The sequence below is a fragment of the Collinsella sp. AM16-21 genome (genome assembly GCF_003471905.1).
Classification (GTDB): domain Bacteria; phylum Actinomycetota; class Coriobacteriia; order Coriobacteriales; family Coriobacteriaceae; genus Collinsella.
Genome location: NZ_QRKJ01000008.1, coordinates 57672 through 112158, shown reverse-complemented (window position 1 = coordinate 112158; position 54487 = coordinate 57672). Strand labels below are relative to the sequence as shown.

The 54487-nt window shown below is 59.4% G+C and carries 51 protein-coding genes, 2 tRNA genes, 1 other RNA gene, 2 pseudogenes and 1 riboswitch (1 of these 57 running past the window's edge); of the genes and pseudogenes, 38 read left to right on the top strand and 18 right to left on the bottom strand.

The window, feature by feature from the left end; genetic code table 11:
* The coding region (locus DW180_RS10495; protein WP_233545204.1) for a helix-turn-helix domain-containing protein at window positions 1–100 on the bottom strand (100 nt) is incomplete at its 3' end.
* A 330-nt stretch (window positions 101–430) separates the two neighbouring features.
* Between DW180_RS10495 and DW180_RS06055 the strand changes: the two genes are divergently transcribed.
* From DW180_RS06055 to DW180_RS10660, 3 genes and pseudogenes are all read left to right on the top strand, one after another.
* A complete protein-coding gene (locus DW180_RS06055; RefSeq protein ID WP_050233080.1) occupies window positions 431–514 on the top strand; it encodes a 23S rRNA methyltransferase attenuation leader peptide in 84 nt (27 codons plus the stop codon).
* Between the two features lie 124 nt (window positions 515–638).
* Window positions 639–1376, top strand: coding sequence for a 23S rRNA (adenine(2058)-N(6))-methyltransferase Erm(B) (erm(B), locus tag DW180_RS06050; RefSeq protein WP_118237950.1), 738 nt, complete (start codon window positions 639–641; stop codon window positions 1374–1376).
* A 145-nt stretch (window positions 1377–1521) separates the two neighbouring features.
* Window positions 1522–1626 (top strand): annotated as a pseudogene (locus DW180_RS10660) (topoisomerase DNA-binding C4 zinc finger domain-containing protein); the annotation flags it as partial.
* Here DW180_RS10660 and DW180_RS10655 read toward each other — a convergent pair.
* From DW180_RS10655 to DW180_RS06020, 4 genes are all read right to left on the bottom strand, one after another.
* Complete coding sequence (locus DW180_RS10655) at window positions 1614–1916, bottom strand: transposase (RefSeq protein ID WP_369831524.1); 303 nt, start codon at window positions 1914–1916, stop codon at window positions 1614–1616. The pseudogene DW180_RS10660 and the gene DW180_RS10655 sit on opposite strands and share 13 nt — an antisense overlap.
* Before the next feature lie 135 nt (window positions 1917–2051).
* Window positions 2052–2582 (bottom strand): nitroreductase family protein, encoded by a 531-nt coding sequence (locus tag DW180_RS06030; protein ID WP_118237946.1) that lies wholly within the window; start codon window positions 2580–2582, stop codon window positions 2052–2054.
* Between the two features lie 281 nt (window positions 2583–2863).
* Window positions 2864–3487: a DUF47 domain-containing protein gene (locus DW180_RS06025; protein ID WP_118237944.1), complete on the bottom strand. Its 624-nt coding sequence runs from the start codon at window positions 3485–3487 to the stop codon at window positions 2864–2866.
* A 67-nt stretch (window positions 3488–3554) separates the two neighbouring features.
* The gene (locus tag DW180_RS06020) at window positions 3555–4604 is read right to left on the bottom strand and encodes an inorganic phosphate transporter (protein WP_118237942.1); all 1050 of its coding nucleotides are present in this window, start codon (window positions 4602–4604) and stop codon (window positions 3555–3557) included.
* 250 nt (window positions 4605–4854) lie between these two features.
* On the opposite strand from DW180_RS06020, the gene DW180_RS06015 reads away from it, so the two are divergent.
* The 4 genes from DW180_RS06015 to DW180_RS06000 all read left to right on the top strand — a co-directional run bounded on the left by DW180_RS06015 (window position 4855) and on the right by DW180_RS06000 (window position 7984).
* Complete coding sequence (locus DW180_RS06015; RefSeq protein WP_118258950.1) at window positions 4855–5193, top strand: hypothetical protein; 339 nt, start codon at window positions 4855–4857, stop codon at window positions 5191–5193.
* Between the two features lie 85 nt (window positions 5194–5278).
* Window positions 5279–5974 carry a Bax inhibitor-1 family protein gene (locus DW180_RS06010; RefSeq protein ID WP_158559666.1) on the top strand — a complete coding sequence of 232 codons (696 nt, stop codon included), beginning with the start codon at window positions 5279–5281 and terminating at the stop codon, window positions 5972–5974.
* A 141-nt stretch (window positions 5975–6115) separates the two neighbouring features.
* A complete protein-coding gene (locus tag DW180_RS06005) occupies window positions 6116–7249 on the top strand; it encodes a TIGR02452 family protein (protein ID WP_118237938.1) in 1134 nt (377 codons plus the stop codon).
* Between the two features lie 75 nt (window positions 7250–7324).
* Window positions 7325–7984, top strand: a complete 660-nt coding sequence (locus DW180_RS06000) for an SGNH/GDSL hydrolase family protein (protein ID WP_118237936.1) — start codon at window positions 7325–7327, stop codon at window positions 7982–7984.
* A 58-nt stretch (window positions 7985–8042) separates the two neighbouring features.
* On the opposite strand, the gene thiD is transcribed toward DW180_RS06000, so the two are convergent.
* Both thiD and thiC read right to left on the bottom strand, forming a co-directional pair.
* Window positions 8043–8873, bottom strand: a complete 831-nt coding sequence (thiD, locus tag DW180_RS05995; protein ID WP_118237934.1) for a bifunctional hydroxymethylpyrimidine kinase/phosphomethylpyrimidine kinase — start codon at window positions 8871–8873, stop codon at window positions 8043–8045.
* A gap of 182 nt (window positions 8874–9055) precedes the next feature.
* On the bottom strand, window positions 9056–10390 hold the full coding sequence (thiC, locus tag DW180_RS05990) for a phosphomethylpyrimidine synthase ThiC (protein WP_118237932.1): 1335 nt from the start codon (window positions 10388–10390) through the stop codon (window positions 9056–9058).
* Window positions 10383–10498, bottom strand: a riboswitch (TPP riboswitch). Its footprint overlaps the gene before it by 8 nt.
* Window positions 10499–10561: 63 nt before the next feature.
* On the opposite strand from thiC, the gene DW180_RS05985 reads away from it, so the two are divergent.
* Complete coding sequence (locus DW180_RS05985) at window positions 10562–11083, top strand: hypothetical protein (RefSeq protein ID WP_118237930.1); 522 nt, start codon at window positions 10562–10564, stop codon at window positions 11081–11083.
* A 40-nt stretch (window positions 11084–11123) separates the two neighbouring features.
* Here DW180_RS05985 and DW180_RS05980 read toward each other — a convergent pair whose 3' ends face one another.
* Window positions 11124–11933, bottom strand: coding sequence for a YaaA family protein (locus DW180_RS05980; protein ID WP_118237928.1), 810 nt, complete (start codon window positions 11931–11933; stop codon window positions 11124–11126).
* A gap of 100 nt (window positions 11934–12033) precedes the next feature.
* Entirely contained in the window at window positions 12034–13431 is a 1398-nt protein-coding gene (locus tag DW180_RS05975) for an aminopeptidase (RefSeq protein WP_118237927.1), read from the bottom strand.
* 166 nt (window positions 13432–13597) lie between these two features.
* On the opposite strand from DW180_RS05975, the gene polA reads away from it, so the two are divergent.
* Window positions 13598–16348: a DNA polymerase I gene (gene polA, locus DW180_RS05970; protein WP_118237925.1), complete on the top strand. Its 2751-nt coding sequence runs from the start codon at window positions 13598–13600 to the stop codon at window positions 16346–16348.
* 343 nt (window positions 16349–16691) lie between these two features.
* Here polA and DW180_RS05965 read toward each other — a convergent pair whose 3' ends face one another.
* Entirely contained in the window at window positions 16692–17519 is an 828-nt protein-coding gene (locus DW180_RS05965; protein WP_118237923.1) for a Cof-type HAD-IIB family hydrolase, read from the bottom strand.
* 553 nt (window positions 17520–18072) lie between these two features.
* On the opposite strand from DW180_RS05965, the gene DW180_RS05960 reads away from it, so the two are divergent.
* The 4 genes from DW180_RS05960 (at window position 18073) to ndk (ending at window position 22034) form a co-directional block, all read left to right on the top strand.
* A complete protein-coding gene (locus tag DW180_RS05960; protein WP_118237921.1) occupies window positions 18073–19299 on the top strand; it encodes an argininosuccinate synthase in 1227 nt (408 codons plus the stop codon).
* A gap of 232 nt (window positions 19300–19531) precedes the next feature.
* Window positions 19532–19702: a hypothetical protein gene (locus tag DW180_RS10245; RefSeq protein ID WP_158570947.1), complete on the top strand. Its 171-nt coding sequence runs from the start codon at window positions 19532–19534 to the stop codon at window positions 19700–19702.
* A 118-nt stretch (window positions 19703–19820) separates the two neighbouring features.
* Entirely contained in the window at window positions 19821–21251 is a 1431-nt protein-coding gene (argH, locus tag DW180_RS05955; RefSeq protein ID WP_118237919.1) for an argininosuccinate lyase, read from the top strand.
* 378 nt (window positions 21252–21629) lie between these two features.
* Window positions 21630–22034, top strand: coding sequence for a nucleoside-diphosphate kinase (gene ndk, locus DW180_RS05950; protein WP_118237917.1), 405 nt, complete (start codon window positions 21630–21632; stop codon window positions 22032–22034).
* A 152-nt stretch (window positions 22035–22186) separates the two neighbouring features.
* Here ndk and rpiB read toward each other — a convergent pair whose 3' ends face one another.
* The gene (rpiB, locus tag DW180_RS05945) at window positions 22187–22654 is read right to left on the bottom strand and encodes a ribose 5-phosphate isomerase B (protein WP_118237915.1); all 468 of its coding nucleotides are present in this window, start codon (window positions 22652–22654) and stop codon (window positions 22187–22189) included.
* Between the two features lie 271 nt (window positions 22655–22925).
* Between rpiB and DW180_RS05940 the strand changes: the two genes are divergently transcribed.
* On the top strand, window positions 22926–24245 hold the full coding sequence (locus DW180_RS05940) for a serine dehydratase subunit alpha family protein (RefSeq protein ID WP_118237913.1): 1320 nt from the start codon (window positions 22926–22928) through the stop codon (window positions 24243–24245).
* 92 nt (window positions 24246–24337) lie between these two features.
* Here the strand turns inward: DW180_RS05940 and DW180_RS05935 are convergent, their stop codons facing one another.
* Window positions 24338–25096, bottom strand: a complete 759-nt coding sequence (locus DW180_RS05935; RefSeq protein WP_118237911.1) for an HAD family hydrolase — start codon at window positions 25094–25096, stop codon at window positions 24338–24340.
* Between the two features lie 316 nt (window positions 25097–25412).
* Between DW180_RS05935 and rpsA the strand changes: the two genes are divergently transcribed.
* The 3 genes from rpsA to DW180_RS05920 all read left to right on the top strand — a co-directional run bounded on the left by rpsA (window position 25413) and on the right by DW180_RS05920 (window position 28256).
* The gene (rpsA, locus tag DW180_RS05930) at window positions 25413–26579 is read left to right on the top strand and encodes a 30S ribosomal protein S1 (RefSeq protein ID WP_022095232.1); all 1167 of its coding nucleotides are present in this window, start codon (window positions 25413–25415) and stop codon (window positions 26577–26579) included.
* 343 nt (window positions 26580–26922) lie between these two features.
* Window positions 26923–27284: RNase P RNA component class A (rnpB, locus tag DW180_RS05925), an RNA gene on the top strand.
* 333 nt (window positions 27285–27617) lie between these two features.
* Window positions 27618–28256 carry a YigZ family protein gene (locus tag DW180_RS05920; RefSeq protein ID WP_199569901.1) on the top strand — a complete coding sequence of 213 codons (639 nt, stop codon included), beginning with the start codon at window positions 27618–27620 and terminating at the stop codon, window positions 28254–28256.
* 67 nt (window positions 28257–28323) lie between these two features.
* On the opposite strand, the gene DW180_RS05915 is transcribed toward DW180_RS05920, so the two are convergent.
* Window positions 28324–28842 (bottom strand): C-GCAxxG-C-C family protein, encoded by a 519-nt coding sequence (locus DW180_RS05915; protein ID WP_118237907.1) that lies wholly within the window; start codon window positions 28840–28842, stop codon window positions 28324–28326.
* Window positions 28843–29000: 158 nt separating this feature from the next.
* Here DW180_RS05915 and DW180_RS05910 point away from each other — a divergent pair, with 158 nt between their 5' ends.
* The 4 genes and pseudogenes from DW180_RS05910 to DW180_RS05895 all read left to right on the top strand — a co-directional run.
* Window positions 29001–30284, top strand: a complete 1284-nt coding sequence (locus DW180_RS05910) for an O-acetylhomoserine aminocarboxypropyltransferase/cysteine synthase family protein (protein WP_118237905.1) — start codon at window positions 29001–29003, stop codon at window positions 30282–30284.
* A 141-nt stretch (window positions 30285–30425) separates the two neighbouring features.
* Window positions 30426–31730, top strand: a complete 1305-nt coding sequence (locus DW180_RS05905) for an MFS transporter (RefSeq protein ID WP_118237903.1) — start codon at window positions 30426–30428, stop codon at window positions 31728–31730.
* Between the two features lie 156 nt (window positions 31731–31886).
* Window positions 31887–32465: a xanthine phosphoribosyltransferase gene (locus tag DW180_RS05900; protein WP_118237901.1), complete on the top strand. Its 579-nt coding sequence runs from the start codon at window positions 31887–31889 to the stop codon at window positions 32463–32465.
* A gap of 155 nt (window positions 32466–32620) precedes the next feature.
* Window positions 32621–32929 (top strand): annotated as a pseudogene (locus DW180_RS05895) (peptide chain release factor-like protein); the annotation flags it as partial.
* Between the two features lie 87 nt (window positions 32930–33016).
* Here DW180_RS05895 and DW180_RS05890 read toward each other — a convergent pair.
* Both DW180_RS05890 and DW180_RS05885 read right to left on the bottom strand, forming a co-directional pair.
* Complete coding sequence (locus tag DW180_RS05890) at window positions 33017–33979, bottom strand: diacylglycerol kinase family protein (protein ID WP_118237899.1); 963 nt, start codon at window positions 33977–33979, stop codon at window positions 33017–33019.
* Between the two features lie 86 nt (window positions 33980–34065).
* A complete protein-coding gene (locus tag DW180_RS05885; RefSeq protein WP_199569899.1) occupies window positions 34066–35487 on the bottom strand; it encodes a chloride channel protein in 1422 nt (473 codons plus the stop codon).
* A 211-nt stretch (window positions 35488–35698) separates the two neighbouring features.
* Between DW180_RS05885 and glp the strand changes: the two genes are divergently transcribed.
* The 15 genes from glp (at window position 35699) to DW180_RS05810 (ending at window position 49947) form a co-directional block, all read left to right on the top strand.
* Window positions 35699–36961 carry a gephyrin-like molybdotransferase Glp gene (gene glp / locus DW180_RS05880; RefSeq protein ID WP_118237956.1) on the top strand — a complete coding sequence of 421 codons (1263 nt, stop codon included), beginning with the start codon at window positions 35699–35701 and terminating at the stop codon, window positions 36959–36961.
* Window positions 36962–36971: 10 nt separating this feature from the next.
* Window positions 36972–37451 (top strand): molybdenum cofactor biosynthesis protein B, encoded by a 480-nt coding sequence (locus DW180_RS05875; protein WP_118237897.1) that lies wholly within the window; start codon window positions 36972–36974, stop codon window positions 37449–37451.
* A gap of 203 nt (window positions 37452–37654) precedes the next feature.
* Window positions 37655–38530, top strand: a complete 876-nt coding sequence (modA, locus tag DW180_RS05870; RefSeq protein WP_118237895.1) for a molybdate ABC transporter substrate-binding protein — start codon at window positions 37655–37657, stop codon at window positions 38528–38530.
* Window positions 38531–38751: 221 nt separating this feature from the next.
* Window positions 38752–40041, top strand: coding sequence for a molybdate ABC transporter permease subunit (modB, locus tag DW180_RS05865; protein ID WP_233545198.1), 1290 nt, complete (start codon window positions 38752–38754; stop codon window positions 40039–40041).
* Window positions 40042–40044: 3 nt separating this feature from the next.
* Window positions 40045–41115 carry a sulfate/molybdate ABC transporter ATP-binding protein gene (locus DW180_RS05860; RefSeq protein ID WP_118237891.1) on the top strand — a complete coding sequence of 357 codons (1071 nt, stop codon included), beginning with the start codon at window positions 40045–40047 and terminating at the stop codon, window positions 41113–41115.
* A 429-nt stretch (window positions 41116–41544) separates the two neighbouring features.
* A complete protein-coding gene (locus DW180_RS05855) occupies window positions 41545–42828 on the top strand; it encodes a double-cubane-cluster-containing anaerobic reductase (RefSeq protein ID WP_117584066.1) in 1284 nt (427 codons plus the stop codon).
* 150 nt (window positions 42829–42978) lie between these two features.
* A complete protein-coding gene (locus DW180_RS05850; protein WP_118237889.1) occupies window positions 42979–44142 on the top strand; it encodes a double-cubane-cluster-containing anaerobic reductase in 1164 nt (387 codons plus the stop codon).
* Between the two features lie 154 nt (window positions 44143–44296).
* The gene (locus DW180_RS05845; protein WP_118237887.1) at window positions 44297–45061 is read left to right on the top strand and encodes an acyl-CoA dehydratase activase; all 765 of its coding nucleotides are present in this window, start codon (window positions 44297–44299) and stop codon (window positions 45059–45061) included.
* A gap of 70 nt (window positions 45062–45131) precedes the next feature.
* Window positions 45132–46181, top strand: a complete 1050-nt coding sequence (gene selD, locus DW180_RS05840) for a selenide, water dikinase SelD (RefSeq protein WP_369831523.1) — start codon at window positions 45132–45134, stop codon at window positions 46179–46181.
* Between the two features lie 58 nt (window positions 46182–46239).
* Window positions 46240–46866, top strand: coding sequence for a sulfurtransferase-like selenium metabolism protein YedF (gene yedF, locus DW180_RS05835; protein WP_118237883.1), 627 nt, complete (start codon window positions 46240–46242; stop codon window positions 46864–46866).
* Between the two features lie 19 nt (window positions 46867–46885).
* A complete protein-coding gene (locus DW180_RS05830; RefSeq protein ID WP_117765837.1) occupies window positions 46886–47137 on the top strand; it encodes a DUF3343 domain-containing protein in 252 nt (83 codons plus the stop codon).
* Window positions 47134–48273, top strand: a complete 1140-nt coding sequence (locus DW180_RS05825) for an aminotransferase class V-fold PLP-dependent enzyme (protein WP_118237881.1) — start codon at window positions 47134–47136, stop codon at window positions 48271–48273. The genes DW180_RS05830 and DW180_RS05825 overlap by 4 nt, the downstream gene beginning before the upstream one ends.
* Before the next feature lie 67 nt (window positions 48274–48340).
* Complete coding sequence (gene brnQ, locus DW180_RS05820; RefSeq protein WP_118237879.1) at window positions 48341–49699, top strand: branched-chain amino acid transport system II carrier protein; 1359 nt, start codon at window positions 48341–48343, stop codon at window positions 49697–49699.
* A 91-nt stretch (window positions 49700–49790) separates the two neighbouring features.
* Window positions 49791–49867, top strand: a tRNA-Pro gene (locus tag DW180_RS05815).
* 6 nt (window positions 49868–49873) lie between these two features.
* A tRNA-Gly gene (locus DW180_RS05810) sits at window positions 49874–49947 on the top strand.
* Between the two features lie 214 nt (window positions 49948–50161).
* On the opposite strand, the gene DW180_RS05805 is transcribed toward DW180_RS05810, so the two are convergent.
* The 3 genes from DW180_RS05805 to DW180_RS05795 form a co-directional block, all read right to left on the bottom strand.
* Window positions 50162–51157, bottom strand: a complete 996-nt coding sequence (locus DW180_RS05805) for a hypothetical protein (protein WP_118237877.1) — start codon at window positions 51155–51157, stop codon at window positions 50162–50164.
* A gap of 267 nt (window positions 51158–51424) precedes the next feature.
* The gene (locus tag DW180_RS05800) at window positions 51425–51880 is read right to left on the bottom strand and encodes a PIN domain-containing protein (protein ID WP_199569897.1); all 456 of its coding nucleotides are present in this window, start codon (window positions 51878–51880) and stop codon (window positions 51425–51427) included.
* Window positions 51873–52196, bottom strand: a complete 324-nt coding sequence (locus DW180_RS05795; RefSeq protein WP_117765829.1) for a type II toxin-antitoxin system RelB/DinJ family antitoxin — start codon at window positions 52194–52196, stop codon at window positions 51873–51875. Before DW180_RS05795 ends, DW180_RS05800 begins: the two co-directional genes overlap by 8 nt.
* 426 nt (window positions 52197–52622) lie before the next feature.
* Between DW180_RS05795 and DW180_RS05790 the strand changes: the two genes are divergently transcribed.
* Window positions 52623–53141, top strand: a complete 519-nt coding sequence (locus tag DW180_RS05790) for a 4Fe-4S dicluster domain-containing protein (protein WP_022095206.1) — start codon at window positions 52623–52625, stop codon at window positions 53139–53141.
* 75 nt (window positions 53142–53216) lie between these two features.
* On the top strand, window positions 53217–54487 hold the 5' portion of the coding sequence (gene fdhF, locus DW180_RS05785) for a formate dehydrogenase subunit alpha (RefSeq protein ID WP_118237875.1). The gene runs 952 nt beyond the window's last position; only the first 1271 of its 2223 coding nucleotides appear in the window; it begins with the start codon at window positions 53217–53219; the stop codon falls past the right edge of the window.

Here is a 54487-nt window from a genome sequence, read left to right as displayed (position 1 = left end):
CGGTCACGAACCTGTGCGACGCCACCTCGGCGCTCACCGTCGAGGGCGACCTGCCCAGCTCCCTCGCGATCTCCCTGCACGACGCCCTGCGCTCCAGCATCCTCTGGACCGTGTCCCGCTCGTGCCTCGTGAGCCTTCCGTAGGCCCTCGGGACCGCCCTTGCGGAGCCCCTTTTCATCTTTCCGGACATGCCGTCCTCCGATCTCCCGGGGCCGGCCGGTCCGGCCCTCAGGGTATCGGATTCCCATATTCATCCGTACATGTACGGATGAATATGGGAGGTGTTCGGATGAAGTTGCCAATCAAGGAAACTATTTCAGCAAGCGATATTTTAACAACAGCTATTGATTTATCTTAAAATTTTGTGTATAATAGGAATTTAAGTTAAATTAGATGCTAAAAATTTGTAATTAAGAAGGAGGGATTCGTCATGTTGGTATTCCAAATGCGTAATGTAGATAAAACATCTACTGTTTTGAAACAGACTAAAAACAGTGATTACTCAGATAAATAAATACGTTAGATTAATTCCTACCAGTGACTAATCTTATGACTTTTTAAACAGATAACTAAAATTACAAACAAATCGTTTAACTTCCGTATTTATTTACTGATGTAATCACTTCAGGAGTGATTACATGAACAAAAATATAAAATATTCTCAAAACTTTTTAACGAGTGAAAAAGTACTCAACCAAATAATAAAACAATTGAATTTAAAAGAAACCGATACCGTTTACGAAATTGGAACAGGTAAAGGGCATTTAACGACGAAACTGGCTAAAATAAGTAAACAGGTAACGTCTATTGAATTAGACAGTCATCTATTCAACTTATCGTCAGAAAAATTAAAACTGAACACTCGTGTCACTTTAATTCACCAAGATATTCTACAGTTTCAATTCCCTAACAAACAGAGGTATAAAATTGTTGGGAGTATTCCTTACCATTTAAGCACACAAATTATTAAAAAAGTGGTTTTTGAAAGCCATGCGTCTGACATGTATCTGATTGTTGAAGAAGGATTCTACAAGCGTACCTTGGATATTCACCGAACACTAGGGTTGCTCTTGCACACTCAAGTCTCGATTCAGCAATTGCTTAAGCTGCCAGCGGAATGCTTTCATCCTAAACCAAAAGTAAACAGTGTCTTAATAAAACTTACCCGCCATACCACAGATGTTCCAGATAAATATTGGAAGCTATATACGTACTTTGTTTCAAAATGGGTCAATCGAGAATATCGTCAACTGTTTACTAAAAATCAGTTTCATCAAGCAATGAAACACGCCAAAGTAAACAATTTAAGTACCGTTACTTATGAGCAAGTATTGTCTATTTTTAATAGTTATCTATTATTTAACGGGAGGAAATAATTCTATGAGTCGCTTTTTTAAATTTGGAAAGTTACACGTTACTAAAGGGAATGGAGATAAATTATTAGATATACTACTGACAGCTTCCAAGAAGCTAAAGAGGTCCCTAGCGCCTACGGGGAATTTGTATCGATAAGGGGTACAAATTCCCACTAAGCGCTCGGGACCCCTTGTAGGAAAATGTCCTAAGTGTGGCAACAATATTGTATTAAAAAAATCGTTTTATGGTTGTTCAAATTATCCTGAATGTAAGTTTACTTTAGCTGAACATTTTAGAAAGAAAAACACTGCATATCCGGTGCCGAGTCTCTGGAATGCCTCGCTCACGTTGGCATCTGGGTCATCGAGTAACAGGTGCGTATGGTTGTCCATGAGACACCATGCCAAGAGGCGCATGTGGTGGCGTTGAAACGACCTGTTGAGTAGATTGAGATAGTAAAGCCTATCTTCGGCGTCCTCGAAGATCTGCTGTCCGCCGGCGCCCTTTTGAACCACGTGATAGCATCCTTTTTCCGTTAGGGTTCGTGGGCCTCGTGACATAGATCCTCCAAAGCATCGGTCTGTCGACTGGACTTTAAGGATAAGCATGGGAAGGCCGAGCTCTGCTGATGTGATTGCAGAACTCGGCGAACGGGTGAGCGGTCAGAGGTAGATTTTGAGGCATGTCCCAAAAATCTACTTGAGGAGGAAGTCGGAGAGGGGAATGGTGCGGGCCTCGCGATGCTCGGGATCGGCGATATGATCGGCAGGATAGCCACAGACGAGCATATGATACGGATAGACGCCCTCGGGCAGGTTGAACTGCTCACAGGCCATCTTGGGCTTAAAATGGCACACCCAACACGTACCCAGGCCCTGCTCCTTCGCCTCCATCATCATCTGATCGCACACGATCGAGGTGTCGATCTCGCTGGAGTTCATCTGGTCATAAGGGCGCACCCAGGCGTCATCGGTAACGCTGCAGATAAGAAAGATAAGCGGCGCCCCAAAGATAGACCCATCACGAGCAAAGCGTGGCTGACAAGCAGCAGCCCTTTCCAACAACTCCGGAGTATCAAGCACCATCACACGGCTTGGATGATTATTGCAAGCAGAAGGAGCAATACGCCCCGCCTCAACAACGGCATCCACCACCGACTGCTCAACAGGACGGTCCTCAAACGAACGACAAGAATACCGAGACCGAGCCAGATCCAAATACGACATAACCAAACCCTCCAAAGTCAGCAAATCAATCCAAAGTAAACCAAAGGGTACCCAAACCCCCATCCACCCAAACGCCCATCACAGCCCCAAAGTACCCAATCGGGCATAAAAGGTCGCATCGGTCAAGTCCTCATCGCATTCTAACTATCAGCCAAGGTTCCCAATGGTGGTACCTAAGGCGAAGGCCCGACACCTATTTACTTTCGAACGACTCTGCCATGCAGCCGGAGTGAGAAAGCAAATAGGTGCCGGGCCTTCGCCGGTGGGACGGGTGCCCCCAATTAACTGTTCTTCATGACAATCGAATCCACAACATCGGCCACATTCTCACAGCAGTCAGCGCAGTACTCCAGGAAGGCATAGACGTCACGCCAGGCGATGACCTCGAGCGGATCCTTGCCGTTGACATGCAGGTTGCGCATAGCGTTGATGTAGAGCTCGTCGGCCTCGGACTCGATGGTGTTGATCTGGATGACGAGTTCGCGCAGGGTCTTGGACTTGCGGTAGTTGGGCAGCTCGACCATCAGGTCCTTCATGGCGCGGCAGGCGTCGGTCACCTTGTGGGCGATCACGATGGCATCGGGATGGATGCTCTGGATGTTGGTGAAGTAGACGCGCTGCACGACGCCCTCGATACGGTCGAGCACGGTGTCGAGCGAGCAGCTCATCAGGTTCAGGTCCTCGCGCTCAAGCGGGGTGATAAAGGCCGTGAGCAGGGCGTCCTCAAGCTCATGGTGCTTCTTGTCGGCCGCATGCTCAATCGCGTGCATCTTGTCGAGCATATCGTGAATCTTCGCGGGATCGAAGTTCTCGAAAATCTGGGTGAGCAGCTCGGCAGCCTGGACGGCAAGGTCGGCGCAGGCGACGTAGTTGTCAAAGTAGAACGAATCGGGTTTCTTTGCCATGAGTGGGTCCTTTCGAGGCGAAGACGGGTGGGCGAAGTATTACGGTCCGGATGGGCGCTCGGTGTGACTAGATGAACATCATGAACAGCTTGGCCATGACAAAGCTGATGAGTCCACAGGCGGGGAAGGTGAAGAACCAGGTGAACATCATGTCCTTGACCACGCCAAAGTTGATGGCCGAAAGGCGCTTGACGGCGCCGACGCCCATGATGGCGCAGGTCTTGATGTGGGTGGAGGACACGGGGATGCCGGTAAGGGTGGCAAGCAGCAGATTCGCGGCGCCTGCGAGGTCGGCGGAGAAACCCTGATACTTCTCGAGCTTGACCATGCTCTGGCCGACGGACTTGATGATGCGCTCGCCGCCTACGCTGGTGCCGATGCCCATGGTGGCCGAGCACAGCAGCATGATCCAGATGGGGATGCCGGCGTCGCCGACGCCGGTCTGGCCGTTGGCGAAGGCGACGCCTAAAAAGAGCACGCCGATGAACTTCTGTCCATCCTGCGCGCCGTGCATAAAGCTCATGGACGCAGCGCTCGCGATCTGAGCGTATTTAAAGAAGACGTTGGCGCGTCGCCTATTGGCGGCGGCAAACAGAATCGAGACGAGTTTGCACAGGACCCAGCCCATGACAAAGCCCAGACCGATGGAGAGCGCCAAGCCGTAGATGACCTTCATCCACTCGTGGATGTTGACGCTGCCGGCACCGCCGAGGGCGATGGCGGCGCCGGTGAGGCCGGCGATGAGGCTGTGGCTCTGAGAGGTGGGAATGCCAAAGCGCGATGCCGTGGCGCCGTAGACGACGATAGAGAAGAGCGCCGCACACAGGCAGGCGAGCGCCATGGTGCTGTTTCCGCCAAAGTCGACGATATGTGAGATGGTGTTGGCGACGCTCGCGTTAAAGTGCGTCATGATGAGCACGCCCAAGAAGTTGAATGCGGCGCTCATGAGAATGGCGGCGCGGGCGGGCATGCAACGCGTGGTGACGCAGGTCGCGATGGCGTTGGGCGCGTCGGTCCATCCGTTGACGAAGATGGCGCCGAGTGCGAGGATCACGGTGACGGCAAGGACTGGGTTCGACACAAGTTGGCCGAGGAAGGTTGAGAACGTTACGTCCATATATGGGCTTTCTCGAAGTTTGCAGGCACGTTACAAAAACATGATAAATCGTATCACCTCCTGCTGGTTTCTTTACCGAGTTCTGATGGGAGAAGTGAATTTTTTGGCACTAACATTGAATATTAGCCCTGTTGACCGCGGGTGTTCTTTTTGCTAACGCGTCGTGCGGACGTGCGCCTGCGGTCCGACACGCCAAAACCACAGCCTGTTCGCTTTACAACATACAAACATGCGTTCGATAATAGGGGGCATGGAATATCGACAGACAGATGGCAAAACTCGACGCGTGCACAAGCAGTATGTGGACGTCGTGGCCCGCATCCTTGCGGGCGGGCAAGTCGTGCCGGTCACCGTCTGCTGGGTCGACGGCCGTTGTTTTACGATCGACGAAATTATCTCGACCACCGGGTTTGGCCTGACGGTTCACGGCGTTCGTACGGCAACCTATAAGGTACGTTTTGGCGGACATGCGACCGAGTTGTATCTGGAGGACCAGGCGCGCGAGCGGGCGGATGGCTCGCAGGCGCACGTGATGCGTTGGTGGGTATGGGCGTTTGACCGTACGCTTGAGGGCGAGCGCCGCAGGTAAGAGCGCACGGCATTCGGGTACAATGGCAGGGATATTGTCGCCTACGGCGCCGTTATTTGTGGCGCTTTTTGAAAGGACGAAGTATATGAACGATATCCAGGGCTATCAGAACGGCCCCGTCGAGACCGGCGCAAGCCGCGCCAAGGAGATGTCGCCGCGCGCGTACAATCTCGCCATGTCTGCCCTGATCTTCTTGGGCTTTTGCGCCATGGGCGCCGGCGCCTACTTTACGAGCACCATGTCGTTTGCGCGCATGATGATGAGCGGCGCCGCCCTACCGCTGGTCTTTGGCTCGTTTATTTTGACCATCGTCGGCATGGTCATGATGTCGGCTGCTGCGGGCAAGCAGTCCGTGGGCCTGTCCCTTGTGGGCTACGTAATCTTTGCGAGTACCTTTGGCCTGACCGCGTCGTTTGGTCTCGCCAACTACGACCTGCCTACCATTAACACCGCCTTTATCGCCACGGCCGCCATCACCTTTGTCTTTGGTGCGTTGGGCGTGACCTTCCCCAAGTTTTTCCAGCGTGTGTATGGCATTGGTTTTGGCATCCTGCTTGCCACGATTCTGGTCGAGATCGCGCTGATGTTCATGGGCGTTTCGCAGTCCATCACCGACCTGATCGTGATCGTGGTGTTCGCCGGCTTTATTGGCTACGACACCTATGTTGCCACGACGGTGCCGCCCACGCTTCCCAATGCGGTGCTCATGGCATCCAACCTGTTCGTGGACATCATCAACGTGTTCCTGCGCATTCTGAACATCCTCGGCCGCCGCGATTAAAGCGCGGCATTGCGATGCTTCCTGCCGGACGCGGTAAAACGATGTGAAAGGCGGTCCTGCGGGGCCGTCTTTTTTGTGCACGGCGGGGTATCATGGATGGGAAAAAGCCGACACCGGCAGCGACAGGAAAGGTGACCACTTATGGCAGACGTCGACAACAGGAACCGTAACCGCAGGCCCAACCGCGCGGGACAGCCCAACCCCAAGCGTGAGGCGCGTGCCAAGGCCGCCGAGCGCCATGTGGCGGCTGTGTCCGAGGCCTGCGCCAAGGATATCGAGCGCTCGCTTGTCGGCGTTCGCGAATTCGACGGTATGCCTGCCGGCTTTGTCGCGGCGATGAAGGCCAAGGCCCAGGCGGCTGCGGCTGCCGAGGAGCCGGTTGCCGAGGTTGTGGAGGCCGACGCTGCCGTGGTTGAGGCTGCCGAGGTGGAGACTACGGTCGAGTCCGAGGTGGCACCCGAGTCCTTCGAGTCGGCTGACGAAGCCGAGTCCGCGCCCGCGGAGGAGGCTGCTCCGGTCCTGCCTGAGGTCACTGTGCTTGATGCCTCCGCCACGCAGGCAATCCTCGATAACGGCCGAGGCTACGCGCAGTTCTGCGACATGGCCGTGCTCGCCTTTGCCTCGTTCACCAATCCGGGTGGCGGCTATATCCAGGGCTACCTGGGCCAGGAGGCGACGCTCTGCGCCGATTCGTACCTATACAACGTGCTCGACAAGCAGCGCAAGTGGTACGGCGAGAACCGTCGCCGCAACATCAACTGCGAGCTTTACCGCAACCGTGCGCTGGTGGTGCCTGCGGTGCGCTTCGACCGCAACCACGTGCACGCATACGCCGACGTGATCGTTGCCGCCGCGCCCAACGCCAAGCGCGCTCGCCAGGAGTATCGCGTGGGTGACGATGCCCTGCTGGACGCCCTGCGCGATCGCATCCGCTTCGTGCTTGCCATCTGCGATGAGCTGGGTCGCGAGAAGCTCGTGCTGGGTGCTTGGGGCTGCGACAACAACGGCTTTGATGCCGAGGCCGTGGCCGAGCTCTTCCGTAAGGAGCTCGCGTCGGGCGACTTTAAGGTCAAGCAGGTGTTTTTTGCCGTGCCCTCTACGCGCTGGGATGAGGACTTCGCCAAGTTTGAGCACGTGTTGGCAAGCTTCCCCGAGTGTAACGAGGAGTCCTATGCTCAGGTGGCCGCCCGCGCCGCGGCCGCCCGTGCCGCCGAGCAGGCTCAGGCCGCTGCTGAGGACGATGAGGATGACGACGACTGGCGCAAATACCTGTAAACGGTGCGCGTGATGCGACATGCCGAGCCGGCGGGGGCTGCTCCCGTCGGCTTCTTATTGAGTGGGGAGCTTACGATGAAAAACGTTCTGTGCTTTGGTGACAGCAACACCTATGGCTATGATCCGGCTGGTATGCGCGATGGCACCGCGGTGCGCTATGCGCACGATGTGCGCTGGTGCGGCGTGGCGCAGCGTGACCTGGGCGATGGCTGGCATGTGATTGAGGAGGGGCTCAACGGTCGCACAACGGTGCGCGACGACATGTGCCATCTGGACACCAATCTCAACGGCATCCGCACGTTGCCGATGCTGCTCGAGTCCCATAAGCCGCTGGACGCGATCGTGATTATGCTGGGCACCAACGACTGCAAGACGGTCTTTAGCGTGGGGGCTGCCGATATCGCTGACGGTGCCATGGCGCTGATTCGCACCGTCCGCGCGTTTCCCTGGACCGAAGCCGCGCCCTGCCCGCGTATTCTGCTGATGGCGCCTATCAAGATTAAACCGCAGATCGCCGATGTGTACATGACCGACTTTGACGAACACTCCGTCGAGGCTTCGGAGCATTTTGCCGAATACTATGCGCACGTGGCCGAGCAGTTTGGCTGCGACTTTTTGAATGCCGCCGAGTTTGCCGAGCCGGGCGATATCGACTATCTGCATATGATGCCCGAAAGCCACGAGAGCTTGGGACATGCCGTGGCAGCCAAGCTCCAAGAGATGCTCGGTGAGTAGTGCGATCCCAAACCACCACAAAGGTGCCTGTCCCCTTTGTGGTGGTTTTGCTGCAGGGCTAGTACTGCCACATGTGGTTGACGGGGCCGGAGCCTTTGCCCATGTCAAAGCCGGCGGCGAGAGCGCCCGTTAGGTAGGCCTTGCCGGCGTTGACGGCGTCGGCAAGATCCATGCCCTGTGCCAGCGCGCAGGCGATGGCGGACGAGAGCGTGCAGCCGGTGCCATGCGTGTTGCCGGTCTCGATGCGCTTGTGGCGGAACCATGTGGTGAGCGGATCGCCCAGGTGGTTGCCCTCGTCATCGAGCGGTGCGGGCTCGGCCAGTACGTCGTTGGCCTCGTTGACAAAATGCCCGCCCTTAACGAGAGACGCGCAGCCAAAGCGGCGGGTGAGGAGCATGGCAGCGTTTTGTTGGGTGCGCTCGGAATCGACCTCGTAGTCGAGCAGCGCCATGGCCTCGGGAATGTTGGGCGTGATGACGGTCGCCAACGGGAACAGGCGACGCGTGAGCGCCTCGGCCGCATCCTCGGCAATGAGGCGAGCGCCCGAAGTGGCGACCATGACGGGGTCCACGACCACGTTTGTCGCGTTCCAGGCGCTCAGGCGGTCGGCGATAACTTCGATAATCTCGACAGAAGAAACCATGCCGATCTTGACGGCGCTCGGGCGGATATCGTCAAAGACGGCGTCAATTTGCGCGGCTACGATATCTGGCGAGATATCCTGCACGGCGGTTACGCCCAGGGTGTTCTGTGCGGTGATGGCGGTGATGGCTGTCTCGGCATACAAGCGGTGCGCCGTGATGGTCTTGATGTCGGCCTGAATGCCGGCGCCGCCGCTGGAATCGGATCCTGCGATGGATAGAACGGCAGGTACCTTACTGCGATCCATGTTCGCTCCCTTGTTCGGTCGGATTCAAATGGGTCTTTTACCCCGCATTATAAAGATGCCCAGGCCGGCGATATGCCGAACCCGGGCACGAGATGCAATCTTTACGCAAACGCAAGCAAATGTTCACAAGTTAACAATTGACAGGTGCTGTGGCGAGCCTATAGGCGATCGCGACGATAAGGCTAGTCCTCCATGCCCAGGTCGATCGTCGTGCCCTCGAACACCTTGTTGACAGTGCGGACGGCGCACATCTTGCCGCACATGGTGCAGGTGCCCTCGGTGGCGGCAGGGGACTCCTCGTAGCGTTTCTTACCGGTGACCGGGTCGAGAGCACACTTCCACATGGCATCCCAGTCGAGTTTGCGGCGCGCCTGGCCCATCTTGTCGTCCATGTCGCGGGCGTGGGGCACCTTTTTGGCGATGTCGGCGGCGTGTGCGGCGATCTTGGTGGCCATGAGGCCATCGAGCACGTCCTGGGCGTTGGGCAGGCACAGGTGCTCGGCCGGCGTCACGTAGCACAGGAAGTCGGCGCCGGAGCTGGCGGAGATGGCGCCACCGATGGCGGCGGTGATGTGGTCGTAACCCACGCCGATATCGGTCACCAGCGGCCCGAGCACATAGAACGGGGCGTTGTGGCACAGGCGCTTCTGCAGTTTCATGTTGGCGGCGATCTCGTCGAGCGCCATGTGACCCGGGCCCTCGACCATGACCTGGACGCCGGCGGCCCAGGCGCGCTTGCACAGCTTGCCCAGCTCGATCATCTCGGCGGTCTCGGTTGCGTCGTTGGAGTCGTAGAGGCAGCCCGGGCGGCAGGAGTCGCCGAGCGAGATCGTCACGTCGTATTCGTGGCAGATCTCGAGCACCTCGTCGTAGAACTCGTAGAAGGGGTTCTCGTTACCGGTGACTTCCATCCAGCCAAACAGCAGCGAGCCGCCGCGGCTGACGATGTTCATGAGGCGGCCGGTCTCCTTAAAGGTCTTGATGACCGACTTGTTGATGCCGCAGTGGATGGTCATAAAGTCCACGCCGTCCTCGGCATGCGCGCGCACGACCTCGAGCAGATCGTCCTTGGTGAGCTTGACCAGCGGCTTTCCCATGTAGCCGATGGCGTCATACATTGGGACGGTGCCCACCATGAGCGGGGTCTCGTCGATGAGCTGCTGGCGGAACTGGCGCGTTTTGCCCGAGTTGGAGAGGTCCATGATGGCGTCGGCGCCAAAGTCCTCGGCAATCTTGACCTTCTTCCATTCCTCGGCGGCATCGGCTTTGTCGCCCGAGATGCCCAGGTTGACGTTGACCTTGGTGGACAGGCCCTCGCCGACACCAAAGGCGCGCATGCCCTTTTTGATATGCACGATGTTGGCGGGAATGGCGATGCGGCCGTCGGCCACGCGCTCGCGGATGTACTCGGGGTCGCGATGCTCGCGCTCGGCGACCTCTTTCATCTGAGGTGTGATCTGCCCAGCGCGGGCGAAGTCGATTTGCGTGACGAGCTTGGGCTCGGTCTGTGTGCTCATTGGCACGGCTCCCTTCGTTGGCATTACCCATATCAGGTTTGCGGGTCAGGGCGGGCGCGCCCAGTCTCAGCCTGCCGTCTTGTCCTGCAAGCTCCCCGTTTATGTGGTGGGCTCAAGTATAGCTCGAATGGGTACGATTGACGCGATGAGCATGCCCGTGGGGAGGCGAACATGGAAGACAAGCATCTATATCGAGAGACACAGTGGGACGTGTCGGCCGAGGAGGGCCGTGCCCATCATGGGCTGGTCGCAATCGGTTTTGCGATCCTTGTCGTGATGGTGATTGCCTGTTGTATCTGGACGTTTGGTGGTCGTGGCGGCGCTGTATGGGAGTTCGACGCTGATGATGGCCTACCGATTATGACGGTGAGGAGTACCGGCGGTAATGCCAATACGCTCGCCATTCCGGGCGATTATTGGTACCCGCGCGATGAGTTTGTGCAGTTGCAGCTGAGTGGTGGGTCCATTCCAGGTGAAGAAATCGAACGCGTGACGTTTGACGCGGCGCTCAAAACGCTGACGGTGAAGCTCAAAGATCAAGGAGATGTGCCCACGACCATGGATATCGCCCTGACGGAATGGCGTCTGGAGCCTCCGACGGGTGTTGCGGTTTCCGAGGTTGAGCACGTCAAGATTGTCTATCAGGACGGTTCGACAAATAAAATTGCCAAAGCCGACGGCTTGGCGGAATAGACGCCGTGTCTAGGCAGCACATTCAAAAGCAGCGGTGGTTCTACAAGGTCTGTTCGTTCAGGAAGACCAAAGTGTTTTTATTTGAAAGCTCGGGAAGGTGACGATAACCAACGTCGAACGCGGTGAGCCCGCTTACATCCTCGAGCTTGTTTTCTGCCATCCAGCGCACCATGGAGCCGCGTGCCTTTTTGCTGGCGGTCGATCGCTGGATGGGCTTGCCGTTGCGGACACCTTCGCCAAAGAGACAAGTGACGGTTGTGGCGTCGCCTGCGAGATGGGGTAGAACGGTCTTGGCGTACTCCACGCTGGCAAGGTTGACGACCGTGGTGTTGGAGCCGGTCGGCGCAATGGCGCATGCAAGTTTGTCGCCCCAAAACGCATAGAGGTCACGGGCGTTGTCGACGGCGAGCTTGGCTCCCATTTCGAGCCGATAGGGCTCAACGCCATGGAAAGGCCGCACGCATCCGTACAATCCGGAGAGGATCCAGAGATGGTTTTGCAGCCAGTCGAGTTGTGCGGCATCCATCACCTCGGGCGCCATGCTCTGGTATTGAATGCCGTGATAGGACATGACGGCAGGGGAGAGGTGACGGGCGAGTGCGGGATTGTCGAGATCGCCGTTTTTCAGGATGGACCCGAACTCATGCAGGGTGTTGAGGCAAGGCCCCAACAGTTTGTCACTCACGTTCCATAGCGCTTGCAGGCCGCCGCTGCCTTCATTTCGTTCGATATCTAGCAGTGCGCGGTGGAGGCGAGCCGTCTCGTGCGCAAAAGGTGGAATGCCCAGGACTTCAAAAGCATCTTGGGCCGCGCGCATCTGCTTGGCGGGCGAAATGATGACCTGCAGCATGGACGCTCCTCTGCCAAAAAAGTTGCGGTGGAATACGGTCTGTTTTGGCCGTTTATGGGCCAGTTTAGTCCGTATTTCACCGCAAGTTATAAGGGACTGGTTAGGCGCGCTCGAGGAAGGCCTTGTAGCCGCGATAGGCCTCGTAGATATCGGCCTTGTTAGCGACCTCCCACAGGGCGTGCATGGACAGGACGGCAACGCCGGAGTCGATGACGTTCATGCCGTACTTGGCCATGATGTAGGCGATGGTGCCGCCGCCGCCCGCGTTGACACGGCCGAGCTCGCAGGTCTGGAAGTCCACGCCGGCCTCGTCCATGATGTCGCGGACGAGGGCCACGTACTCGGCGTCGGCGTCGTTGGAGCCGCCCTTGCCGCGGCTGCCCGTGTACTTGTTAAAGCACAGGCCACGACCCATAAAGGCTGCGTTCTTGGTCTCGAACTTGCCGGCGTAGCCCGGGTCGAAGCCGGCGGACACGTCAGAGGAGAGCATGCGGCTGTGGGCGAGTGCACGGCGCAGGGCCAGCGGGCTATCCTCGCCGGCGAGCGTCATGATCTCGGCGACGGTGTTCTCGAAGAAGCGGCTCGTCATGCCGGTGGCACCCACGGAACCGATCTCCTCCTTGTCGACGATGAGCGTGATGCTCGTGCGCTCCACGTTGGCGACGTTGATCTGGGCGAGCATGGAGGGGTAGGCGCAGACGCGGTCGTCGTGGCCATAGCCCAGAATCATGGAGCGGTCGAGGCCCATGTCGCGGGCGGGGCCGGCGGGCACGACCTCGATCTCGGCGGAGAGGAAGTCCTCCTCCTCGACGTCGTACTGCTCCTTGAGGATGTCCAGGAACATCTGCTTGACGGGCTCCTTGGGGGCGTCCTTGTCGTCCTCGTCAAACTTGACGGGACGGCCGCCCACGATCACGTCAAGGATCTCGGCGTCGACGGCGTCCTTGGCGGGCTTGGACATCTGCTCGCTCGAGAGGTGGATCAGCAGGTCGGAGATGGTAAAGACCGGGTCGTCCGCCTTGTCGCCGATGTTGATGTCGACGGTGGTGCCGTCCTTTTTGCAGATGACGCCCACAAGCGCGAGCGGGGAGGCTACCCAGTGGTAGCTCTTGACGCCGCCGTAGTAGTGCGTGTCGAGGTAGGCCATGTCGCCGGCCTCGAAGGCGGGGTTCTGCTTGAGGTCCAGGCGCGGCGAGTCCACGTGGGCGCCCAGGATGTTAAAGCCCTGCTCGAGCGGGGCGGTGCCCAGGTTGACGAGCATGAGGTCCTTGCCGTGATTGGCGGCGTACACCTTGTCGCCGGCCTTGAGCGCGCGGCCCTCGGCGATCACGGTCTCCAGATTGACGTAGCCCGCCTCCTCGGCCATCTTGATACCGGTCTTGACGCACAGGCGCTCGGTCTTGTTCTCGCTCAAAAACTGCTTATAGCCACGGCAAAGCTCCTCGAGCTCCTCGACTTGCTGAGGCGTGTACTTTTTCCATGCGCAGGGACGCTCCATGACGCAGGCTCCTTTCGGATCGATCGTGCTGGTTGATGTACCGTGAGCCATCGTATCACGCGCGGGCTCGCGGCGGCAGGGGAGCTTGATGTGCGGTGGTCGCGGGGCGGGGAGCGTGTAAACTGGTGTGAGCAAACCGTGCCCAGCCCAAAGCGAGGTATTCAATATGTCTGACAAGCGCCGCACCTTTGCCGTTATTGACGGCAACTCGCTCATGCACCGCGCCTTCCACGCCGTGCCGCCGACCATGAACGCGCCGGACGGTCGCCCCACCAACGCGATCTTTGGCTTTCTGAACATGTTTCTCAAGATGATCGATGCCTTTAACCCCGACGGTGTGGTCGTGGCGTTTGATAAGGGCAAGCCGCGCGTGCGCATGGAGATGCTGCCGCAGTATAAGGCGCAGCGCCCGCCCATGGACCCCGATCTGCACGTGCAGTTTCCGATGATTAAAGAGCTGCTCACCGCGCTCAACGTGCCGATTCTGCAGTCCGAGGGCTGGGAAGGCGACGATATCCTGGGAACCATGGCGCGCCTGGGTGAGGAGGCAGGCTGCGACATGCTGCTGGTGACCGGCGACCGCGACATGTATCAGCTTGTGACCGAGCACGTCAACGTGGTCTCGACCCGCAAGGGCCTGTCCGACGTAGCGATTATGACGCCCGAGAGCGTGGATGACCTGTATCACGGCATTACGCCGGCGCTCGTGCCCGATTTTTACGGCCTGAAGGGCGACACGTCGGACAACATTCCCGGCGTACCGGGCATCGGTCCCAAAAAGGCGAGCGCGCTCATCGCACAGTACGGCAGCTTGGACGAGGTCATCGCGCATGCCGACGAGGTCAAGGGCAAGATGGGCGAGAACCTGCGTGCGCACATCGACGATGCCCTGCTGAGCCGCAAGGTCGCAACCATTCGCACCGATGCGCCTGTCGAGCTCGACTTTGACGAAACGTCCTTCCCGGCGTTTTCTGCCGACGAAGTGTCCGCGGCGCTGGGCACGCTCGGCATTACAGCCATGCAGAACCGTTTCTTGTCACTAATCGGTGGCGAGGGTGGGGCTACGGCCGCTGCAAGCACGTTTGAGATACCCGCGGTTTCGCGTGCCGCCGCTGGCGATGCTGGGGCGCTTGCTGCCGTTGCGTCCGAGGTTTCGCGTGCGATCAAGGCAGGCGAGTGGATTGCCGCCGTGGTGGACGATGACAAGGAGGAGGGCGCGCTTTTTGGCCTGACGCGCACGCTGTGGCTGGCGACGTCCAGGGGGCTGCTTGCGCTTGAGGAGGACGACGGCGGTACCACTGCCGTGGTTGATGGCTTCAATTTCGCCCACGGCGTGATTGTCGGTGTGCTTGCGCGCCTGTTTATGGAGGGCCGCGTGGCGAGCCCGGATACGAAGGCTCTACTGCATGAGCTTTCGCCCGTCGATTCTTCCGAGCGCGAGCTTATGGATCCGCTGGCAGTCGATTCCACGCGCATCTTCGACACCGTGGTCGCCGCCTACCTGTTGGATTCCGACCGCTCCGAGTTCGATGAGGCGTATCTGGCCGATACCTATCTGCAGATGGCGCTGCCTGCGGCGCGCGGTGCGGAGGGTGCCGGCGAGGACGCTCCTGCGCCCGCCGCTCGCACGGCGGCTTTGACGCTGGCGCTGGTTGCACCGCTGCGCGACCGCATGGTCCGCGAGAACGCCGCCAACGTGTTCGATGGCATCGAGATGCCGCTCGTGCCGGTGCTTGCCAAGATGGAGCGCGCGGGCATGCTCGTGGACCCCGACCGTCTGCATAGTCTGTCCGAGGGGCTTGCTACCCAGATTGCCGAGGTCGAGCGCAGCATTCGCGACCTGGCCGGCGACGAGACCTTTAACATCGGCAGCCCCATGCAGCTCTCGCATGTGCTGTTTGACGTTATGGGGCTTCCGACCAAAGGCCTCAAAAAGACCAAGCGCGGCTACTATTCGACCAATGCCAAGGTGCTGAGCGACCTTGCCCGTGACCACGAAATCGTGCGTCTGATCTTGGACTGGCGTGAGAAGTCCAAGATCAAGTCTACCTATCTGGACACGCTGGGTCCGCTGCGCCGCGGTGACGGTCGCGTGCACACCACGTACAACCAGACCATCACGGCAACGGGGCGTCTGTCCTCGAGCGACCCGAACCTGCAGAACATCCCGACGCGCTCTGAGCTGGGCCGTACCGTCAAGACGGCGTTTTCGGCAGGCGAGGGAAGCGTCTTTTTGGCGGTGGACTACTCGCAGATCGAGCTGCGTCTACTGGCACATCTCTCAGGTGACGAGCACCTGGTGCGCGCCTTTAACGAGGGCGAGGACTTCCATGCCGAGACGGCGGCACGCGTGTTTGGCGTGCCGGTGTCCGAGGTAACGCCCGACTTGCGCAGTCGCGCCAAGGCCGTGAACTTTGGCATTGTGTATGGCCAGCAGGCCTACGGTCTGTCGCAGTCGCTGCATATCTCGATGGCCGAGGCGCGCGACATGATCGACCGCTACTATGAGGCCTATCCGGGCGTGCGCACGTTCCTCGACAACGTGGTGGTGCGTGCCAAGCAGACAGGTTACGCCGAGACCATGTACGGCCGCCGTCGCCACATTCCGGAGCTCAAGGCCAAAAATCCGCAACTCCGCGGCTTTGGCGAGCGCACGGCCATGAACCACCCCATGCAGGGCACCGCCGCCGACATCATCAAGATCGCCATGGCCCGCGTAAGCCGCCGCCTGGAAGAAGAGGGCTTTGCCGCCCACATGATCCTGCAGGTACACGACGAACTGGACTTTGAGTGCCCCGTCAACGAAGTCGAGCGCCTAACCACCATGGTCCGCGACGCCATGGAACACGTAGTAGACCTCCGCGTACCGTTGATCGCCGAAGCCAGTACCGGCATAACCTGGGCCGACGCGAAATAGGGAAGCACTCCATAAGGCAAGCTCGCCCAAGACGCAAGCCCCCACATACTTAAGATTTGGGACAAACACTACTGATTAATTTGTCCCACAGTAACCAAAACAGAGGGGAGCCCCTCCCAACAAGGAGCTCCCCTCTGCTCAAATCATTTCAGCTAAGTATCTAGACACTCAAGACGCCATCTTGGCGGCAGGAAAGTAAACCTAGGGCCTGGCCGGGCGGCACGGGTTAACTTTTCGTAGATTCCGCACGCAAAGAAAGCCACTTAATGTGGCTTTCGTCTTGCGCAGGACCTGACCGAGCGAAAAGTTATCCCGTGCCGCCCGGTCAGGCCCGATGGGACGGCTACCGAGCCGCCAAGATGGCGTCGATGAGCGTCAGTACGCCCCCGTCGTTGTTGCTCGGAATGCGCCACTTAGCATGCGCGTTCATATGCTCCTCGGCGTTGTCCACGATAAAGCTATGTCCGACGCGCTCCAGCATGGGGATATCGTTGTACGTATCGCCCACGGCGGCGGCGTCGGCGATATCGATGTCCAGGTGCTCGCATAGGTGCGCGACGCCGGCGCCCTTGTCGACGCCCAAGTTCATGAAGTCGATCCACTCGCGCCCGGCATTGGTGACGTAGAGCTTGTCCGAGAACTCGGGGCTATAGGTCTCGCGGAATGCGGGCTCGGCATCGTAGGCGGGGAAGAAGATCGAGATCTTGTTGGACTCGATATCAATGCCCTCAAAGCTGTCGACGTAGTTGATTGTGTTGTAGTAGACGCTGATCTCGTCGTGGTATTGATGGTCGCGGGCAAGCACGTAGAACTCGTCGAAGCAGCACAGGACGGGGACAGCGCGAGGATCCTCCGAGGCGCGGCTCAAGACCTGCTGGTACAGCTCCACGTCGATAATGCTCTTATAGATATAGCTGCCACGATAGATCAAGCATGCGCCGTTGTCGGGACAAAAGGCGAGGCGGTTCTTGATGCCCTCGAACATCTCTTCGAGCTTGGGGGCGGGACGTCCGCTGGCGGGGCAGAATACGATGCCGGCTTCGGCGAGCTTGTCCAGGCGTTCGTCAAGGCCTTGCGGCAGCACGCGCTCGTCGGTCAGCAGTGTCTTGTCCATGTCGACGGCGATGAGCTTAATGTTTCCGATATTGGCGTCCGATTCGTAAGTTTGCATAAAAGCGAGCCTTTCGTTTCGAAATTGTTTCAGACGTTATAACCATCAACCAGTAACCGAGCGTATTGTCGCAGGAACGGAGCGTGTTTGCACCACGCTTCACAAAGTAATGAAAAAAATTTTCAGAAATTTGAATTTGTCGCTTGCGCTGTAGGCACTTTAGCGTAATATAGCGACCATCGAAAACGGAGACGGAAAAACAACCGCTTACCGAGGAAAAGGTACCGTTTACGATATTAGAATTGCGCCCGGCGATAGGTGAAAGGAGAGGCAGATGCAGTTCGTAAAGATCATCACTACTGCAGACAATGCCATCCGACGCCAGCGCGCAATTTCCCGACGACGATAACAATCGTCTCTGTCCGTATGGGGCTAAATGCTCCAACAGAGTCATTTTGAGGTCGTTGGGTTTTAGCACGACATAGACGCATGTTTCTAGGGCATGTTGTGCTGCTTTTTGCTATTTAACCTGATATTGCACGGTTTTTGACCTCGAAATGACTTGCAACTGACCGATGTTCTAACTAGCTACCAAGGGCGAAAGGAAACAGCCATGAGCAAGGAAAAAGTCGTTCTCGCATATTCCGGTGGTCTTGATACATCCGTATGTGTCAAGTGGCTCCAGGACGAGAAGAATCTCGATGTCGTTTGCGTCTGCGGCAACGTGGGCCAGGAGGAGACCGGCCTGGATGCCAAGAAGCAGAAGGCGCTCGACCTGGGCGTTCTCGATTGCCAGGTGCTCGACCTGCGCGACGAGTTCTCCGATGAGTTCCTGACTAAGGCCATCGCCGCAAATTCCATGTACGAGAACAAGTACCCGCTGCTCTCCGCCCTGTCTCGCCCGCTGCTCGCCAAGAAGCTTGTCGAGGTCGCTCACGGGTTTGGCGCGACCTACGTCGCCCACGGCTGCACCGGCAAGGGTAACGACCAGGTTCGTTTTGAGGCTGCGGTCAAGGCCCTCGACCCCGAGCTTAAGGTTATCGCCCCCGTTCGCGAGTGGGATCTGAAGTGCCGTCCCGACGAGGTCGCCTATGCCCACGCCCACAACGTGCCGGTTCCCGAGGGTGCCAACGACAACCCCTATTCCATCGACGACAACCTGTGGGGTCGTGCCATTGAGTGTGGCCACCTGGAGGACCCCTGGAATGAGCCGCTCGACGACGCCTGGGTTATGACCAAGAATCCCGAGGACACGCCCGACACCCCGACGTATACCGAGATTGAGTTTGAGGTCGGCAAGCCCGTCGCCGTCGACGGCAAGAAGATGAAGCTCTCCGAGATCGTCATCGCTCTCAATAGGATTGCGGGCGACAACGGCTTTGGCCGTCTCGACCTGGTCGAGGATCGTCTGGTGGGCCTCAAGAGCCGCGAGTGCTATGAGGTTCCCGGCGCCCTGACGCTCATTACCGCCCATAAGGCACTCGAGGACATTTGCGTTGAGGGCGACCTGCTCAAGACTAAGATTAAGCTCGAGCAGGATTGGGCCACCGCCGTGTACAACGGCCAGTGGTACAGCCCACTCAAAAACGCGCTCGACGCCTTTATGGCCGACACCCAGAAGTTCGTGACCGGCACCGTCCGTCTGAAGTTCTTTAAGGGCAACTGCCATGTCGTCGGCCGCAAGAGCCCCTTCAGCCTCTATGACTACGGTCTGGCCACCTACGACCGCGACACCACGTTTGACGAGAAGGCCAGCGCCGGCTTTATCGAGATCGATACGCTGTCGCTCAAGACGTGGGCTAAGGTCCAGGGTCCCAGCTCCGCTGCCGTCCAGGCTTAAGCCTTCCTTCCCTTGGTATCCGCGCGCCCATCCGCGTGATACATAACGGGCGCACGGGGTCCCTACCTTTCGTTATGCTTGCTGACACTTCTTAACATCGGTGGCCCCTACGTTCCGCCCGCATATATGATGCCGCGTCTGCGGCTGAGTCCGAGCCCCGCCGGGGTTGTCCGGCGGGGCTCCTTCTATCAATTTGGCGGCTCTGCGCCTATATATATGAGGAGTATCCATTATGCTCAATGCTATCGCGCATGCTTTACTTGCCCTCGTGCCCGAGTTCGATGCTGCAAAGGTCGAGGACGTTCCTATGAGCCTGAAGGCCTGGATCGATGGTTCGCAGGGCAACATCCGGAGGGAGACGTTGGGCGCCAAGTGCATGGTGCGTCACTTCTTTGCAAATTAGCTATATGGCCTCGCGCACGGTGGGGAATATGCAAAACTAGCGGTTGAAAAATCGCTTTAGTGATATGGCGCATTGCTTTGGGCGCTTGTTTTGGTATTTGATGAAAGGGGACGGTTCCATGGCTCTTTGGGGCGGTCGTTTTGAGGCGGGAGTGGCCGAGGTCACGCAGGAGTTTGGCGCGTCGCTGCCGGCCGACAAACATCTCTATAAGCAGGATATCGCCGGTTCTAAGGCGCATGCCAAGATGCTGGCGGCCCAGGGCATCATCAGTGCCGAGGATGAGCAGGCGATTGCCGAGGGCCTGACCGGAATCGAACAGGATATCGACGCCGGTAACTTCACCTTCGATATCAACGACGAGGACATCCATATGTCCATCGAGAGCGAGCTGACGCGTCGCATCGGCGAGGCCGGCAAGCGCTTGCATACCGGACGTTCGCGCAACGACCAGGTGGCGACCGATACGCGCCTGGGCGTCAAGGCGTTGGCCAAGGAGCTCATGGAGGCCAACCTGCAGTTGCGCCACGTGCTGGTGGATGCGGCCAAGAAGTACGACAAGGTGATTCTGCCGGGTTACACGCACATGCAGCATGCTCAGCCCGTGCTGCTGTCACATCATCTGCTGGCGTATTCCTGGATGTTCGCGCGCGACTTTACACGTCTGAAGGCCGCCTTTGATGCCGCCGACAACTGCCCGCTGGGTGCTGCCGCGCTTGCCGGTACGAGCTATCCGCTCGATCGCCAGATGACGGCTGCCGAACTTGGCTTTGCGGGCGTGATTCCTAACTCGCTCGATGCTGTTTCCGACCGTGATTTCCTGCTCGACCTGCATTATGCCGGCTCCGTCATGGCCATGCACCTGTCGCGTCTTTCCGAGGAGATCGTGCTGTGGTCGAGCTCCGAATTTGGCTTTATCACGCTTTCCGACTCGTACTCCACCGGCTCGTCCATCATGCCTCAGAAGAAAAACCCCGACTTTGCCGAGCTTATTCGCGGCAAGAGCGGTCGCGTGTACGGCAACCTGGTCCAGCTGCTCGTGACCATGAAGGGTCTGCCGTTGGCCTATAACAAGGACCTGCAGGAGGACAAGGAGGGCGCGCTCGATACCGCCCACACGCTCATGCAGTGCCTGTCGGTTATGGCCGGTATGATTTCGACTTGGACCGTCAACGAGGGCGCCATGGCACGCGAGTGCGGCGTGGGTCACCTTGCCGCCACCGACGTTGCCGACTACCTGGCTAAGCGTGGTCTGCCGTTCCGCGAGGCGCACGCCGTGGTGGGGCATTTGGTCCTGATGTGTGAGAAGCGCGGCTGCAATCTTGAGGATCTGCCGTTTGAGGTGTTCCAGGAGGCAAGCCCGCTCTTTGAGCGCGATATTACCGAGGCGCTCGACATCCCGTCGATTGTCGCTGCGCGCACGACCGAGGGCGGTACCGCCCCTGCCGCCGTTGCCGTGCAGTTGGGGCGCGCCGAAGCGCAGCTTGCGGCCGATGAGGGTGTGTTTGGCTCGTTGACTAAGGTCGTCGAGATGGGCCACGGAGCAAAGTAAGGTTTTGGCTGAAGCTGCTTTGGCCATTTATTGATAAATCGTTTTCCGGGCGCCTGCTGTTGCGGACGCCCGTTTTTTGTTGCTATGGGGGAGGGGCTTATCGAGAACTTCTGTAGGACCTTTGGGCAGGTTGTGAAGGGGATACGTTCGCGGGTGGCAACCGACCGTCTGCTCTGTTCGATGCGGTTGATGGGCGGTCGGATGGTACTCTAATCGGGCTTCGAAACAGAAGTGACATATATAAAGCGCTTTAATAAATTGCAGCGTTTCAATACACAGCTTTTTGTTTAACTGCAGCTAAAACTCTGTTACGATGCAGTCCAGGCGGGTGCCGGAATGGGACTTGGGCACGCGCGAACCTACTTGAAAGGCTACCTTATGGCTATCGAGAAGACCTTCATCATGATTAAGCCCGACGCCGTGCGCGACCGTAAGATTGGCGAAATCGTTGCTCGCATTGAGCGTAGCGGCCTCGTCATCGAGCGCATGGAGATGACCACGCTTGAGCGCGCTACCGTCGAGGAGCACTATGCTCACCTCAACGACAAGCCCTTCTTTGGCGGTCTGTGCGATTTTATGACGAGCGGTCCGGTCGTCAAGATGGTCGTTTCCGGTCCTTCTGCCGTTGCTAAGATGCGCACCCTCATGGGCGCCACCAACCCGCTTGATGCCGCTCCTGGCACCATTCGCGGCGACTTTGCCGTCGATGTCAACGCCAACGTGATCCACGGCTCCGACTGCCTGGAGAACGCCGAGATCGAGATTAAGCGCTTTTTTGGCTAAACCAGCTTTGACTCCTTAAAGCTGTTAGCGTGTGGCTTGGGCGCCGCGGAACTCCATCCGCGGCGCCCTTTTTATTCCAAAATCTATGAAGGGGCCCGCTCGGACATGAGTTCCGAGCGGGCCCCTGCTGTTAGCTTGTGGCACTGAGTAGTTTAGGCCTCGTCGACGACCTTGAGGCCGCGCGTGTGGTCGATCTCGTTGAGGAGGTTAACGCGACGCTCGTGACGACCGCCCTCAAACTCGGCGTCGAGCCACTCGTCGACAATCATCTTGGCGAGCTCGGAGCCCACGACGCGGGCACCAAAGGCGAGCACATTGGTGTTGTTGTGCATGCGCGAGAGCTTGGCGCTGAAGGGCTCGGAGCACACGACGGCGCGAACACCTTCGACCTTGTTGGCGGCCAGGCTGATGCCGACGCCGGTACCGCAGATCAGGATACCCAGGTCGACGTCACCGTTGGCAACGGCTTTACCCACCTTGTAGCCGGCGATGGGGTAATCAAAGCTCTCGGAGGTGTCGGTGCCATAGTTCACGACCTCGCAGCCGCGCTCCTTCAGGTGCTCGGAGATGATGTTCTTGAGCTCGACGGCGGCATGGTCGTTGCCGATACCAATCTTCATGAGTGGTTCCTCTCTGGTCCGTGCGGCGGAATTGCTAAAGGTTTTACCGCGTTCGACTGCATGATAGCGCGACTTTTGTGTAAACGCTCGGGCGTTTTTTGGTCAAACGCTTTAGCATGCAACAAGACGGGCTTCTCATGAATGAATGCCGTCAGATGGCGCTTGAGGGCCGTCCATCGGAACCATGGTTGCGGTTTTTGATGCATTGTTATCAAATAATAGAACTAATTATTATCGAGAGCCCAGTCCGTTATGTAAGCAGGAGATACCTATGCCTACCGATTCCATTCGCGATGCCGCTTTTTGCGATGTCTTGAACCGCGAGCTTGTCTGTGCGCTCGGCTGCACCGAGCCTATTGCCGTTGCCTATGCAGCGGCGCTGGCGAGCCAGACGCTCGGTTGTGAACCCGATCATATGGACGTTGCCTGCTCGGGCAACATCATCAAGAACGTTAAGAGCGTGACCGTGCCCAACTCGGGCGGTATGCACGGTATTGAAGCGGCGGCCGTGTTGGGTGCTGTGGGCGGCGACGCCAAGAGCGCGCTCGAGGTGCTCGAGAGCGTTAACGACGAAGACCGTTCTCGCGTGTCCGAGCTCCTCGCCGATGCCGGTTACTGCGATGTGTCGCTTGTCGAGGGTGTGCCCAACCTCTACATCAAGGTGACTGCTACAGCCGGGGGCCATACCGCGGTCGTCGAGATTACCGACCATCACACCAATGTCACGTGCCATACGCTCGACGGTATTCCGGTGTGCGGCAAGTCGGCGGGGGAGTGTGCCGCCTGCGCCGAGCGCGTCGTGGCCGAGCGTGCGGCAGATAGCGCCGACACGCCCATGTCGATTGAGTCCATCGTCGACTTTATCGAGGGCGGCGACATTGAGGGCGCCCGCGCTGCCGTTGAGCGTCAGATTGAGCTGAACGGTGCGATCAGTGCCGAGGGCCTGGCGCACGCTTGGGGCGCCGAGGTCGGCCGTACGCTGTTGGGCGCTCGTGCCGATGACGTCGCCTGCCGTGCCCGCGCCCGTGCAGCCGCCGGGTCCGACGCCCGCATGAACGGCTGCGCGCTGCCGGTCGCCATCGTGTGCGGCTCGGGCAATCAGGGCATTACCTGCGCACTGCCCGTTATGGAGTATGCCGAGTATTTGCGCTGCGACCACGAGCGCCTGGTGCGCGCCGTGATGCTGTCCGATCTTATCGCCGTGCATATCAAAAGTTATATTGGTGCACTCTCGGCGTTTTGCGGTGCTATTTGTGCCGCGTGCGGTGCCGGTGCCGCGATTACCTGGCTGTGCGGTGGCACGCGCGAGCAGATTGGCGCGACGGTCTCCAACACGCTCGGTAACGTGGGCGGCATCGTGTGCGATGGCGCCAAGGCGAGTTGCGCGGCTAAGATTTCGGCAGCCGTGGACGCTGCGATTCTGGGTCACGATATGGCTATGCAGGGCCGCGGCTTCCGTGCCGGCGAGGGCCTCATTCAGGATACCGTCGAGCAGACAATCGCTAGCATGGGCTACGTGGGCCGCGTGGGCATGAAGGATACCGACGTCGAGATCCTTAACATCATGATCGGCAAGACTCGTATCTGCTAGTAGTTAAGTTGCGGTGAGATAGTTCCTAAAATGGCCCGGTTGAGGGTCAAACAGGAACTATCTCACCGCAACTGTGTTAGATGTTCTGATTCTTACGAGAGTTCGTCGGCTACTTGGTGTTCGTAGAAGGCTTCTACTACGGCGTTGAAGTCGCGGGCGAAGTCTTCCATGGTTCCGCGCCAGGTGGCTCGGCTTGGTTTGCCCTGGCCAACATAGGCGGTTTGAATGCCGCAGGCGGGGCTGGGGAAGTCGCGCTTGGGGTCGTTGCCCACCATGAGGACCTCGTGCGGCTCGAGCCCCATCACCTGAAGCTGCTCTAGATAGTAGGTGGCATCGGGCTTGCAGCGGGTGGTGTTTCCCATGTGCGTGACGAGCTCAAAGGGGGCGTCGGCCAGGTCGCCCCAACCCATGCGGCACTCGATGGCCCCCTGCGGAAAGCTGGGGTTGGTAAAGAGCGCGCAACGCAGTCCTGCATCCTGTACGGCCTGAAGCGCGGCGTGTGCGCCGGGCATGGCGTGGGCGTTGATGACATCGTCGTTCTTGTACGGAAGAACTTCTCGGTCGTAGTAGGTAAACGCTTCGTAGATGAGTGGGTCCGAGAGGCAAATGCCGCACCGGCGCTCAACCTCTTCTTGGTAGAACTCAAGATTGGTGCGATTATCCGTGCCGCTTCGGCGGTTGGCGTTGAGGTCGACCAAGATGGTGCCGAGGCGTGCCATAGTGCCGCCGCGGCTGCGTCGCCCGATGTCCGCGAGCATCGACGAGACATCCTTAAAATACCGAAGGATGAATGCGTTGAGGTTGATGCTAAGAAGCGTCTCGTCCATATCGAAAACGACTGCTTTGAGCACGCGGGCACCTTTCTCGATAAATCGTTCTAGAATCGTTGGCTCCGGATACTTTACCTCAAAGGCGTATGGGCAAACTGCTTATCGTGAAGTTGTGGAGACAGCTGTCCATAAGATTACGAAAAAGTCTCCACACGAGTAAAAAAACGCAGTTCACGCTTGAAATCGAACTCATTTCCCCGTAACCTATACGAACGTGATTGCATAAGCGTCACATTAGTATCTGTCGGCTCCCGAGTGTTCCTAAACGTTGTGTGCTTGTCGCACCCTTCTGTAGGTCCTAGCAATCGGGGCCCCGTAGTTCGAAAGGGGTCCACCTTTGAGTGAGATTCAGAACTCGTCCATTTTCTCTCTTGACGATGTCAACGAGGAGGAGATGAACAACCTCATCGACGGTACGATTACCGACTTTGATGAGGGCGATCTCGTTAACGGCACTGTAGTTAAGATCGAGCATGACGAGGTGCTCGTTGACATCGGATTCAAGTCCGAGGGCGTTATCCCGGTCCGCGAGCTGTCCATCCGCAAGGACGCTAACCCTGCAGACATCGTTGCACTCGGTGATCCCATCGAGGCTCTGGTTCTCCAGAAGGAGGACAAGGACGGTCGTCTGGTCCTGTCCAAGAAGCGTGCCGAGTACGAGCGTGCTTGGAACCGCATCGAGGAGAAGTTCAACTCCGGCGAGAACGTTGAGGGCGAGGTTATCGAGGTTGTCAAGGGCGGCCTGATTCTCGACATCGGCCTGCGTGGCTTCCTGCCCGCTTCCCTCGTCGACCTCCGTCGCGTCAAGGACCTCACCTCTTACATGGGCACCCGCATCGAGGCCCGCGTCATCGAGATGGACCGCAACCGCAACAACGTCGTCCTCTCCCGTCGCGTCGTGCTCGAGGAGTCCCGTAAGGCCGAGCGCTCCGAGATCCTGTCCAAGCTCAAGTCTGGCATGCGTCTCCAGGGCACCGTTTCCTCCATCGTCGACTTCGGCGCCTTCGTCGACCTCGGCGGTATCGACGGCCTCATCCACATCTCCGAGCTCTCCTGGAACCACGTCAACCATCCTTCCGAGGTTGTCAAGGTCGGCCAGGAGGTCGAGGTCGAGGTTCTCGACGTCGATCTCAACCGCGAGCGCATCTCCCTGGGTCTCAAGCAGACCACCGAGGATCCGTGGCGCGCACTGGTCAAGAAGTACCCCGTCGGCGCTATCGTCGAGGGCACTGTGACCAAGCTTGTCCCGTTCGGCGCTTTCGTCGACCTGGGCGAGGGCATCGAGGGCCTGGTGCACATCTCCGAGATGGCCAACAAGCACGTCGATCAGCCTTCTCAGGTCACCCACGTGGGCGACAAGGTTCAGGTCAAGGTCATGGAGATCGACCTCGACCGTCGTCGTATCTCCCTGTCCATGAAGTCCGCTGCTGAGACTCTGGGCGTCGAGATCGAGGTTACCCCGCTGCCTTCCGAGAAGAAGGACGAGGAGACCGACGCCGAGTAAATCGGTTTGACGATCACTTGTTTTAAGGGATCCGTCCGCAATGGACGGGTCCCTTTTTTGCATTTGTTGTTGAGGTACGCGATGCTGCCCGTGCGCAATGCTGCCCTGGCTGTTCGCAGACTATTGGGTTGTCTGTGCATGAAAAATGCCGACATCCCGCCTCGGGGAGGAGGCGGGAACGCACCGAGTAGACGGAGAGGTGCGGAGCGCGGTCGCGTCTCGACTGGCGACGTTGCCCATCGACACCCCTATTGTACTGCATAGCGCGGTTCTTGGTTTATCGTGTCGAACGCTTGTGTTGTGCCATTGCCTGCGGCAACGGTGTGCTACACTCTTGCACTGCTGAGTGGGCCAAACGGTCGCGCGATGTGCTGCTTGCAGCACGCGTGAGGAAAGTCCGGGCTCCAGAGGGCGGGATGCCGGCTAACGGCCGGGCGGAGTGATCCGACGGAAAGCGCCGCAGAAAAGAAGACTCCCACCTGCGCCGCAAGGCGTAAAGGGAAAAGCTGAAACGGTGGTGTAAGAGACCACCAGCGTCGTGGTAACACGGCGGCTTGGCAAGCCCCATCCGGAGCAAGCGCGAATAGGAACGCTATGGGCCGGCCCGGTCCGCGTTCGGGTAGCGTGCGTGGAGCTGCATGGTAACGTGCAGACAAGATAAATGACCGTTCACGACAGAACCCGGCTTACAGGCCCACTCAGCACTTTGTTGACGCTGCGAACCCGTCAGTGCGGCAATCTGCCTTTCAAGCCTTCGGGCATGACCTTAAGGTCAATGCCCTCGTCTTTCAAGGCACTTTGCTCGCGCTGACGGGTTCTCGCCTTCGACGGCGTCAGCTGGCCGATTTGGCGCTCATTCGTCGGTCGCCGCCATAAGGCGTGCTCCCTCCTCTTTCGGGCCAAATCGACTCAGCTGACGCCGTCTCGCTGTTTTTGCCTGGTCATTGGCGTTGCCGTTCTATTTACTGGGGTTATCGGTACGGCCTTTGCCGTATTATTGAGGCTGTTTGTTGCTGCGCTTTATTCTATTGAGGGGCTTTGTTGGACAGCTATTTTACTCTGCAATCGAATAATGAGGCTACGGGCGAGTTTGTGGACCGCAAGAGCCGGTTTATTGCCCAGCTGGTCCATATTGAGTCCGAGGATGAGGCGAATGCCTTTATCGAGATGGTTCGCAAACGTCATTACGACGCTCGACACAATGTTCCCGCGTGGATTTTGGTCGATGGGCGCGAGCGCCAGAGCGATGATGGTGAGCCGAGCCGCACGAGCGGCATGCCGACGCTCGAGGTGCTGCGCGGTGCGGGGCTCAAAAATGTTTGCTGCGTGGTGACGCGCTATTTTGGTGGCACGCTGTTGGGGCCTGGTGGCTTGGTGCGCGCCTATACCGCGGCAACGCAGGCGGCGGTGGCCGAGGCTCAGGTGTCCGGGCAGATCGTCGAGATGACGAGTGTCGTGCCGGTTGATGTGCATGTGGCCTATCCACAGTATGAGCAGGCGCTTCGCTTGGCGCAGGATTCGGGTGCCAAGGTTTCGGATACCGATTACGCGGATGCCGTGACACTTCACTTGGTGTTTAAGGCGGGGGAGCAGGAGCCATTTTGCGCCAAGATGCGCGAGCTTATGGCGGGGCGCGAGGAGATTGAGGTCGGCGCTCCCGAATATGCCGAGTTCTAACGGCGACGGCCGGCGTGCTTTTGGATGGATCCCAAGCGCGCCGGCCGTCGTTTTATGCCGCTGGTGTTTACTCGGCGAGCTGCTTTAGCATATCGCAGGCGATCTCGATGGCATCGTCGATGCAGCCGGGGCAGCTGCGGAGCGGACCCTTATCCGACCGGATGCCCTTGAGCGTGCCGCAGACGGTCGTCGTGTTCTTTTCGCCAAAACGCTTGGCGATCTCGCGCGACAGCTTGTAGGTCTGGCCCTTGGTCTTTGGGTTTTCCATGCCGTCGCTCATTACAAAGCCCATGATGGCCACGGCGCCCGAGATGGCGCCACAGGTTTCGGTCATGCCGCCCATGCCGGCGCCAAAGCCCTCGGTGAGGGTAAAGGCGACCTGGGGGTCGAGCCCGACGGCGGGCGCGAGCGTGCAGGCGACGGCCTGGGCGCAGTTAAAGCCGCGGGCGTGGTATTCGGCAGCCTGAGCCTGACAGGCGTTGATGTCGAGCTGGGCCGTATCGATTTGCTTCATCGTTGTCTCCTTGGTCACGGTGTACCCGCCTATGGTACCCGTGACGGTGCGTGTTATCATCGAGAGGTTCATGGATGCCTCATTTTTATCTATCGAGCAAATGCCCAAGACTTGAGATGAATACCCTTGATCAATTTGTCCCATAACCTACCTTGGTGATGGGTTGAGAGGGGTGCAGGGTAGCGGTATCGTGAACCGAATAAAACGTAACCCAGGCAAGGGAGCAAGATATGAGCGAGCAGACCATCGGTACCACATGTGTTCAGGGCGGCTATCACCCGGGAGATGCGGAGCCGCGCCAGGTGCCCATCTACCAGTCCACCACGTGGAAGTACGACACTTCGGAGCACATGGGCAAGCTGTTTGACCTAGAGGAGTCGGGCTATTTCTACAGCCGTCTGCAGAACCCCACGTGCGATTTGGTTGCCGCCAAGATCTGCGAGATGGAGGGCGGTACCGCTGCGATGCTCACGAGCTCGGGCATGGCTGCGAACTTCCTCGCGATTTTTAACGTGGCCGGTGCCGGCGATCACGTGGTCGCAAGCTCTGCCATCTACGGCGGTACCTACAATCTGCTTGCCCATACCATGGGTCGTATGGGCTTGACCTGCACGTTCGTTGCCCCCGACTGCACCGACGAGGAGCTCGAGGCAGCCTTCCAGCCCAACACCAAGCTCGTCTTTGGCGAGACGATCGCCAACCCCGCCCTTGCCGTGCTCGATATTGAGCGCTTTGCCAAGGCCGCGCACGACCACGGCGTACCGCTGATGGTCGACAACACCTTCCCGACGCCCGTGATGTGCCGTCCCTTTGAGTGGGGCGCCGACATCGTCACGCATTCCACTACTAAGTACATGGATGGCCATGCGGCCTACCTGGGCGGCGTGATCGTCGATCACGGCCAGTTTGACTGGATGGCCCATGCGGACAAGTTCCCGGGTCTCACCACGCCCGACGAGAGCTACCACGGCGTGACCTATGCCGAGAAGTTCGGTCGCGAGGGCGCCTTCATTACCAAGGCCACCGCGCAGCTCATGCGCGACCTCGGCCCCATGCAGAACCCGCAGGCGGCCTTCTTCCTGAACAGCTCGCTCGAGAGCCTGCACGTGCGCATGCCGCGTCATTGTGAGAACGGCCTGGCCGTTGCCAAGTTCCTGCAGAGCCACCCCAAAGTGCGCTTCGTGAGCTATCCGGGCCTGGAGGGCGACAAGTACTACGACATGGCTCAGAAGTACATGCCCAACGGTACCTGCGGCGTCGTGAGCTTTGGCTTTACCGGTGGTCGTGCGGCGGCCGAGACCTTTATGAAGAGTCTTAAGCTCGCCCAGATTGCCACGCACGTGGCCGATGCCCGCACCTGCTGCCTGCACCCGGCAAACGCCACCCATCGCCAGATGAACGACGAGGAGCTCATCGCCTGCGGCATCTCCGCCGACATGGTGCGCCTGTCGTGCGGCCTTGAGGACACGGCCGATCTGATTGCCGACCTTGAGCAGGCGCTCGAGCAGTGCTAGGCTAGCGTGCGTGCGAGGCGTGGGACGGCTTTTCGGCTGACGACGTCCTCATAGTTCCGATTCCGTAGGCGGGACCCCGATCGTGACCGTTTGTAGGCGATTGGGGTCCCATTTTTGCGTTGCACGATAGAAAGGATATACATGGAGAAAACTGCCGAGCAGCTGCGCCGCGAACACATTGCCCTGGAGGGCGACACCCACGGTAAGAATAAATGGGCGATTCTGTTCACCGTGCTCGTCATGACCTTTATGGCGTGTCTGGATGCGAGCATCGTGACGGTGGCGCTCCCAGTGATGCAAAAGGAGCTGGGGGTGGGTCTCGACCGCATTCAGCTCGTGAGCTCGGTGTATCTGCTCGCGACGTGTGTCGCCATGCTGCCGTTTGGCCGCTTGGGCGATGTGCGCGGCAAGGTGAATGTGTTCCAGCTTGGTGTAATCGTCTTTACGGGTGGCTCGTTGCTTTGCGGGCTTTCGGCTTCGCTCGAGGTGCTTATCTTGGCGCGTTTCGTGCAGGGCATTGGCTGTGCCGCCGCGATGGCCAACAATATGGGCATCATCACCGAGTCGTTTCCGGCGCGCGAGCGCGGTCGTGCCATGGGTATCCTCGCGACCTTCGTGGCCCTCGGCATGATGTGTGGCCCCGTGCTCGGCGGCATGCTGGTGGCAAGTTTTCCCTGGGAGAGCATCTTCCTCATCAACCTGCCCATTGGCGTCATCTCGTTTATCGTGGGGCTCTACACGCTGCCGCATGTTAAGCCGGAGGCCGGCAAGCGTCCCATGTCCATGATCGAGGCCGCTCGTCGCTGCTTTGCAAATTCGGCCTTCACCATCAACCTAGCCTGCATGCTCATCGTGTTCGTTGGCATTGGCGCATCCGAGTTTATTCTGCCGTTCTATTTCCAGGATGCCCATGGCTTTAGCTCCGATATTTCCGGACTACTCTTTTTGGCGCTGCCGATGGTGAATGCCTTTATCGGCCCGCTTTCGGGTACGGTTTCGGACCGTGTAGGCTGCGAGGGCCCCACGGCGGTCGGCCTGGGCGTGTACGTATGCGGTCTCTTTGCGGTAAGTACGCTTGACGAGCACTCTTCCATCCCAGTGATCGTGTGCTGTGTCGCGTTTATGTCGTGCGGCACGTCGATTTTCCAGAGTCCCAACAACTCGCTGTACATGGGTTCGGCTCCGCGCGAAGCGCTCGGCTTTGCGGGCAGCCTGGGCAGCCTGGCGCGCTATGCGGGTATGGCAGTGGGCATTACGGCGGCGTCGCATATCCTGTATGGGCAGATGAGTGTGGCGATGGGCGAGGCCGTGACCAGTTTTGTTGCAGGCCGTCCGGATGTGTTCCTGTTTGGTTTTCGTTCGGTGTTCTACGTGCTCATGGCTGTGGCGGCAGCGGGCTTTGCGCTTGCCATGGTGCGTTTGGTGAAGATGCGCGCCCGCCATTAGCGTGTTGGGAGGCTGTCTGCCACGTATTCGCGCCGTCTCGAAAACTGGTTTGTGGTGCGATGCGGCTTGTGGGGCGGGCGGGGGTCGGTCCGTGGTAGACTATCGAACAACGTTTATTAATCGCGCGGTATCGTTGCCGCGAGAAGGGGTTGCGCCATGCAGGAGCTTGAGGATCGTATTCGCCATGACGGCATCGTAAAGGCCGGTAACGTCCTTAAGGTTGATGCCTTCCTCAACCACCAGTGCGACGTTGAGCTGTTCGACCACATGGGCGCCGAGTGGGCCCGTCTGTTCAAGGGTGTCGAGATCAACAAGATCCTGACGATTGAGGCTTCGGGCATTGGCATGGCCTGCATCGCAGCTCAGCATTTTGGCGGCGTGCCGGTGGTCTTTGCCAAGAAGGCCCAGTCCATTAACCTCGACGGCGAGCAGTATGCTACGACCATCTACTCCTTTACCAAACAGAAGGAGTACCCGGTTATCGTGGGCAAGCGTTTCCTGTCCGAGGGCGATAAGGTCCTGATTATCGACGACTTCCTGGCCAACGGCTGCGCTCTTGAGGGTCTTATCAAGATCTGCGAGGCCGCGGGTGCCGAGGTGTCCGGTATTGGCATTGCCGTGGAGAAGGGCTTCCAGGGCGGTGGCGATAAGCTCCGCGAGCGCGGCTTCCGCGTCGAGAGCCTGGCCCGTATCGCCGATATGGACTGCGAGACCGGCGAGATCACCTTCGCCTAAGCGCGCAACACAAGCGATTGGTATTCGATGTGACAAAGGGACTTTCCCTTTGTCACATTTTTTGTATGAGGGGAGGTGTTGATATGGATGAGAACAAGATGGGATGGCGTGAGTATGCGCGCTATGCCGAGATGTCGGCCGAGGAGTTGGCGCGCGATTGCGAGGTGCAGGTGTTTCGCGCGACGGGTCCGGGCGGACAAGGCGTCAACACGACGGACTCGGCGGTGCGCATGAAGCATGGGCCCACGGGGATTGTCGTGACGGCGCGCGAGAGCCGTAGTCAGTTTCAGAATCGCAGCTGCTGTCTGCGTAAGCTGCGCGCTGAGCTTGAGCGTCGCGGGCGTCCACCGCGCCGTCGCGTCAAGACCAAAGTGCCACAGCGCTCTCGCCAGCGCAGGCTCAACGATAAGCACTTCAACGCGATTAAAAAGGCCAACCGTCGCAAGCCGGGCGGGGAGGAATGATCTTCTCAATAAGTTGCGGTGAAATAGGGACTGTTTTGCGGCTTTGGCTGCATAAACAGTCCCTATTTCACCGCAACTTAGGTGAAGCTAGCGGGTTGGGTGCCAGACTTCGAGGACGGCGGGAAGGATGTCCACCTCGATGCGCGAAGCGACGATGGGCTCGCCGTCGGCCTGAATGGGGTAGTCGGGCTCCTCGAGGGTGAGCTCGGCATGGCGGCAGCGGCGCATGCGAACCGGCGGCAACTTGGTATGGTGGCCGTCCTTGGCCGAAAGAAACATAGGCAGGGCAATCGCGCGAGGGACGGGGCCGCAGGCGTAGCAAACGTCGAGGATGCCATCGCACGGGTCGGCGTCGGGACAGATACGATAGTCCGAACCATAGGTGGGCCCCAGCTGGATGGCCATGATGATCGCCCTCACGCGCTCGGCGGGCGCACCGTCAAAGCTGACTGTCATGGGGTAGTTGCGATAGCGCAGGCCAAACTGCTCAAGTCCCGAGAGGGTGTAGAGCGGAGCGCCCGCCAGGCCAGTCTTTTTGCGTAGCTCGGTGGTGCCCAGGCCGATGGCGGCGTCAATACCGACGGAGAGCGTCTGGTCGTAGTACTCAACGGCAGCCTCGCCGTTGCCGCTCGCAGGGTTCCATGAGTGAATGCGCCCGATGTCCTGACGTTGCAGCTCGCAGGTGAGCAGCGCGCCAAAATCCTTGCCGGAGAAATCGTCGATACCGAGCGTTTGGGCAAAATCGTTGCCGGAGCCCACGGGCAGGACGGCAAGGGCGGGGCGGGCGTCCTGTTTTTGCGCCATGAGTCCATTGACGACCTCGTGAATCACGCCGTCGCCGCCAAGGGCGATAACGGTGCGATAGCCCTGAGCCTGTGCGGCCAGCTTCTTGGCGTGTCCCATACGCTCGGTCAGCACCAAGTCAAACTGGGATGAGCGCGCGGTCATGTCTAAAAAGCGCTGCAGGCGCTCAGCGACCTCGCGCGCCGCACCCGACTGGGCGGCTGGGTTGGCGATGATGAGCGTGCGACCAAAATCAGTTGCGTGCATGGGGCGACTCCCGGCGTGTGACATGACAGTGCGGTCGCGCTCAGGTCGAATTGCCCCCGATTGTGGCTGCACGGCGATTATTACATCTACTCTATCAGGTCGTTGTGGCGCTCGATAGCATCCGCTACCGTACCGCCCTCATCCACAATAAGCGAACGGCGCTTGGGTGAGATGATGCGCTGGGCGGGGTACACGCCGCGGTGTCCGCCGGTTAGGTAGCTGATAAAGGCCACGATGACAAAGAACCCGGCAGCCGTGCCGTGGAACAGGTCGATGGCCATCATGCAGGTGGTGATGGGCACGTTGAGGCCGGCGCAGAACACACCGAGCATGCCGAGAGCCGCCAGAAAACTGGGGTCAAGCCCGGTAAGGCAACCGATCCAGCCACCGAGTGCCGCACCGATGCCAAACAGGGGCGTGACCTCGCCGCCTTGGAAGCCCGCGCCCAGGGTAAGCGCTGTGACGACCAACTTGATGGCTGCGTCCGCCAGGGTGGTGTTGCCGGCAAACCCGGCGCCGGAAAGCCACGTGGAAAGGCCGGCGTAGTCCCAGGCGTCGAGGAGGGCATAGGCGGCCAAAACCACGAGTGCGCCTATGAGTGCGCGGACGAGGTAATTGGTGATAAAGCGACCGTACAGGCTTTTGACGGTTCGAACCGACCAGGCAAAGAGGCGTGCCGTCAGGCCGAAGATAATTGCGCTGATAACAACGATGGCAACCGTCCGTGGTGTCATGTTGGGAACGCTGGCGATGACATTCGCCTCGTACTCGGTTCCCAAGGCGAGCGATGTAAAGTAGCCGGTAAATGAGGCGACGAGGCAGTAGATGCCCGCAGTGTAGTCGATCTTGCCGATAAAGCACATCTCCATGCCAAAGAAAGCTCCGGCAAGGGGCGAACCGAATACGGCGCCAAAGGCCGACGAGATGCCGGCGAGCATAAGATCGTGGTGGTCATGCTTTTTGAGGTGGGCGAGGCTCGAGATGTTGCTGGCGATGGTGCCACCAATCTGCACCGCAGCTCCCTCGCGACCGGCCGACCCGCCCGTTAGGTGCGTGAGCGTGGAGCAGACGAAGGTGAGGACGGCCATGCGCATATGGATGAGGCGTGTGCCCAGAGCGGAGTCGATGACCAGGTTGTTTCCGCGTTTGGCGGCAAGACCGTGGTTTTTGTACACCCATGCGGTGGCAACGCCCACAACGGGAAACAGTGCGTAAATCCATGCATGGTGCTCGCGATAGTCGGTCGCGATATTCAGCGAGGCCAAAAACGCCCAAGCGGCAACGCCCATGGCAAGCGAGACGATAACGACGAGTACGAGCAACTTGGCGCTCGCGAGTAGGTTGCGGGCGTTGCGGCGCGTGTCGGCAGCCAAGAGATGCTCGGAGCGGGTGAGCTGTTGCCTGCCTGCCATGATTACGTCATTAAGGGAGAAAAAGCCGCCGTCGTCGAGCGACTGAGAATGATCCTGCGCTTCGTTTGCGCTTTCGGGTTTGTCGGTAAAAGTCATACGTTCCTCTTTTGGGTTGCAACACGAGCATTATAAAACGCGGTAAACGCGACGAGCCGGTGGGTTGGTTTTGGTTTTGTTTCGCGGCTTGCGGCCGACAGATGTATTTGCGGGTACAGGCCAAGTCGCGGTCGCGCGCCGAGGGATTATACTGAGATAAACATAAAGAATCGGCGCTTTTGTTGTGCGCCGCAGCATGCTAGAGGTGTATATGGCTGAGAAACTCATTCCGTTGGAGGACGCACAGGCGATCGTCTTGTCGCACGTGAATCGCACCGAAGTTGTCGAGATTCCCGTGTGGCAGGCGGCCGGTCTTCCCCTGGCCGAGGACGCCACGGCCGATATCGACATCTCTCCGTTTGCCAACAGCGCCATGGATGGATATGCCGTGCATGCCGTCGTCCTCGCCAAAGCGTCCACCAATGCGCCCGTGACGCTTTCCGTCGTGGGGCACGAAGCCGCGGGCCATGTGTTCGATGGCGTAATCGCCCCGGGCGAGACGGTCCGCATCATGACAGGCGCGCCGGTGCCCGAGGGTGCGGATGCTGTGGTGAAATACGAGATCGTCGAGGTGCTTGACGGCGACGGCAACGAGGGCTCGCACGTGAGCTTTTCGGCGCCTGCTAAAGTGGGGGAGAACGTTCGCTCTGCCGCCGAGGAGGCCCATGCCGGCGACGTCGTGATGCGTGCCGGCGAGGTTGTGGCCCCGGCCGGCGCTGGCCTGCTGGCAAGCGCCGGTTACGCGAGCGTGAAGGTCCATGCCGCTCCGCGCGTGGGCATTATCTCGCTGGGCACGGAGCTGGTCGCGCCGAGCGAGCTGCCGGCACGCGGGCAGATTCGCGATTCCAACTCCTCGGCGTTGATGGCCGAAGCGCTCGATGCCGGCGCCGAGCCGGTGTTCTATGGCATTGCGCCCGATGATGAGCAGGCGATTGCCGAGCTGGTGCATCGCGCCGTGCAGGAGTGCGATTTTGTCATTACGAGCGGCGGCGCCTCTGCGGGCGATTACGACTACGTGACGGCGCTGGTCAAGCGCGAGGGCGAGGTGCTCTTCGACCGCATCTCGATGCGTCCTGGCAAAGCCATCACGTTTGGCCTGCTTGGGGGCAAGCCGTATTTGGGGCTTTCGGGCAATCCCGCGGCGGCGTATGTGGGCTTTGAGATGCTCGCCCGCCCCGCGATCCGCAAGATGCGCGGCTTTGCCGAGGGTACGCGTCCCGTGCAGCAGGCGATATTGACGCACGGCGTGAAGAAGCGCCAGGACCGACGCTTCTTCGATCGCGCCACGGTTTTGCGCGACCCCGAGACCGGTGAGCTGTTGGTGACCGAGGCCAAGACGCAGAATTCGGCGCTGCTCGGCACGATGCAGCGGGCCAACTGTCTGCTGCGTATTGACGAAGGGCCGTGTGAGCTCAAGGCAGGAGATGTCGTGGACGTTGTTCGCGTCGACCTGCCCGAGGGCGCCGTGTTGTAGGAGGAATGCTGTGGAGCTGAAGATATCGATTGTGACGTGCTCGGATACGCGTGATCTTGCCCAGGACGAGGCTGGAGCCGCACTCGAGGAACTTATCGAGGCACAGGGCTGGACGGTCGCCTCACATGTGGTCGTGCGCGATGACGTCAGCGAGATTGGTGATGCCATTGTGGAAGCCTCCGATGAGTGCCACGCCAATGTCGTGCTCACCTGCGGCGGCACGGGTCTTTCGATGCGCGATGTGACGCCCGAGGCGACGCGTGCCGTCTGCGACCGCGACGTACCGGGTATTGCAGAGGCAATTCGTGCGTACTCGATGACCAAGACGCGCCGCGCCATGCTCTCGCGCGCTATTTGCATGCAGCGAGGTCATACACTTGTCGTAAACTTTCCCGGTTCTACGAAGGCCGCCAGCGAAAGCTGGGAGGCCATAGCAGACCAGCTGGAGCATGCGGCTCAGATGACAGCGGGCGGCGGACATACCAACTAAGCGGTTTACCTGCGACGGGGCGACCTGAACGGCTGCTCCGCCTTTGTTTTCCACCGAAGCGACGCCGAGGTGCACGCTAACTCGAAACTATATTCTCTGACGAGAATAATTTCTCACTATCATTATTCGCGCGAAAGTATAATCTGATTGCAGATTATAGCCCGCGGTGGGGTACCCGGGCACAAGGTCCGAAAGGGTTGAATATGTTCGATATGGTTTCTCGCCGCGGATTCGTCTCGCTTTCTGCTGTCGCCGCTGCCAGCCTTGGTCTTGCCGGCTGCTCGGGCAGCAAGACGTCCGAGCCGGCCGGATCCGATGCCGGCTCTGCCAAGGCCTCTTCCAAGAAGGAAACCGTCGAGCTGCAGGTCTTTGCCGCCAACTCGCTCGAGAAGGCACTGCCCGAGGTCCAGGAGCTCTACACCGACCAGACCGGCACCACCTTCGCCGACACGCAGTTTAAGGCGTCTGGCGACCTTGTCGAGCAGATGCGCGCCGGTGCCGCCGTCGACGTGCTCATCACAGCCTCCAAGGGCACCATGGATGACGCCGAGACCGCCGAGCTCGTCGACGCCGATACGCGTGAGGACATGTTCGTCAACGACCTCGTGATCATTCGCGCTGAGGGCTCCGACACCAAGATCGAGGCCATCGCCGACGTCGCGAATCTGGACGGCAAGATCGCCATCGGCGACGCCAAGACCGTCCCCGCCGGCAAGTACGCCAACCAGGCCTTAGCTTCTGTGGGTCTCTACACCGGCACCGAGGGCGACGACGGCGAGTATGCTCCCGAGATTGCCGACAAAGTCGCACTGGCCGACAAAGTTGGTACTGCCGCCGCCTATGTGTCCACAGGCGACTGCGTGGCTGGTTTTGTCTACAGCTCCGATATCTTCCGCTATGACGGCATCGAGGAGGCCTTCGTGTGCCCCGAGGACTCGCACAAGCCCATCGTGTATCCCGGTGCTGTCGCCGATAGCTCCGAGCACGCCGACGAGGCCAAGGCGTTTATCGACTTTTGCCTGTCCAACAAGAAGGCTCAGAAGATTTGGGCTAAGTACGGCTTTGAGCTTTCCGAGTAGTGCGGCTTGGCGCGATAATTCCATCGTTTTGTGTTTCACTTCGTCCTTGTATTCGCTTGGAGCTTTTCGTGCTTAATAGATTCAGCATGCTTGTCGCCTGTGCTTTGACCTTCGCGCTTTGCTGGGTGCCGGGATTTGCGTTTGCTGGGGTCGCTGAGGACGGGGCCCAAGTTGCTGCGACCGCTCATGGGCTTTCCTATGGGATTGAGGGTTTTGAGCGGTTGGCCAAGGGGACTGCTCGTGCCATGGAGGGCCAGCCTGAGGGCTACCGGTTTCCCGTTGACGAGGACGTGGACCTTGTAGTGGCGCCTGCTGCCGATCGCGTTGTGGTGTGGATATCGCCCAAGGCGGCCGAGAAGTATGGATTGGATCCGCAGGACAACGAGTGCATATCGGGTCTCAAGGCCCTCGTCTGTGAGCTCGACAGCGCAAACTCCATGGGAGGTGCGCAGCTGGGGGACGTTGATCTTCCTTGGTATGTTACGGCGGAAACAACGTTTGATGCCGGCGGGTATACCTATGGCTTTGATGTGCGTGGTGCGGATGGGGACCGCTATGTGGTGATTGCATCGGCCTCGGGTGATGCCAAGGGCGGCGCGCGTTGGCTTGATAGCGCTCAAATGGTAGAAGCATCGTCTGTCGTGTTGCGGGATGAGCGGGGGCCCTTGACCTCTCTGGCTTCCTTTTTGGGCGACATCGACTATCGCCCGTTTTGGGTGTCCATCAAAACGAGCGGCCTTGCCCTGGTGATCTCCTTTGCACTGGGCCTGTTTGCCGCGTGGAAGACTATGGGTACCTCGAGTCGCATCAAGGGCCTGCTCGATTCGGTCTTTACGATTCCTATGGTGCTGCCGCCCACGGTCTGCGGCTTTCTGCTCCTCATGCTGTTTGGCCGCTCGACCGGGGTGGGCCAGTGGCTCATCGCGCATGGCGTCTCGATTGTCTTTACCTGGCCCGCGGCGGTGATATCTGCCGTGGTGGTGTCGTTTCCCCTGGTCTACCGTACGGCGCTCGGTGCCTTTGAGAGCCTTGACACGCAGATGCTCGATGCCGCGCGAACCCTGGGATGGTCCGAGCGTCGCATCTTTGCCAAGCTCATGATGCCGCTCGGCTGGCCCTCCATCGCCGCCGGCGCGGTGCTTGCCTTTGCCCGCGCGATGGGCGAGTTTGGCTGCACCCTGTTCTTTGCGGGCAACTACGCCGGCATTACCCAGACCATCCCCATCGCCATCTACTTTGAGTGGATGGGCGGCAACACGTCGGTGGCCCTCTTTTGGGTCGTCGTCGTGATCGTGTTTAGTTTCCTGGTCATTTTGTTCATCAACATGTACACGGCGCATTCTCAAAAGTATCGCGAGCGCGGTCTCTCCCGTGCGGAGCGCAAGCAGGCCAAAGAGCTCGCCGGACAGGGCGATTCGCTTGACCCGGTGGGCGGCGATGCCTTGCGCATCGATCGCGAGGCGCTGGCCGAGCTTATGCGCGATGACGCGGCACCGCAGGGAGGTCGATAAGCTATGTCGCTCGTTTTGGATATCAAAAAGCGCTATCCCGGCTTTACCCTCGACATTCAGCTCGATGCCGGCGAGGAGCGTGTGGCGCTGCTCGGCGCCTCCGGATGCGGCAAGAGCTGCACCTTGCGCTGTATTGCCGGCGTGGAGACGCCCGACGAGGGCAAGATCGTCGTCAACGGCGTGACCTTTTTTGACTCGGTGGCGGGCATCAATCTGTCGCCCCAGGAGCGAAAATGCGCCCTGATGTTTCAAAACTATCAGCTGTTCCCCAATATGACGGTGGCCGATAACGTGTGCGCCGGCGTTGAGGGTGCAGGCGACGCCGCGGCGCGTAAAAAACTTGCCGAGCGTTACCTGGGCATCTTTGGCCTAGCCGATTTCGCCGACCGCTATCCCGCGCGCCTCTCGGGCGGCCAGCAGCAGCGCGTGGCGCTCGCGCGCATGGTGGCGGCGCACCCAGGCATCTTTATGTTTGACGAGCCCATGAGCGCGCTCGATGCTTACCTCAAGAGCGCGCTCGAGCAGAACATGCTCGACCTGTTCGACGTGTGCAACCGCACCGTGCTCTACGTGAGCCACGACATCGACGAAGCGTGCCGCCTGTGCCAGCGCATCTGCGTGATGCACAACGGGCACGTTGAAGAGATCGGTTCTGTCGAGGATGTGGTTCGCCGCCCGCAGACACTGGCGGCGCTGCGCCTGACGGGCTGCAAGAACACAAGCCGGGCGCGCAAGATCGGCGACGAAGAAGTTGAGGCCCTCGACTGGGGCATGACCTTTAACGTGGGACGCGAGGTTCCCGATGACGTGGCGTACCTGGGGATTCGCGCAAGTTACTTCCATGTTGACAATCGTGCCGAGCGGGGCCGCAACAGCTACGATTTGCACGTGGCCCGTGTGAGTGATTCGCGCTTTGAGCGGCTGGTGCTGTTGGACGTGCCACGTGTTGATGCACCCACGCGTCTGCAGTGGAAGGTCAACAAGGTGAGCGTGCCTGTAGAGGAGTTGCCGCAGGCGGGGGAGACCTTGCGCATGCATTTTGATGCGAGCAGGATTCATTTGGTTTGTCGATAGCGCCGGGTAATGCCGTCGGGGATATAAGCCTCGGCGGCTTTGTTTTTGCCGTTCGTCGAATGAGAGATGACAAATTCTTATCAATCAGGATAATAATTTATTAAAGGCGGCACACGACGCTGTCGTACGAATGTCAACGGTGTTCGCATGGTCGATGACCGTTGATATAGTTGACCTTAACTTGTAAAGGAGGGTGCGCACATGCCGCAGACGACATACATTTGCCGCGTTGCCGCGCGTGCCCTATATATCGCTCGGAGCCGCATATGAGCAGGTATGTTCACGGCTCCGGGAGAGACGACGCACAACTAAATAGTCAACCGCAAAGCAGGTTCCCCAAAATTCCGGGCTTGAGCACGGCAGGGCAATCGCCGCCCGTCGTGCATCGATATCGCTGTTATCCGTTTTTGGTTCGAGAGGGGAACCGTCATGGCTGAAGAATTTGATTTCCATCCGATGTGGGAGAGCCTCGGCATGAATCTTGCCGACCACGACATGCTGCTGGGCGCCGTGGGCCAGATGTACGGCGATATGTTCTTGACGCAGAACAATCGCCCCAAGTCCACGTCCTACCTGGACTTTGTGGCCACCAACATCCACAGCGGCCGTATTAAGGAGATGCTCGACAAGAAGGAGGCCGGCGAGGCCACCAAGATCGTCGGTTCGTTCTGCGTGTACGTGCCCGAGGAGATTGTGCTTGCCTGCGACGGTATTCCCGTGGGCCTGTGCTCGGGTGCCGATTGGGCAACCGATAAGGTCGAGGAGCATCTGCCGCGCAACACCTGCCCGCTTATCAAGAGCTTTGCCGGCTTTAAGCTGGGCGAGGTCTGCCCCTACATTGAGTCGAGTGACTTGGTGGTAGGCGAGAACACCTGCGATGGCAAGAAGAAAGCCTACGAGTTCTTTGCCACGCAAAAGAACATGTACGTCATGGATATTCCCAACGTACACGACGAGTCGACGCTCGTGACCTGGAAGGCCGAGGTCAAGAAGCTCGCCGCCAAGATCGAGGAAGAGTGCGGCGTCACGATTACGCCCGAGCGTCTGAAGGCCGCCATCCACGCCGTCAATGAGAAGCGTCGCGCCCTGCAGCGCCTCGCTGCCACGCGCGCTGCCGACCCTGCGCCCATCAGCGGTCTTGACAGCCTGCTGACCGTTCAGGCCGCCTTTATGGACGACACGCCACGTCTGACCGGAGCCATTAACGATATGGCGGCTGAGTGCGAGCAGCGTGTCGAGGCCGGCGAGGGCGTGGCGCCCAAGGGGACCAAGCGCATCCTGTACACCGGCACGCCCATGGCCGTGCCCAACTGGAAGCTGTTCAACCTCATCGAGAAAGCCGGCGGCGTTGTGGTAGGCGAGGAGTCCTGCACGGGCTCGCGCTACTACAAGGACCTGGTCGACGAGTCCGGTGAGACGGTGGACGAGATGCTCGATGCCATCGCCGAGCGCTACTTTAAGATCAACTGCGCCGTCTTTACGCCCAACGACCAGCGTATGAAGGACATTGTCCAGATGGCCAAGGACCTGCATGCCGACGGCATTGTCGACGTGGCTCTTCAGTTCTGCACGCTCTACGAGATGGAGTCGTTTGCCGTGGAGAAGGCCGCCGAGGAAGCCGGCATTCCGTTTATGCACATCACGACCGACTACGCCGGTGAGGATGCAGGCCAACTGCAAACCAGGATCGAGGCCTTCCTGGAAACCATTTAGGGCTATCCGTCCCGGCGGCTTTCCCAGGCATCCGATCTTGCCGTTCAAACCGTCGCTTGCGTGCGAAAGTACGCGGCGCGTCTCTTTCACGGCAACCTCGGGCACCTGGGAAAGCCGCTTCCTTGGTTGGTTAAAAGGTTTAGGAGTTATATGTCGGAAAATATTGAGCAGCCGTTGCCCAGCACGTTTGAGGAGTTCAACGAGCAGCGCAAGGCGGCGTTTATTCGCGTTAAGGATTACAAGCAGGCGGGTAATCGCCTGGTCGGCTTTTTGTGCAGCTATACGCCGCTCGAGATTATCGATGCCGCGGGCGCCTCGAGCGTGGCTCTGTGCGGTACGTCCGACGAGGTGATTCCCGAGGCCGAGAAGGTGCTGCCGGCAAACCTCTGCCCGCTCATCAAGTCGACGTATGGTTTTGCCTATTCGCAAAAGTGCCCGTTTACGTACTTTAGCGACATGATCATCGGCGAGACCACCTGCGACGGCAAGAAGAAGATGTACGAACTGCTGGGGGAGCTCAAGCGCACGCACATTCTGCACCTGCCGCAGGGTCGCGATCGCGCCTACGAGCGTGAAAGCTGGTACGAGGAGTGCCGCCTGCTCAAGGAGGAGCTCGAGAACTTCTACGGCATCACGATTACCAACGATGACCTGCGCGCTGCCGTCCGTCGTCGCAACCGCCTGCGTGCCGCCCAGCTCGAGATGTTTGCGCTGCAGGCTAACCAGCCGGCGGCCATGAGCGGCGTCGACCTGATGAGCACTATGTTTGCCGGTACGTTCAGCTTTGATATCGAGGCCTATACGCAGCAGCTGGAGCAAAAGGTTGCCAAGCTGCGCGAGGCCTACGACGCGGGCGAGCGCCCGGTTGCGGCGGATGCCAAGCGCGTTCTGATCACCGGCTGCCCGGTGGGCGGCGTGATCAACAAGATAGGCCGTACTATCGAGTCCAACGGCGGTGTGGTCGTGTGCATGGACGACTGCTCGGGCGAGCGCACGGCGGCCATGATGATCGACCCGGAGGCTCCCGATATCCTGCGCGCCATCGCCGACCGCTACTTGGACATCAACTGCTCGGTCATGACGCCCAACGACGGTCGTATGGAAAACACGCTGGCCATGTGCGAGAAGTATCATGTCGATGGCGTGGTAGAGAGCGTGCTACAGGCCTGCCACACCTTTAACGTGGAGAGTGCGCGCATGCAGGAGGCTGTCGAGGGTGCGGGTATTCCGTATATGAAGATCGAGACCGACTACAGCAACGGTGACATGGGCCAGATCGAGACCCGCATCGCCGCCTTCATCGAAACCCTCTAGCTTCCTCAGGCACCGGATCTTGCCCCTCAAACCGTCGCTTGCGTACCAAAGTATGCTGCGCTCCTCTTTCAGGGCAACCTCCGGCACCTGAGAAACCTAGAGCCAAGGCGCCTGAACGCGCCGCTACCTTTGATGTTTAGATTGGGAGAGAGCCATGATAGGGATCGGGATCGATATCGGGTCTACGGCGGCTAAGGCTGCTGTGGTCGACAGGGAGGGTTCGGTGGCGTGGACGTGCGTGCAGCCAACCGGGTTCTCCTCGGTCGATGCGGCCGAGCGCCTACGCGGTGAACTCGCCGCAGCCGGCTATGACGTGACGGGCGACGATGTTCGCGTGGTCGCGACTGGCTACGGCCGTGTTGCCGTGCCCTATGCACACAAGGTTGTGACCGAGATCACCTGTCACGGCACCGGTGCCGTGCGTCTGTTTGGCGACCATGGCACCGTGATCGATGTGGGCGGCCAGGACACCAAGGTCATTCAGCTTAAAAGTGGCCGCGTGGCCAAGTTCGCCATGAACGACAAGTGCGCTGCCGGCACGGGGCGCTTTTTGGAGATCATGGCCGACCGCCTAGGCATTTCCCAGCAGCAGATGGCCGACCTGGCGCGTTCCGGCGAGCCTACCAAGATCAGCAGTATGTGCACGGTATTTGCCGAAAGCGAGGTTATCAGCCTGATCGGTCGCGGTGAGCCGCGCGAGAACATCGCACGTGGCGTGATCGACAGCGTGGTCTCGCGCGTGGCGACCATGGCTGGGCAGGCCGCGGGCGCCCCGTACTACCTGACCGGTGGCCTGTGCGAGAACGCCTACGTTGTGGAGCGGTTGGGCGAGCTACTGGGGTCGCCGGTGACCACATCGCCCCAGGCTCGCTTTGCCGGTGCCATCGGCGCGGCGATTCGCGCGCAGGCGCTCAATTAATGCATCCGCCCCAGGCTCGCATTCATGCGTATACTGGGAGAAAATGATTGACCGATGAGAGGAGGTATCGATGGCTGACGATCAGATTAAGCTCACGTCTATGACTGCCGCGAGCGGTTGAGCCGCTAAGTTGGCTCCTGGAGCCCTCGCCCAGGTCCTGGGCGACTTACCCAATGTGCATAACGACAACCTGCTCGTGGGGTTCGATACCTCCGACGATGCGAGCGTCTTTCGCGTTGGCGACAACTTGGGCCTCGTACAGTCCATCGACTTCTTCCCGCCGATGGCCGCCGACCCGTTTCTGTTTGGCCAGATCGCCGCGGCCAACTCGCTTTCGGACATCTACGCCATGGGTGGGCGGCCGAGCCATGCCATGAACCTGCTGTGCATACCTAGTTGCCTGGGCGTTGAGGTTGCGGGGCAGATTTTGGCGGGTGGCGCCGACAAGTGCGTCGAGGCCGGTTGCGCCATCGCGGGAGGCCACACCATCAACGACGACGAGCCCAAGTACGGCTTGTCTGTGAGCGGCTTTGTCGCGCTCGACCGCATGCTCGCCAACAGCGGCGCGCGCGTGGGCGATGTTCTGCTGCTGACCAAGGCGGTTGGCTCGGGCATCATCACCACGGCCATTAAGGGCGAGCTCATCGAGCAGGACGAGGCCGCAGCCATGTTTGACTCGATGCGGACCCTCAACGAGGCGCCGATTCGTCTGGCTGAGGGACTTGAGCTTCACGGCTGTACCGACGTCACGGGCTTTGGGCTGATCGGGCATGCGTGCGAGATGGCCGAGGGCTCGGGCGTGCAGATTGAGCTCGCGTCGGGGGCGGTGCCGCTCTTTGACCAGGTGCTCGATATGGCGCGTCTGGGCATTATCCCCGCGGGTTCCTACCGCAACCAGGATTTCTTTGGCCCGCGCGTGGCTGCCGACGAGGACCTGGAGCCGGGCATGCTGGATGCGCTGTACGATCCGCAGACGTCTGGTGGCCTGCTTATCGCGGCGCCTGCTGCCGATGTGGATGAGCTTGCGCGTCGTCTGCATGCCGAGGATCGCATCGCCGCCGTTATCGGTCGCGTGTGCGAGGCGGTGCCAGGCGGCCCTGCCGTCCGCGTTGCCCGTTAACGACACGTTTATTGAACTATGCACCGTTCTAGAACAATTAATTCGAAAGGAAAAAGCTATGTCTACCAAAATTGAAGTCAATGCCATGGGCGATGCCTGCCCGCTGCCCGTCGTCAAGACGCTTAAGGCACTCAAACAGCTTGACGGCGAGGGTGCCGTGGTGACCTCGGTCGATAACGAGACCGCCGTCAAAAACATCTCCAAGATGGCGCAGGAGAAGGGCTGCACGGCCTCGGTCGAGAAGGTTTCCGACGCCGAGTGGCACGTGACCGTGGCGACCTTTGGCGCCGTTGCCGTGGCCGATCCCGAGCAGGATGGCGCTGCCTTCTGTGATGCCAGCGCCGGCAAGGGCAAGCTCGTCATTTCCGTCTACACCGACTGCATGGGCCGCGGCGACGACGAGCTGGGCCACAAGCTCATGAAGGCCTTCATCTTTGCCGTGACGCAGCAGGAGGAGCTGCCCGCGACCATGCTGTTCTATAACGGCGGTGCCAAGCTCACCGTAGAGGGCTCTCCGGTGCTCGACGACCTGAAGGGCCTGGCCGAGCAGGGTGTCGAGATTCTCACCTGCGGTACCTGCCTCGACCACTATGGCATTAAAGACCAGCTTGCGGTGGGCGAGGTAACCAACATGTACGTGATCGTGGAGAAGATGGAGCAGGCCGTGCGCGTCGTGCGCCCGTAGCGTATTGGTTGGAGTTGCCATGAGGGAGAAGCGCCCGGCGCTTGTCATCACGTTTCCCACCACGGCGGCCGCCATGGGCTGCGAGTCCCTGTGCATTGAGCGCGGCCTTCCCGGGCGAACGATTCCCGTGCCCGGGGAGGTCGCTGCCGGCTGCGGTCTGGCGTGGAAGGCGTTGCCTGCCGATGAGGAGCTGCTGCGCAGCGAGCTTGCCGCGGCGGGCGTTCCCACCGAGGGCTATACCGTGATTGATATGTGGGAGGTCGTGCGATGATCTACCTGGATAACGCGGCGACGACCATGCACAAGCCGCAGGCGGTCATCGATGCCGTGACGCAGGCGATGTGCTCGCTCGGCAATGCCGGGCGCGGCGCCACGTCGGGTGCCCTCGACGCGGCGCGTGCCATCCACGGCTGTCGCGCCAAGCTTGCGCGCTTGCTGGGCTGCCCGCGTGCTGACCATGTTTGTTTTACGCCCAACTCCACCGCGGCGCTCAACACCGCCATCAACGGGGTGGTGTGCCCCGGCGACCGCGTGGTCACGACGGTGCTTGAGCACAACTCCGTGCTACGTCCGCTCAATCGCTTGGCGGCAGAGCAGGGTGTGACCGTTGAGCATGCGGGCTGCGACGCGAACGGCGTGCTCGACTACGACGAGCTCGAGCGGTTGGTCACGTCGGGCACGCGTGCCGTGGTGGTGACGCATGCCTCCAATGTGACTGGCAACGCCGTTGACATCGCGCGCGTGGCGGCCATGGCCCATGCTGCCGGCGCGCTTGTGATCGTCGATGCCTCGCAATCTGCCGGCACGGCGCATATCGACATGCAAGCCATGGGGCTCGACGTGGTGTGCTTTACCGGCCACAAGGGACTCATGGGTCCGCAGGGAACCGGCGGCCTGGCCGTGGCGGAGGGCATCGACGTGGCTCCCTGGGCCATGGGCGGCACGGGCGTGCACAGCTTCGATGCGCTGCAGCCGCGGGAGTGGCCCACGCGCCTTGAGGCGGGCACGCTCAACGGTCACGGTATCGCCGGCCTTTCCGCAGGCCTTGATTTTATCGAGGCACAGGGTGGGGTCGAGTCGATTGCTGCCCACGAGCGTGCGCTCGCTGATCGCTTCCTTGCCGGTGTACGCGAGATTCCAGGGATTAAGCTCTACGGTGCGTTTGACCAGCCCACACGCTCGGCGATCGTCTCGCTCAACGTGGGCGATATCGATTCTGCCGAGATCTCGGACGCGCTCATGCAAGGGTGGGGGATTGCGACGCGCCCCGGCGCCCACTGCGCTCCGCTCATGCACCGCGCGTTGGGGACCGAGCGCCAGGGTGTCGTTCGCTTCTCGTTTGGGTATTTCAACACGGACGAGGAAGTTGACGCCGCGATTGAAGCTTTGCGCGATTTAGCTTGCTAAAGCGTATATACTTGCGGGATGGGCCTTTTGCCCGTCCCGTTTTTGTTTCGACCCGAAAGGTGGTCCCATGGCCTCATCCGCGCCGCGCGGCCTGCGCTCCGACCATGTCGTTACCGTCGGTATCGCCCTGTTCTCGATGCTCTTTGGCGCCGGCAACCTTATTATTCCGCCGCTGCTGGCGCTGCAGGCGGGTTCTGCCACGCCGGTCGCCATGCTCGGCTTTCTCATTGCCGCCATCGGCCTGCCCGTCATGGGCTTTATCGCCGTGGCACTTGCCGGAACGGCGCGCGAGCTTGCCGGCCGCGTGCATCCCAAGTTCGGCGAGTTCTTTGTCGCGGCGGTGTATCTGGCTATCGGCCCGTGCCTGGCCATTCCGCGCACGAGCTCCACAGCCTTCGAGATGCTGGTGCCGCTGCTGCCCGAGGGCGTCTCGCTCGCCACGGCTCGCCTGGTGTTTGCCGTTGGATTCTTCGTGGTCGCATTTGCGCTCACGCTGCGTCCCGGCGTCATCACGCGCGTGCTCGGCCGCATTACGGGTCCCGCGCTCATTGCGCTCATCGTGCTGGTCGTGGGTGCTGCCGTGATCTCGCCGCTGGGACCGGCTGCCGCGCCTCAGGCTCCCTACGATGCAGGCGCCGCCGTGCAGGGCTTTCTGACTGGTTATCAGACCATGGACCTGCTTGCGTCGCTCGCCTTCGGCATCATCATCGCCGAGACCATCCACGAGTTGGGTGTTACCGACGACAAGCGCGTGGCCTTTGAGATTTCGCGTTCCGGTGTGATCGCCGGCGTGCTCATGGCCATCATCTACTGCGGCTTGGGCCTTGCCGGTATGCAGCTCGGCACCGTGATGCCCGACGCTACCAACGGCGCCGCCATCCTCGCCCGCTCGGCCTCCATGCACTTTGGTCTTGCCGGCACGGTCGTGGTCTTTGCGATCTTTTTCCTCGCCTGCATGAACGTGTGCATCGGCCTTATCAGCTGCTGCTCGCGTTACTTCTGCGAGACGTATGTGGTTAAAGGGGGAGCGGATGCCTCCGAGGAGGCCATGCGCCGTCCCTTTGCGGTTCTCGCCTTTGTGTTCGCGGCGTTCTCGTGCGTGCTTTCCAACGTGGGTCTCGACATGATCCTCATGTTCTCGGTGCCTATGCTCAACGCCCTGTACCCCGTCGCCATCGTGCTGGTACTGATGGGCCTGGTGCACGGTTTTTGCGATGCGCATCCGCAGGTGTGGGTCTGGGTCGGCGGCGTTGTCGCGGTCCAGAGCGTGATCACCTCGGTCCGCGATGCGTTCTTTGCGGGCGCGTGGCTGCCGTTTGATGTGCTGCCGCTGACGGATATCGGTGCCGCGTGGGCGCCGGTTGCCGTGGTGGCGTTTGTGATTGGCCTGCTCCATAGTCGTTTTGTTGCACATTCGAGGAGCTAAGGCATCAATGCTTGCACAGGCGGGGAGTCTCCCCTATAATTTCCTTCGCTTTGGGACACGCAAGGTTTAGACCTTAGCTGCTCAACACCTTCGGGACGTGGCGCAGTTTGGTAGCGCGCCTGCTTTGGGAGCAGGATGTCGCAGGTTCAAATCCTGTCGTCCCGACCATATCTTGCGGGCGTAGTTCAATGGTAGAACCCCAGCCTTCCAAGCTGATGACGCGGGTTCGATTCCCGTCGCCCGCTCCATATGAATTGTTTTAACGGCTTTGTTTCCTTCTGGGAATCAGAGCCGTTTTCATATACATGCCGGGGACCCCACATCCCCTCCTAAGTTGCGGTGAAATAGTTCCTGGATTAGCTGCAAAAGCTGTTATCCAGGAACTATTTCACCGCAACTTATTGAGGCCGAGTTGGTTGGGCCGATGTTAGGTTCTGTTGTCGAGAAGATGCGTGCCGTTGGTCAGGAGCCGGCGTAAGGTTTTGTTGTCGGAATACCATAGCCGCGCATCATGGAGCCGAACGCTTTGACATCGTAGGTGTCTGAGAGCTTGAAATGAATGACGTTGTGGCCCATGGCACGCAAGTTCGCGTCGCGCATGAGGGCAGCTCGATAGGTTTTTGCCGCAGTATGTTCCGGATCATTTTGGGCATCGTCCTCAAACTTGCCTAGTCCATGCAGCTCAGCCAGCATCCAAGAGCCGTTTGGCATCTGCCAGCCGTAATCTGCCAAATAATAGCCGGCGTTTCCCGGTCGAGTGATTTCAACCTGAAGTTCGGGAGCGTCAACTCCCGCCAGAATCATTGCCGCCCGTGCTTCGGATTCTCCACCGTTATCCGATCTGCCATCCATGTGTTCAAAAACGTCAAATGCGCGTGCGATGCCATGCAGCCCTCGGCAATTGGCCTGCGCGTATGCCCGCAGTTCTTCGCGCTCGACATCGTACTCACGGGCTAAGCCATCGACATAACCCAGCGCATAGCGAAACGCGGTCGTTCGGGCGATATCGACAACCGTTCGATACGGATCCGTGAGCGTAAACGGACCGAGCTGCCACACTTCGCCCGCCCGCCAGCGACGATACTCAACGAATTCATACGTATCACGCCTGGTAGAACGCGGCAACAGCACTTGCACCTTGTCGAGAAGCGAATATGCAGAACCGATGCCATAGAGCAGTGCCGCCGTTGCTCCACAAAACACGGCATCCGGTTCAACGACCGCAATAGCGGATGCCAATTGAAAGATGCGATCTTCGACGCCGAGGTCATTCCAATACGCGGGATCAGCGTAGACATGGTTGTAGAGTCGAATAATCATCTCTTTTTGCATGAGCGCGTAGGCACAGCGTTCATCCCATTTTTTGGTAGCTACAAACAGGCGCCCGCCATGATGGGCCTCGAATAACCGGAAGAACAGCTCTACTTGCGGTTTGGAACAGCGTTTATCATGACTCATTTTCGACCCCATGGTCTCGAGGGGGAGTGAATGACACTACGCTATCCCATATTTGGTCCGTCAGACCTTGCCATGAACTGACCAAAAGCTTGACGGGGCAGGTCAGAGTCATGAGTCAGAGCCAAACATATCGGCAAACGGTTGGTTTGTGCCCCTCGGCGGCACTAAAAACCACCCTTACAGAAAGTTGCGGTGAAATAGTTCCTGAAAAGCTCGAATAAGCCTAAATCCAGGAACTATTTCACCGCAACTTAGGTGGGCATGGGGTTAGCTGCGGGGGTGGTGGCGGAGCTTGTCGATGGTGGCGTCGGTGCTGTGGCCGCGGGCGTCGGCTGCGGTTTGGCGCTTGCGGCGGTAATCGATCATGCCTTGGATGATGGGCTTGCCAAAGCTCACGACATCATCGTTGTAGATGGCGGTTCGGGCTGCGAGGAGGCAGTCGGAAAAGTCCATATGGGTCTTGCCAAAGAGTTTGACTGCAAGGGCGACAACGGTGGGCTCGTCGACCATGACGTCATCGAGCAGCCTTTTCATGGCCGCAGCAATCTCGACGCGGGGAACCTTATAGACGTCGCGCAGCGTGACCACGACGCGCGTGATGATTTCGGGGTAGACACGAGCAGTGCGCGTGGCGATGACCTTGGCGGCGCGCGGTGACAGAACTTCGTCGTCGTCAAGCAGGTAGCGTAGGATGACGGTCTCGTCGATGATGGTACTACTCATGGATATCTACTTCCTCGGGACCCAAAATCGAATCGTCGCTTTCTGTAGCAAGGTACTCAATCCAGGCATTGCGCTCCTCGGAGCGGCGATTGGGGTCCCCATATGCTTTGAGCGATCCATAGGCGGCGGTGCCGTCCTTTGAGCGCACGGCGACCGGCTGAAAGGGAAGTTTGCGCATCAAAATGCTCTGCGCGACAAAAAGGCGCACGGCCTCGGCGAGCGATGTGCCCATGGCGTCGTAGAGACGCTCGGCGTGCTGCTTATCTTCCTCGCGAATGCGCACCTGCAGGATGGCTCGTTTTTGCGTCGATGACATCACTGGCCCCCTTAATGAGCGTGCAATAGAGTCGGTCTAATGCGGCATATGCCGACCTCTTAGAATCTTATAACCATTACTTTATTTCACTCAAGTAAATATCCATTAACACGAATACAAGCGTAGTACATCCAAAATGAGAGTGCGTAAAAATCTCTTAGGTGTACGCATGTAATACACTCACCTTTATAGCTTCTAGAGAATAATCCTAACCTGCCAAAACCCCTGCAATACACCCGTATTGCAGGGGTTACGCTCAAGTTTGCCCCCTGCAACTGCGTATATTCAACCTGTATACCGTTGGAGAAATTCTATCGAGTGCCTGTTTCGCCGCATGCATTCGATACGTCGATGCCAGGCCACGGGCGGCCTGGGGCAATGTCGACAGGGTCTCTCCGGCAAGGGATTCAGGAGGGAGTGAACAACATGGGCAATAAACGAGTCGTAGCCGATTCCTCGCGCTGCATTGGGTGTCAAACCTGTATGGCGGCGTGCATCGAGGCACACGATATCCCCGGCAACATCGCCGCACCTCGCTTGCGCGTAACGCGCACCTACGAGATCTCCGCACCGGTGGCTTGCCATCACTGCGAGGACGCTCCGTGCGCCAAGGCCTGCCCCACGGGCGCCTTGTTCTTTGATCCAAAGAACCATCGTATCGGCGTTAACGAGGACAACTGCATCGGCTGCAAGAGCTGCGTCATGGCCTGCCCCTTTGGCGCCGTGAGCGTGGCGACCACGCAGGTCCCCGTCTTGATGGGCGACGTGCGCGTGGGTTCGCAGACCAAGAGCTTCGTGCTCAAGTGCGACCTGTGCGTGGACCGTCCCGGCGGTCCGGCGTGTGCCGAGGCGTGCCCGACCAAGGGCCTCACCTTGGTAGACGAGGAGCGCCTGGCAGAACTGACTGCCGAGCGTGCCCGCGCCACCATCGAAAACGAGGCGTAAGCGTTGGGGCGACAGGCCCAATGATTGTCAAATTAGTACCGAGTAATCGGTAGCAGAGAAAGGAAGGAGGGTGTCATGGAGAAGCATAAAGTGATCTGCCCGTACTGCGGCGCCGGTTGCCAGTTTAACCTCCTGGTCCAAAACGGCCAGGTCGTGGGTACCGAACCGCTCAACGGCATCACCAATCAGGGCGAGCTGTGCCTTAAGGGCATGAGCGGCTACGACTTCATCAACGACACCAAGATCTTGACTCCTCGCGTACTGCACCCGATGATCCGCCGCACCAAGGGCGCGGATCTTGAGCGCGTAAGCTGGGACGAGGCACTGGATTTCACCGCATCTAAGATGCAGGCCATAATTGACGAATATGGTCCTAACGCTGTCATGACCACCGGCTCTTCACGAGGCGGCGGCAATGAGGCGAACTACGTCATGCAGAAGTTTACGCGTGCGTGCATCGGCACCCACAGCGTGGACAACTGCGCCCGTACTTGACACGGCCCTACTGTCCTCGGTCTGATGGACACGGTTGGTTCAGGTTGCATGTCATGCTCCATCCCCGGTATGGAGGATGCGGGCTGCATTTTCCTCTTCGGCTATAACCCTGCCGATTCGCACCCCATCGTCGCAAGGCGTATCGTGCGAGCCAAAGAAAAGGGTTGCAAGATCATCGTCGCCGACCCGCGCCATATCGAAACCGCGCGTATCGCCGATATCTACCTTCCGATCAAGAACGGTTGCAACGTCGCGTTCCTCAACGCCTTTGCCAACTGTCTGGTCAACGATGGCCTCTACGACAAGGAATTCGTCGCCGAGCACACGAACGGCTTTGACGAGTGGTGGGAGACCATCAAGAACTACACTCCCGAATCCGTACAGGACATCACGGGTGTCGAGCCCGCGTTGATCCACCAAGCTGCCGAGATGTACGCCACGGCGAAGCCCTCTGCCATCATTGGCTGGGGCATGGGCGTATGCCAGCAGAAGCAGAACCTGAAGACGGTGCACACCATCGCCTCCATCGCCTGCGTTGCCGGCCAGATCGGCAAACCCAATTCCGGCCTCGCGCCCGTGCGCGGTCAGAATAACGTTCAGGGCTCCTGCGATATGGGCATGCTGCCCAACCTGTACCCTGGCTACCAGAAAGTCACCGACCCCGCAGTGCGTGCCAAGTTTGCCAAGGCTTGGGGCGTGCCCGAGGAAAAGCTCCCGCTCGAGGAGGGCTACAAGCTCACCGACCTGGGCCACCTGGTCGACGAGGGTAAGGTGCACTGCTTCTACAACTACGGCGAGGACCCGGTGCAGACCGAGCCCGATTCGGCCGGCATGCGCAAGACGCTCTCCGA

Coding starts and splice junctions, on each gene's coding strand:
- DW180_RS05975 (WP_118237927.1), bottom strand. CDS start 13,431: ATGGAGCGTCCCTGCGCATGGAAAAAGTACACGCCTCAGCAAGTCGAG.
- DW180_RS05985 (WP_118237930.1), top strand. CDS start 10,562: ATGGAAGACAAGCATCTATATCGAGAGACACAGTGGGACGTGTCGGCC.
- DW180_RS05960 (WP_118237921.1), top strand. CDS start 18,073: ATGAGCAAGGAAAAAGTCGTTCTCGCATATTCCGGTGGTCTTGATACA.
- DW180_RS06015 (WP_118258950.1), top strand. CDS start 4,855: ATGGAATATCGACAGACAGATGGCAAAACTCGACGCGTGCACAAGCAG.
- DW180_RS10655 (WP_369831524.1), bottom strand. CDS start 1,916: ATGTCACGAGGCCCACGAACCCTAACGGAAAAAGGATGCTATCACGTG.
- DW180_RS05825 (WP_118237881.1), top strand. CDS start 47,134: ATGATCTACCTGGATAACGCGGCGACGACCATGCACAAGCCGCAGGCG.
- DW180_RS05910 (WP_118237905.1), top strand. CDS start 29,001: ATGAGCGAGCAGACCATCGGTACCACATGTGTTCAGGGCGGCTATCAC.
- DW180_RS06030 (WP_118237946.1), bottom strand. CDS start 2,582: ATGTCGTATTTGGATCTGGCTCGGTCTCGGTATTCTTGTCGTTCGTTT.
- DW180_RS10245 (WP_158570947.1), top strand. CDS start 19,532: ATGCTCAATGCTATCGCGCATGCTTTACTTGCCCTCGTGCCCGAGTTC.
- yedF (WP_118237883.1), top strand. CDS start 46,240: ATGTCTACCAAAATTGAAGTCAATGCCATGGGCGATGCCTGCCCGCTG.
- DW180_RS06020 (WP_118237942.1), bottom strand. CDS start 4,604: ATGGACGTAACGTTCTCAACCTTCCTCGGCCAACTTGTGTCGAACCCA.
- glp (WP_118237956.1), top strand. CDS start 35,699: ATGGCTGAGAAACTCATTCCGTTGGAGGACGCACAGGCGATCGTCTTG.
- DW180_RS05855 (WP_117584066.1), top strand. CDS start 41,545: ATGGCTGAAGAATTTGATTTCCATCCGATGTGGGAGAGCCTCGGCATG.
- DW180_RS05900 (WP_118237901.1), top strand. CDS start 31,887: ATGCAGGAGCTTGAGGATCGTATTCGCCATGACGGCATCGTAAAGGCC.
- thiC (WP_118237932.1), bottom strand. CDS start 10,390: ATGAGCACACAGACCGAGCCCAAGCTCGTCACGCAAATCGACTTCGCC.
- DW180_RS05915 (WP_118237907.1), bottom strand. CDS start 28,842: ATGAACCTCTCGATGATAACACGCACCGTCACGGGTACCATAGGCGGG.
- DW180_RS05790 (WP_022095206.1), top strand. CDS start 52,623: ATGGGCAATAAACGAGTCGTAGCCGATTCCTCGCGCTGCATTGGGTGT.
- ndk (WP_118237917.1), top strand. CDS start 21,630: ATGGCTATCGAGAAGACCTTCATCATGATTAAGCCCGACGCCGTGCGC.
- DW180_RS05940 (WP_118237913.1), top strand. CDS start 22,926: ATGCCTACCGATTCCATTCGCGATGCCGCTTTTTGCGATGTCTTGAAC.
- DW180_RS05860 (WP_118237891.1), top strand. CDS start 40,045: ATGTCGCTCGTTTTGGATATCAAAAAGCGCTATCCCGGCTTTACCCTC.
- DW180_RS06005 (WP_118237938.1), top strand. CDS start 6,116: ATGGCAGACGTCGACAACAGGAACCGTAACCGCAGGCCCAACCGCGCG.
- thiD (WP_118237934.1), bottom strand. CDS start 8,873: ATGGATCGCAGTAAGGTACCTGCCGTTCTATCCATCGCAGGATCCGAT.
- DW180_RS05805 (WP_118237877.1), bottom strand. CDS start 51,157: ATGAGTCATGATAAACGCTGTTCCAAACCGCAAGTAGAGCTGTTCTTC.
- DW180_RS05885 (WP_199569899.1), bottom strand. CDS start 35,487: ATGACTTTTACCGACAAACCCGAAAGCGCAAACGAAGCGCAGGATCAT.
- DW180_RS05830 (WP_117765837.1), top strand. CDS start 46,886: ATGAGGGAGAAGCGCCCGGCGCTTGTCATCACGTTTCCCACCACGGCG.
- DW180_RS05800 (WP_199569897.1), bottom strand. CDS start 51,880: ATGAGTAGTACCATCATCGACGAGACCGTCATCCTACGCTACCTGCTT.
- DW180_RS05850 (WP_118237889.1), top strand. CDS start 42,979: ATGTCGGAAAATATTGAGCAGCCGTTGCCCAGCACGTTTGAGGAGTTC.
- argH (WP_118237919.1), top strand. CDS start 19,821: ATGGCTCTTTGGGGCGGTCGTTTTGAGGCGGGAGTGGCCGAGGTCACG.
- DW180_RS05905 (WP_118237903.1), top strand. CDS start 30,426: ATGGAGAAAACTGCCGAGCAGCTGCGCCGCGAACACATTGCCCTGGAG.
- DW180_RS06025 (WP_118237944.1), bottom strand. CDS start 3,487: ATGGCAAAGAAACCCGATTCGTTCTACTTTGACAACTACGTCGCCTGC.
- DW180_RS06055 (WP_050233080.1), top strand. CDS start 431: ATGTTGGTATTCCAAATGCGTAATGTAGATAAAACATCTACTGTTTTG.
- DW180_RS05965 (WP_118237923.1), bottom strand. CDS start 17,519: ATGCAAACTTACGAATCGGACGCCAATATCGGAAACATTAAGCTCATC.
- brnQ (WP_118237879.1), top strand. CDS start 48,341: ATGGCCTCATCCGCGCCGCGCGGCCTGCGCTCCGACCATGTCGTTACC.
- DW180_RS05890 (WP_118237899.1), bottom strand. CDS start 33,979: ATGCACGCAACTGATTTTGGTCGCACGCTCATCATCGCCAACCCAGCC.
- DW180_RS06010 (WP_158559666.1), top strand. CDS start 5,279: ATGAACGATATCCAGGGCTATCAGAACGGCCCCGTCGAGACCGGCGCA.
- modA (WP_118237895.1), top strand. CDS start 37,655: ATGTTCGATATGGTTTCTCGCCGCGGATTCGTCTCGCTTTCTGCTGTC.
- polA (WP_118237925.1), top strand. CDS start 13,598: ATGTCTGACAAGCGCCGCACCTTTGCCGTTATTGACGGCAACTCGCTC.
- DW180_RS06000 (WP_118237936.1), top strand. CDS start 7,325: ATGAAAAACGTTCTGTGCTTTGGTGACAGCAACACCTATGGCTATGAT.
- DW180_RS05980 (WP_118237928.1), bottom strand. CDS start 11,933: ATGCTGCAGGTCATCATTTCGCCCGCCAAGCAGATGCGCGCGGCCCAA.
- DW180_RS05845 (WP_118237887.1), top strand. CDS start 44,297: ATGATAGGGATCGGGATCGATATCGGGTCTACGGCGGCTAAGGCTGCT.
- rpiB (WP_118237915.1), bottom strand. CDS start 22,654: ATGAAGATTGGTATCGGCAACGACCATGCCGCCGTCGAGCTCAAGAAC.
- DW180_RS05795 (WP_117765829.1), bottom strand. CDS start 52,196: ATGTCATCGACGCAAAAACGAGCCATCCTGCAGGTGCGCATTCGCGAG.